The organism is Nostoc sp. UCD121 (genome assembly GCF_014222285.1).
Classification (GTDB): domain Bacteria; phylum Cyanobacteriota; class Cyanobacteriia; order Cyanobacteriales; family Nostocaceae; genus Nostoc.
Genome location: NZ_JACKZS010000037.1, coordinates 1 through 45,428 on the forward strand (window position 1 = coordinate 1; position 45,428 = coordinate 45,428).

Below are 45,428 nucleotides of genomic sequence, written 5' to 3' on the forward strand. Positions count from 1 at the left end.
CAAAGACGCTCGATAGCGCAGCGTAAAGCCTGCGGCATGGCTTCGCTTAGAGCGACGCAGGAGCGTCTGACTCGCTACCGCTTCGCTATCGGATTGCCATATCATGTCCAAATAATTAGTTATGGTTGTCTCAACCTAGTAAATAGACGTGAGCCGTTTAGGTAGTGTATTCGGCGTTAATCCTCACGTAGTCGTAACTCAAATCACAACCCCAAGCTTTACCCACACCATAACCATTGCCAACATTAACGGAGATTAACACCGTATCCTCTTGGAGATAAGCACCTGTCGCTGCTTTTTTCAAATAAGCACTCGCTGCTGCACGATCAAAAGTTAAGGGTTGCCCGTTTTCTAACATTAAGAAATTCCCTAACTTAATTTGCAGGTTTTCTTGCTCAAAGGGTATACCTGCACGTCCGGCGGCGGCGGCGATACGTCCCCAGTTGGGATCTCGTCCAAAGATTGCAGATTTAACTAAGGATGAACCAGCGATGGTTTTGGCTATTTGTCGGGCTGAAATTTCATCATGGGCTCCTGTTACTTCCACTTCTATTAGACAAGTTGCGCCTTCACCATCACGAGCGATCGCTTTGGCTAAATGCTGACAAACTGCTGTTAACATCGCCTCTAATTTCTCTGCCTCTGCGCCCCATTCTATAATTGCTGGAGTGCGAGATTGACCATTTGCCAAGGCAATTAAGCTGTCGTTGGTGCTGGTATCGCCATCCACGGTAATGGAATTGAAGCTTCTATCAGCCGCCCTTGCTAACATTTGCTGCCAAAGGGCTGGCGAAACCACAGCATCACAAGTAACAAATGCCAACATGGTTGCCATGTTGGGGTGAATCATGCCGGAACCTTTGGCAATACCACCAATTCGTACTGGGCGTTCACCTACAGTTGTCTCTAAAGCAATAGATTTTGTTACCAAGTCTGTAGTGATAATCGCCCCAGCTGCGGCATCTGAACCTGTTGCTGATAGTGCTGCTACTACCTTGGGAATTCCGCTTCGCAAAGCATCCATCTTAATTCTTTGACCAATCACGCCAGTGGAAGCCAATAAGACAGATTCAGACGAGATGTTTAATGCGTTAGCTATTGCCAGAGAAGACTCTAAGGTATCAAGGTAGCCTTGATTACCTGTAGCGGCATTTGCTTGTCCAGCGTTGCAAAGGATGGCACGAGCGCTAGGTTTGGCTAGCAAGCGTTGGCGACAATATTCGACACAGGCAGCTTTAACTTGACTGGTGGTGAATACACCAGCTGCGATCGCTTCCACCTCTGAGAATATCAAAGCTAAATCTGGCAACCCCGAAGGTTTCAACCCTGCGGTTATTCCCGCCGCCTGATACCCCCTTGGTGCTGTGACACCACCTGTAATTTTTTGCCAATCTGCCATTATTCTTCCTTATAACTACCAGGTTGGATAAGTCAATTTGTGCTTTACAAAAGTGCGAAGAGATGCGATTAATCGCGTCTGTACAAGAGTTATGAGTTTCTCCTCAGTTCCCTTGCTCCCCAATTTCCAGTGACTATTATGAGTTTATTTGCTGATGGCAATAATAATGCACCAGTTGGCAATTAGCATAATTGTTTTACCTTTCTTATGACGAAAGACAAATTATGAAAAAAGAGAGCAACTTCGGTCGCTCTCAAGATCATTAATGTGTATCTTTTAGTCACAGTATATTTTTGATTATTTAAGAGTTAATACTTATTGATTAAGATTTATTCTAAAATTTTAATGAAAATGCTCCGTAAATACCACAAAATTAGATAAAAAAGAGAGCTACTTAGGCAGCTCTCCAGATCATCAGGGTGCATCTACTTACCACACTATATCATTTTAGGTATGCGGGTAGTCACCAGTTTTTGTATGAAGATTTTATGAAGAAATACCGAGAAAATACTTACCCTGGATTTCTTACAAGTGAGAAATCCAGGAGTGTGGGAGGTGTGGGAGGATGAGGAAAAAATCTGACCCCGCACACTCCCCTGCCTACAGTATCGTGAGAAATCCGGGTTACTTACTTTATTTATGGGAAATTGGAAACAGACAAGGCAGAAGCTTATTCAATAATTTCTCATTTGTATATTTGTAGGGGCGCAAGACCTTGCGCCCCTACCCAAACGCAGGGATGAGATGTTTTTTACTGTAAGTCCCTAAGCATTCAGTTTCTTTTCTACCAATTCGTTAGTCAGCTTAGGATCAGCTCGTTTGGCTGTTTTTTTGAGAACTTGTCCAACAAAGAAGCCTTTAAGGTTGGTGTTACCGTTGCGATACTTTTCTAGTTCTTTGGGATTGGCGGCTATGACTTCATCAACGATAGGTTCTAGTACGCTAGGATCGGTGATTAACTCTTGACCTGCAAAAGCTTTTTCAGGAGAAATGCCATTGAGCAAATCTGGTAACTTTTCTTTAGCTTGAGCATTGCTAATTTTGCCCGTTTCAATGCGAGTGATGATCTCAGCTAAATTGGTAGGAGTCAGCCCGATTTGAGTAATACTAAGTTTTTGCTTATTAAGGTAGGCGGCGATATCTTGAGTAATCCAGTTTGCAGCAGCTTTGGCATTTGCTCCAGAGGCGATCGCAGTTTCAAAATATTCCGCTATTGAACGATCTTCTGTCAACACCCGCGCATCGTAAGCCGAAAGTCCCAACTCACTTTCATAATGATGGCGTTTTTGGGCTGGTAATTCTGGTAATTCGCTGCGCCACTTCTCTAATTCTGAATCCGTCACCTCAATTGGTGCTAAATCTGGTTCCGGGAAGTAGCGATAATCGCTCGAACCTTCCTTTACCCGCATACTACTTGTACGTTGAGCGCCTTCTTCCCATAGCCGAGTTTCTTGAATGATGCGATCGCCTGCTTCGATGGCGGCGATTTGGCGCTCAATTTCGTAGTCAATCGCTCGTTGAATGGCGCTGAAGGAGTTCATGTTTTTAATTTCTACCTTGGTGCCAAATTCCTCCCGTCCCACTGGACGCACAGAGATGTTGACATCGCAGCGCAGAGATCCTTCTTGCATATTCCCATCGCTCACACCGAGATAGCGGACAATCCGGCGCAACTCTTCGGCATATTCAGCAGCTTCTAATCCAGAACGCAAATCAGGCTCCGAGACAATTTCGACTAACGGTATACCTGCGCGATTGTAGTCTACCAGAGAATAGGAAGAACCGGAAAGGCGATCGCTGCCGGCGTGTACCAATTTTCCTGCATCTTCTTCCATGTGCAGACGTGTGATACCAATGCGTTTACGGCTGGGATTGCCCTCAGCATCTACTAACTCAATTTCTAACCAACCATGTTCTGCGATCGGTAGATCGTATTGAGAAATTTGGTAATTTTTGGGTAAGTCAGGATAAAAATACTGTTTCCGGTCAAACTTACTATATCTAGCAATTTGACAATTCAGTGCCAAACCAGTTTTGACAGCGTATTCTAATACTTTTTCATTGAGTACAGGTAAAACCCCAGGTAAACCCATACAAACCGGGTCAATGTTAGTATTTGGGTCAGCGCCAAATGCCGTAGAGCTATTAGAGAAAATTTTGGTCTTAGTACTCAACTGACAATGGGTTTCTAGACCAATAATCGCTTCATACTCAGTTTTTACAGTTGTAGCAGTCGTCATAATATCACTAATTTCGGCATAATCCTTGTAGTGGTACTATTGTAGCGGCGTATGAGTTGCGCTGAAGACGGTTATTTGGGTGAGTAATGCTTACCCTGATGATCTCAAATTAGCAAATTATCTTCAGAGTGTAGAAATTGACGTGATTAACTTTAACAATATTCGTATTTTTAACTGGTAGTAAAACATAAAATTTCACCACATACCTATTCCCTCAACCTATAGTAGTCCGCTCAATGTGGTAAATATGCACACGACTAGCTTCCCTTAAAAAGCTAGTTATAATTCCCTTCTTTTTAAGAAATAAGGGTTAGGAACCATAAAGCCTTTATAATTCAAAGCGTAATTAATTAATTAAATAATTATTAAAAATATATGCACTCTTTACTTAATACCTGAAACTATTTAATAATAAATCAAACTATTAAATAAACTTAGCACTCAAGGTTTGTTAGTGCTAATTTACAACTGAACTATAAGACCTATAATTTAGCACTCAAAGCTAGCTAGTGCTAAATTTTAATTGGACTTTAACACCTATGGCATAAACCAAAAGTCTACTTTTTATAGATGCCTAAGTTAGGTTATAAGGATTATAATATAAAAAAAGTAAAGCTTCCTGCAAGTAATTTATAACTCGGAGTACTAGCATGAAATACACTTTTGATATTGTCGGAGTATCTCCACTTTTGCACTTTTTTAATCACCAACAGCAAAATGAGCAAAAACCACCCCAACAAGGTGTGGAATACTTGGGGATGTATACGTGTACACTAGATACCTTTCTAGAATCGGTAGAATCCGTTCCACCCAAGTGGGGTTGGAATCTAGATCAAGTTGTAGATACCGTGATTCAGTTTTGGCTGAACAACTCAGATAGTATTAGTTATTGGAAAGTACGTTTAAGTAATGCTGGTAAAGATAACTTACTAGTCGCAAGATTAGCGGATATAAACGCCTTACAAGCTGAATTTGAATCCCTACTAGATAAGAAGTGGTGAATAGATAGCTAGAGATAGGACTCATATTTGATTTTTGAAAAACTCAGTGCTACTCAAAAATCCTTCTTTCCTCTTGCTTTTTGACTGTCAACGCAAGTAAGTATGGCTGCGCTAACAAAAATCAAACCGGATTGCTAGAGGGGTAGAAATTACTGCGCTTCCAAGCAAAATCAATGATTTTCTCTGTTATTTTGGTTTTCAAGTATTTTGAGAATTTTGAGATATAGATTTTCTACTCTTTTGGTCTGAACTTCACCAAATGATGCATAGTGGCTTAAGCTAGGAGCGCCATTTACTTCAAGGATTGTATAATCTACTATTGGTGAGGTTATATCACTAGCAAGAATGTCCACACCTGCTAATCTCAGTTGCATATCTTTTGTAATACTTACTGCGAGTTTTTGAAAATCAGGATGAATGCTTTCTGTAAAGTCTACTGCCTCGCCTCCAGTCGATAAATTTGCGTTGTCTAAAAGATATACAATATTATTTTTATGTATCACACTACTAAAATTTAGCTTCCGCCTTCGCAAGTTTTTTTTAATTCTGTAATCTTCAAAATCTATAATTTCTTTTCTACCATTTTTGATAAAACTTTCCTGTTTCTGTTGCATAAGTTCTAAAACATTAGACTGACCATCCCCGGTTATAAATAGGGGAATTCTTTGATATGCCGAAACTACTTCATCATCAAGTACTACAATTCTATAATCATTGCCACTATAAAATCGTTCTACAATAAAGCCTGAGACTTTTTGCAAGATTTTTTTGGCTATTTGATAATATTCTTGCTTATTATAAATCTTGGTAACAAATATTCCTTGACTAAGATTAATTGGCTTGACAATTACAGGAAATCCCAACTCCTTAGCATAATAGAATCCTTGATCTATATTTCTGATATTATCTATTTCTTCGCATAATTCTTCACTAAAAAATGTTTTTCCTTCGGTAACTTTGTAGCCAAAATCCTTCAAAAAAAAGCTGGAAACACTTTTATCTTTGGCTATTGCTGTTGAACCCGAAGAATTAATACTAAATCTGGTATTCCTAAAAAAAGTTTTATTCCCATTTTTAAAGGTAATCAGTCCCACAAAGGTGCATTCTGGATCTACTAAAACTACTGCTCCTATTTCCTCTGCTACTTTTTGAATGATTGATGTTACAAATGGTGTTTCCATTATGAAAACTATAATTTTATCGGGGGAACATTAATATTCATTCTCAAATGAGCTTTTAATAGTCTCTTTTAAGACACTAGCATTAAGTTTACCACTGATACTGATTTTCCTTCTGCGTATGCAAACAAATCATGAAAACTCAATATTTGGTAAACCTTCTGCTTGAAGATTTTTTGATGCTGAAAACAGTTGCAAATTAAGGCTTTGAGATTCATAGCTACCTGAAAATTACAACTTAGTTGGTCTAAAATTTAGCGCTAAGTGTTGACAACTTATTAATAATCGAATAACAAGGTGGCAGCAGCATAAAAAAAAGCGTTAGTGCATTCCTACCTAGAAACTAATTAACGCCCTTCATTAAACTTCATACGGATAACATCATTATGCCAGAAAATACGGTTAACCAAGCTTCTAAATCAGACAATCAGCCTATTGCTTATAAAGAACGCCTAAATTCTTGGGCGATCGCTCGTCAGCTTCCTAATACGCAACGGGAAATTGTTGCTCGCTTCCGCAGCCGTTCTGATGCCGATGGCTATATGCGACACCTTCCCCAGGAAATTCCAAATGCTTCTTATATGGTTGTTTTTGATTGCCAACGCGAAGCATCTGTGATTTAAAGTACAAATTTCGGCAATAGACCTATTTTGAAAATAGGGAACAGAGAAAGAAATTTTCGTTCTAGATTGTGTTCGCGTAGGGGGTGCTTTGTCCTTACTCTGTTCATTAGTATCTTTTTACATTCTTGTGGTGAAAAGGGAAGGGTTAAGGGGAAAATTCAATCCCTTTAACCCTTGCTCTTAATCTCTTTTTGCCCTCTTTTGATGATTCTCGCCTACTTACTTAATTAGAAGCAGAAGTTATTAATTTTTTTTACGATTATATTATATACAAATATATTACTAGAAATTACGTACTTTACAAAAGAGCTATGTTGTGGATTAACGTTAATACGTCGTTTCAGATTTATATTAATCATTGATGGTAAATAGACCTGCATTGTAGGGGCAATTCATGAATTGCCCCTACGACGGATCTAGTTTTTTATGTAGGTTGAGTGGAGTGAAACGCAACCCAACATTACCACCTTATTTATGTTGGGTTACGCGATCGCTGCACCCAACCTACAAAACTACGGTTCTCACGGTTGACGAGGTTTATATACAAATATATTACTTAAAAAAATCCGTAATTGCCCCATTGCTATTGATATTTTAAATTACTTAAAAGTAAAGCTTAGTGTAATAAGCCCTGAAAGAAAGTGCTTGAGGGTTAATAAGTGGTCAAACAGTACCGATATCACTGGTTAAAAGCTGTGATATTTTTCCACAAACGAAAATTACTAGCTTTGTTGCTGGGGATTTTCTTCTCAATCTCTGTAGTTTTACTCTACCAGCTACTTTTAATTCAGACTCCAAGGTTATTAACACAAGTAGTATTGATTACAGGGCTATTGGTTGTCACACTGCCATTACCAATCTGTTTTGTCCTGGCGATAAAAGCAATAAATCAGGATTTAACTCACAAAATTTTTGAACAGAAACAAATAGAACTTGCCCTTTGTTGCAGTGAGAAGCGTCTGCACCAGTTACTGGAAACTGTCAAAGCCATTCCTTGGGAATTAGACTTGAAAACTGGTCGATTTACCTACGTTGGGCCGCAAGCAGTAAACTTACTAAATTATGCGATCGCAGAATGGTACGAGAAAAATTTTTGGTACAATCATCTACATCCAGATGATCGGGAAAAATCTGTTCGTTTTCGTCAAGAAGCAATTGCTAGGTGCGAAAATCACGAATTGGAATACCGGATGCTAGCAGCCGATGGGCGAGTTGTTTGGCTGCGAGACGTTGTTAGGGTAGTTGAAGAAGCAGAAATCCCTACTACGCTCAAAGGGTTTATGTTTGACATTAGTGATTTAAAGCAGACTGAAGAAACCTTGAGGCTGAAGGAGAGGGCAATTGCTGCTACCAATAATGGAATTATCATTGCCGATGCTAGACTTCCCTATAATCCAGTAATTTACGTCAACTGTGCCTTTGAACAAATAACAGGTTACAGCGCTACTGATGTGATTGGGCAAAACTGTAGATTTTTGCAACGCGCAGATATACAGCAATCAGCACTCCATGAACTACGCTCATGTATTCAAGCTGGAACAAGTTGTAAAGTTATTCTCCGTAACTATAGCAAAGATGGTATCTTATTCTGGAATGAATTGAGTATTTCTCCTATTCATGACGAAAATGGTAAGTTAAGCCACTTTATTGGAATTCAGACAGATATTAGCCACCGCAAGCAAGCTGAAGCCAGCCTGCATCGGCAAGCTCTCACTTTTGAAAACATGAATGATGGCGTAATTATCACAAATTTAACCGGAAATATTATTGACTGGAATCCTGCTGCCCAAAGCATGTTTGGTTATACTAAAGCTGAGATTTTGGCTAAACATATCAGTATTTTGCATCAGCCGGAAGTAGCCGCAACATTAAGCACCAAAATTCTCGAAACAGTCAACCAGCAAGGACGCTGGTCAGGGGAAATACACTTTCTTGGTAAAGATGGCAGTGAGAGAATTTGCGAAACAACTGTAGTCTCTTTACAGGATGAACAGGGAGAAACTGTTGCCACTGTTGCCATAAATCAAGATATTACCGAAAACAAACGAGCTAAAGAAGCATTGCAACGCCAATTGCATCGCACCCTACTACTTGAACAAATTACTCAAGAAATTCGTCAAAGTCTTGATACCAGCAAAATCTTTGAGACAGCTGCTACCCAAATTGGACAAGCGTTTAAAGTTGATCGCTGTCTGATCCATTCTTATGTTAGCGACCCCATTCCGAAAATTCCTTTAGTAGCACAGTATAATACACTTCCCAATCCCTGCTCAGTGTTGGGATTGGAAGTTCCCATGACTAATAATCCCCATGCAGAGAAGATGATGGCACAAGAAACTGCGATCGCCTCTCCTGATGTGTATGCCGATCCTTTACTTAAGGCGGCTGAACCTATCTGCCGAAAAATTAAGCTGAAGTCTATGCTGTCAATCCGCACCTCCTATCAAGGAGAACCCAATGGTGCGATCGGATTACATCAGTGCAGCTATTTTCGCCAGTGGACACCAGACGAAATCGAATTACTAGAAGCAGTAGCGGCTCAACTGGGTATTGCTCTAGCACAGGCTCACTTACTGGAACAAGAAACCCGCCGACGGGAAGAACTTACCTTGAAAAACTTTGCCTTGGAGCAGGCAAAACGTCAGGCTGAAGCCGCAAATCGGGCAAAAAGTGAGTTTTTAGCAATGATGAGCCACGAAATTCGGACTCCAATGAATGCTGTTATTGGCATGACCGATCTCCTGCTGGATACTGACCTCACCCCGCAACAGCAAGACTTTGTAGAAACAGTTCGCAGTAGCGGAGATGCTTTGCTCACCATCATCAACGACATTCTAGATTTCTCCAAAATTGAGTCGGGAAAGCTGGAATTAGAAGAACAGCCTTTTGATTTGAGAGCTTGTGTAGAACAGGCTATTTCTCTATTAGCCCCGAAAGCTGCCCAAAAAGATATCGAACTAGTTTACCTAATCCAACCGCAAGTTCCGACTCAGATCGTTGGCGATATGACACGTCTGCGCCAAGTCTTAATGAATCTCCTCAACAACGCCATTAAGTTTACTGAACGCGGAGAAGTGCTACTCTCTGTTGAACTGGGGATTGGGAATTCAGGGAAGCAGGGGAAAAATTCCTCTCCTCTGAACCCTTCCCCCTCTTCCAAGTCCCCAATCCAAATTCAATTTGCCATCAAAGATACAGGTATTGGCATCACACCAGAGAAGATAGAGCGGTTATTTCATCCCTTCACTCAGGCTGATGTCTCCATGACTCGACGATATGGCGGCACAGGGCTAGGACTAGTCATTAGCAAGCGGCTGAGTAAGATGATGGGGGGCACTCTTTGGGTGGAAAGCCAAGGGATTGTTGGTGGCAATCCTAGCCCTAGATGGAAAAGTAGAGAATTATTATCATCTCCTTACTCTTGCCAAGGTTCAACATTCTACTTCACGATTACTGCCCAAGTGTCTGCTGTACCAGAAGCTGAATTTAGTAATTCGCCGATGCAGCTTCAGGGAAAGCGCCTGTTGATTGTGGACGATAATCTGACTAACTGTCAAATTATCAGCTTGCAAGCAGAGTCTTGGAAAATGGAAACTTATGCTGCCAAATCTGCGAAAGAAGCGTTAGCTCAACTTGCCCAGGGAACACAGTTTGATATTGCCATTTTGGATATGGAAATGCCAGCAATGGATGGCATAACCCTAGCTCGTCAAATCCGCAGACAATCTGGTTGTCAAAATCTACCTTTAGTGATTCTCACTTCTTTAGGTAGAGGAGAAACATTCTCTGACTTTGGTGATCTCGATGTTGCCTTTTTGAGCAAACCCATCAAACAGTCTCAACTCTATGATGTTATGACCCGTGTTTTAGGGAATCAGCCCAGCCTAGCGAGTATTTCTGATTTTCCCTTGGTTGATCGGCATTTGGCCCATCCGCTGCCATTACGGATTCTTTTGGCAGAAGATACGGTTGTCAATCAGAAAGTTGCCTTATTAATGCTACAGAAAATAGGTTATTCGGCTAATGTCGTAACTAATGGGCTAGAAGTACTCAAGGCTTTGCAAAAACAGCCTTATGACATAGTGTTGATGGATGTCCACATGCCCGAAATGGATGGTTTAGAAACAGCTCGGAGAATCTGTCAAGAATGGGAAGTTGGTTTTCGTCCGCATATCATTGCGATAACTGCCAATGCGATGCGAGGCGATCGCGAAATTTGTCTTGCTGCTGGTATGGATGACTACATTAGCAAACCGATTCAGCTTCAAAAGTTAGCTCAGGCACTCAGCAAATGCCCACGCCAAAGAAGTCTTGAAGTCACTTCCATAGTCAAACAAGATCGAGCGATGTACTTAGAATTCCAACCTTTGCAAAATATTTTCCAAGAAGGGCAAAACCAGACATTAAAAATTGCCAAAATTGATGCCAAAATTCTCCAATCCTTACGGGATATAGTCAGAGGCGATCATGTTGTATTTGCTGAACTAATTAAGTGTTATCTTACAGAGACACCGAGACTGGTACAAGATATTAGCACTGCGATCGCAACTCAGGATGCCCAAACTATATGGAAGGCAGCCCATCAACTTAAGTCTAGCAGTGCTTCAATTGGAGCGATCGCTTTAGCACAGCTTTGCAAAGTTTTAGAAGCACAGGGACGGAGCAGTGAATTAGAAAACACCGTAGAATTACTCCCGCAGTTATACCAGGAATATGAACAAGTTAAAACTGCCTTAGAAAAAGAACTTGCGAAGGAAACACCATGACAGCTACTGCTCAAGAAAGCCAATCTTTAGTTCTAATTGTTGATGATGAGCCTTTTATCCGGATGATACTGCGGCATTTCTTGGAGCGGGAAGGCTATAAAATAGCGGAAGCTCAAAATGGCAGAGAGGCTTTAACTGCTTTTAAGGAACTGCGTCCTGACATCATACTTCTTGATGCCATCATGCCGGATATGGATGGGTTCGAGTGTTGCACTAACTTAGAGCTTCTTGATTGCAGTAAGCACACTCCAGTTTTAATGATTACAGGACTTGAGGATCAAGAGTCAGTTGACCGGGCATTTGCAGTGGGAGCAATGGACTATGTTACCAAACCGATCCACTGGCCAGTTTTGCGACAACGGGTAAAACGTTTGATTCAGCAATCTCAGTTACAACAAAAACTGGAAACCGTTAATTTGGAATTGCAGCGATTAGCTACTATTGATGGATTAACTCAAATAGCTAACCGCCGACGCTTTGAAGAATACCTTAACCAAGAGTGGCAGCGTCTAAAACGGGATCAACGGCCTCTTTCCCTGATTCTTTGCGATGTTGATTTCTTCAAATTATATAACGATACTTATGGGCATCGAGTAGGCGATCGCTGTCTTCAAGAAATTGCTAAGGCCATCAAAGATATTATTAAACGTCCCGGAGATTTAGTTGCCCGTTATGGTGGGGAAGAATTTGCTGTGATTTTACCTAACACAGACACCGAAGGGGCGACTCATGTTGCTAAGAAAATTTGCCATACTGTCCGAACATTAGCAATACCTCATGAAAATTCCCAAGTTAGTCCTTATGTAACTATTAGTGCTGGGTTTACGACAGAAATTCCTCAGTCAGATTCTGAGTTCGAAGAAATGATTGCCGCAGCAGATCGGGCATTGTATCAAGCAAAGGCAGCAGGACGTGATTGCTTTGTGCAAGATATTGTACTACCCAAAAATAAAAATTTCCGCTAGTGCGACAGTTTGGCACACATTAAGGTTTGTGGCAAAAGCCTTGTCCCGGATTTCTCACGATACTGTAGGCAGGGGAGTGTGGGAGGTGTGGGAGGATTTGTGAAGTAGTGCGATCGCGGCTTGATTCATTAGAAAAGCGATCGCAGTTCCGTATGAGCGATCGCTAGATTAATCCCTAACCACAGGGATTGATCTATGACAATTATATTTGTTGCAGTATTTTAACGATTGCAGTGCTAGCCCCCTCATCCCGACGCTCTTAAAAGATAAAAAGAATTACTCTACTGACTCTAAAGCTTCAAAATTTGGGTTCCTTTTCCAATGCCATTATTTGTCTCAAAATAGCCGTACACAATGGACTGTCACTATCCAAAAAACCATTCACGATCGTAAAGTGGTTTTCATCAGGCTGTGGTAAATATTCACCAGGCAATTCTTTTTCTTTCCATGCAGCCAGAAAATCTAGCGATTGTCGTTCAAACTCTAAAGTCTCTTTGCCGCCATAAGTTACAAGTAGAGAACCAGCTTTTTCAGGAAGATGGCGGATAGGACTATTGCGAAGAACTTCACCCCAAGTAAATTGGATTTTGGGTTGTAGCCAAGTGTAGGGAAATGGCATCAAATCAAACAAACCGCTAATAGCACAACCACCTTTAATAATGTCATCTGGTAGCCCATAGTCGTTTTTCCAGTCTGTAGCCATGAGCATCGCAGTTAAGTGACCACCGGCTGAGTGACCAGCTACATGGATGCGATTGGGGTCTGCACCAAAGCTTTCTGCATTATTATAAATCCAGGCGATCGCTGAACGATTTTGACGGACAATCTCATCAATGGTTACTTTGGGACACAAGCCATAGTTGACCACCACCACTGTTACATTGGCAGCTACAAGACCTTGGGCGACAAAACTAAAATCTTTACTGTCGGACATTATCCAATAGCCACCGTGGAGAAATACCAAGATAGGTGCTTGTGGTTGCGTTGCAGGAAAAATATCTAGATGTTCAACTACGGTAGAACCAAAAAAAACATTGAGATGACAGTGTAGTTTTTCACGCACATTAGCACTGTTTGCGGCATACAAATTCATGTATCCAGGTATATCAAGACCTAGTTCACTGGGATTGTACTGGTAATCTAGCTCGGCTTGAGTTTGAAAATTGTGGTACAGCATTGAGTTTTCTGGTTTAGGGCTAGTGATTTTAATCAAAACGAATTCATTCTGTTAGCGGATAGCTAGGGTTTAGCCTATTCTGACTTCTGAATTCTTCTCCAACTAAATTTTTGAATGAATTAATTCCTTATAAAGTCTTACATTGGTTTAAATTAGCCAGTAGAATCACTAGCCGATTATATGAACTGTGATCTGAAAAATAGCCTATGATATTACTGAAATATTCATCATAACTCTGATTCAAGTAAGTAATAGTACAGAAACCAAAACCTTTCAACCACGCATTACATTACTGGATTGCATAGGATATTTCTAAAAGATTTAAAACATTTATTCACACAAATCAATACGATACAAAAGGTAAATAATTCAGTAAAATTTCGGTGTAACTCTTTTGAGAAATTTACTGCTTCTACGTCCTATTACGCAAGTTTAAAGGTTTTTTCTTTTTCCTTTGCCCTTCCCCTTTTCCCCTTAACCGATAAGTATTGGCTTATATAGGCATTTTTTCAAAAATTCTAGTTTTAATAAGGACAAATTAAAACTCCTTTGACACAATAGGACAGAAACAGAGAGGTATCTAATATTCTCATCTCTCTGTATATATGATTAGGCAACTAGACCGATATAAAAAACCCAAGCCAATTACCCAAAATACGATGAACCCCAACAACCCTTTGCAGACAATGCAAACAAGTTTCCATACGGCTTTAGGTGCTGTTAGTGAATTTACGGCCCTACTTCAGGAGCCCCAAAAACTCACGAATTACTTTACCCGGATGCAACAAAAGCCGGATCAATTGTTCCAAGATTTAGCAGTAAAAGGCAAAAATATGGAACAAGATATGAATAGTTTTTTCAAAAATTACTTTTGCGGATGTGGTGACAAATCACCATATCCCAAATATATAGAACGGGCAGATGGACAGGCTTTTAACCAACCCTATGAAATCAAAGGGACAAAAATGTACGGCTTTGTCGTTGAGGGTTCAATGGCGAAGTTGCAAGAGGTGTGTGATAAATATCTCAACGATCCCAATAACGGAGAGATTGAATATCGGCCAGCCATGAACTATCTCGTCCTGACGTTCAACAAGATAGATTCTTTAAGTTCCATCTATCCTCCCGACTATGACAAAGGAACTGTGCATGAAGAAGAAGCCATCTTTTGGATGTTAACAGTGGTAGGTAAAAGAGTCGGGCCTTTATTTATAGCCGAACGCCTAGCTTGGTTTATGCCTTACGTGTACGTGAATAATTCTCCCATCCTAGTTTCGGGTAGAGAAGTCTATGGCTTCTTTAAAGAACTTGGCCTATTTCAGATCCCTGAATTAAATCAAGAACCGGATTTATTCACTGTAGACACCTTAGTATTTAAAGAATTTTCTCCTACAAGCCAATCTATAGATGCTCGCCTGCTGGAAGTTCAACGCATCAATACAGGAGAGAAACATCAAGCCATCAACACATGGGACACCTTTGAGGAAGCAGCAAGAGCGATCGCTAGTTTATTATTTGACAATAACGAAATTTTGATTCCTGGCTTACAGTTACCCTTCAATCTCCTCGAATATCTCCTAGAAAAAATCGTCCCTCTCGTTACCCTCAAACAAATCCGCGACGTAGAAAACAGCAAAAAAGCCTGCTATCAAGCACTGATTGAATCCCCCATGCAGCTACAAACCTTCTATGGCGGAGAACTCTTTGGCGATCAATTTCAACTAAAAATCAATAATTTCGCTAGTCAACCAATTGTCCAAGACTTAGGACTACACAAAGGCTATCCCGCAGGTAGCGAATCCATAACTATCCCCGTAAAACTTGGGTTCGTGCTGCACTTCGACTTCACCCTCAAAGATGGGAAAGCCGTTTGGCAAGCACCACAGAAAAATTAGCATTGGGCAAATATAATTCCCTACTACACAAGCAAAGTCCATCTAATGCAAAATCAAGGGTTTACTAACCTGCGAAGGCAGGCTTTGCCTGTGTAGCCGAGACTTCTAGTCGCCCAAACTTTCTCAACTAGCGCCTATCAGGAAAAACAAATATGTCTGAAACCTTTAAGCCCAAAAAAATCGCTATTTTAGGCGGTGGAATATCATCCCTAACCACCGCTTATGAATTAACCAGTCAACCAGGGTGGGATAGTCTCTACGATATTACTATTTATCAAACAGGTTGGCGTTTGGGTGGTAAATGTGCAACAGGACGCAACATCAAACCCCATACACCCAATTCTGAACCAGACTATCGCATCGAAGAACACGGACTGCACATTTTTTTTGGATTCTACGAAAATGCTTTTCGTCTACTCAAGCAATGCTACGACGAATTAGGTGGTAACGGGCCTTTCAGCACCATAGAAGATGCATTCAAACCCCACAGTCTCATCGTCCTAGAAGAATACATCAATAAAAATTGGAAAACTCTGCCTTTTAACTTTCCTACCAATTCTCTAGTTCCTTGGGAAGGTGGCGGCATTTCTTCCCTTTGGGAACATATCTGCACAACCATTGAATTCGTCATTCAGACTTACGGAGTAATTGATGATTATAGCCAGTTAAAGTCTACTAAAAGTTCTTCAACATCTGTTGCCAAACAAATAGCATTAGGCAAAGAGGTAATGGAATGTTTATCAGATAGTAGTCTCTTACAGTTTCCTAGCCAGTTGATTCAGTTATTTCTCCAACAACCCATGTTTTGGGGAGGATGGCTGAACAATATCAACCAATTTATTAGTAATATCTTTCAAAACTTAGATTTTACTTCTGAAAAAGTATTCTTAAATCTTGCCTACAGCCTAGCTAAATCACTGCCCAAACATACCAAAACTCACAGACGCGAACATCATCAGTTAATTCTTAAGCTCATAGACCGCTTTAAAGAACAGTTAATCTGTCAGATAGAATCTAAGATTGGGCAAAACCCTGATATGTTTTGGCGTTTAACACTCATCGATTTAGCATTAGCAAACATCCGGGGTTTGTTTGTGGATGAGATAATTGATTTTCGTTCCCTAGATAGTTTAGATGAGTACAACTACAGAGACTGGCTACTAAAACACGGAGCTAGAGAATCAAGCGTTAGATCAGCATTTATTCGCGTCTTATACGATTTAGTGTATGGTTTTCCAGAAGGTAATACCGATAAACCCCAACTAGCAGCCGGAACAGCTATTCGTGTCCTCACCACTATCTTGTTCAAATACAATGGCGCAATCATGTGGAAAATGCAATCAGGGATGGCAGAGGTAGTCATCACTCCACTATATGAAGTGCTAAAGCGTCGTGGTGTGAAATTCGAGTTCTTCCATGTTGTCAAGCAGTTGCATTTGGATAAAAATCAGCAATCAATTGCCAGTATAACTTTGGCTCGTCAAGTAAATTTAAAAAACCCAAAGCAAGAATATCAACCACTTATCACAGTTAAAGACATTGGTTGTTGGCCTAGTGAACCTCTTTATGATCAGATTGTCGATGAAGAAGCCCAAAAACTCCAAGACCAAGAAATTAACCTTGAGTCATATTGGACACCTTGGCAGAATGTAGACAAAATTACCCTCACCAAAGGTAATGATTTTGATATTGTGTTGCTGGGAATTTCTATAGCCGCCTTACCCTCCATTTGCGCTGAATTGCTCCATGCTAAAAAAAATCCAGCTCACCAAAAATGGAGCGATATGCTAATGCAAGTCAAGACAGTAACTACTCAAGGGGGACAAATATGGCTTAAGCCTACCTTATCGCAATTAGGCTGGCAACAATCTAGCCCTGTGCTAGGAGCTTACGTTGAACCACTCGATGTTTATGCAGATATGAGCGAGTTAGTACAACGAGAAAATTGGCCTGCCGATCATTATCCTTACAATGCAGCTTATTTCACCGGTGTAATTGCAGATCCAGGGATTCCTCCCCACACAGCTTATGATTTTCCAGCTAAAGCCCAAAAAAAGGTAGAACAAGAAGCAATTAACTTCCTCAACAATCACATCGGACAGCTTTGGCCTGATGCTACTCAGCCAAAAAATCCCCAAGGTTTGAATTGGGATTTACTAATAGATTTTCAAAACCGTCAGGGAGTAGAACGCTTTAAAGCTCAATACTGGCGAGTTAACATTAACCCATCAGAACGCTATGTACTGTCTGTACCTGGAAGTAGTAAGCATCGGCTCAAAACTGATGAATCTGGGTTTGATAACCTTTATCTAGCTGGCGACTGGATTAACAACGGTTACAATTCCGGTTGTGTGGAAGCTACAGTCATGTCTGCAATGCAAGCAACACGAGCTATTCTCCACCAATGCTTCCATATAAAATATACCAAAGAAATTATTGGTGAGTGGGATTCTTGGTTATAAGGGTATATTCAAATTAATCAGGAGTATTTTGACAGATTCAACAGAATTTAGCATTATTGAGGTTGCTAAAACCTAGACTAGTTCGGAAGCCGATACATTTTTAAAGTTTGTTATAAAACCTACTTTAAAAATGTATTTATTATTCTCTGAATAATAAAAATGTTAGTTGAAACTTTGAAATGTTATTCAAATATTAGTATTACCAATGATTACATTATCTAATTACCAAATTATAGAACTAATTGACGAGGGGATTAAAACTGCCGTTTATCGAGCTAGGAGAAATCAAGATGGTCAAATAGTAGTTATTAAGCTTTTAAAAACAGAATACCCTGAGCTAAGAGATATAGCAGCCTTCAAACATGAATATGAACTCATCAAAAATTTAGATATTTCAGGAGTTATTCAAGCTCATAGTTTAGAAAAATACAACAATGGTTTTGCTATTGTTTTAGAAAATTTTGATGGCATATCTCTCTACAAAACTATACAGACAGAAAAAATTGAGTTACGAAATTTTCTCAATGTAGGCATTCAAATTACTCAAGCTTTAGGTGAATTACACCAAAGTTATATTATCCATAAAGATATTAAACCACAAAATATTATTGTTAATTTAGCAACTTGTCAAGTTAAAATCATTGATTTTTCTATCTCATCATTGCTTTTTCAAGAGAAACCAAAACTCAGTAATCCTGGTTTGCTTGAAGGAACTCTAGCCTATATGTCTCCAGAGCAAACGGGAAGAATGAATCGGTCAGTTGATTACCGTACAGACTTTTATTCCTTGGGTGTAACTTTTTATGAAATGCTCACAGGTCAGTTACCATTCTCAGCAACCGATCCAATGGAGTTAGTTCATTGTCATATTGCTAAACAACCCATAGCAGTAGAACAATTAAATCCACAAATCCCTCAAGTAATTTCTGCAATTATTATGAAATTACTCAGCAAAACTGCTGAGGGAAGATATCAAAGTGCTTTTGGGATTAAAGCGGATTTAGAAACCTGTCTCGATCAATTAGAGCAAACTAACTCTATAACCAAGTTTGCTATAGGTCAGCATGATCATTCTAGCCAACTGCAAATTCCCGAAAAGTTGTATGGACGAGAAGCAGAAATAAATATCTTAATGAATGCTTTTGAAAAAGTTAATCAAGGAAATAAAGAATTAATATTGGTTGCAGGTTACTCAGGTATTGGAAAATCAGCATTAGTTAACGAAATTCATAAACCTGTTATCAAACACAGAGGCTATTTTATTGCTGGTAAATTTGAGCAATTTCAACGCAATATTCCTTATGCTTCACTGATTCAAGCATTTCAAGAGTTAATGCAGCAATTACTGACAGATAGTGAAGCACAATTATCTACTTGGAAAGAAAAACTTTTAGAGGCTTTAGTCCCGAATGCTCAAATTATTATTGATGTCATTCCTGAACTAGAACTGATTATTGGGAAACAAACAGAAGTCCCACAACTAGCTTCAGCAGAAGCACAAAATCGCTTTAACTTGGTTTTTCAAAAGTTTATCAATGTGTTTGCTCAAAAAGAACATCCATTAGTTGTATTTTTAGATGATTTACAATGGGCAGATTTAGCTTCATTAAAATTAATTCAGTTATTGATTACAGATGCTGAAATTCAATATTTATTGCTCATAGGAGCTTATCGAGATAATGAAGTTGATGCTAGCCATTCTTTAATGCTAGTTTTGCAGGAAATTGAAAAAAATAGTAGCAATGTCCAGATTGTCCACTGTCAAAATCTAAAAATTACTCATGTTTGTCAATTAGTTAGTGACACTCTAAAATCTAATTTAGAGAACTCCAAAGAATTAGCAAAATTAATTTTCAATAAAACGGCTGGCAATCCATTTTTTATCAATCAATTACTCAAGTTTGTTCATCAAGAAAAATTACTTTTATTTGATTTTATTACTGCTCAATGGCAATGGGACATTCAGCATATTCAGATGCTAGGAATTACTGATAACGTTGTTGAATTAATGATAGGTAAAATTCAAAAGCTCAAAGATAGTACACAAAATATTTTAAAAATAGCCGCCTGTATTGGCAATCGATTTAATTTAAATATACTTTCTTGTGTTAACGAAAAATCTCCTAATGACACAGCTTTAGAGATTTGGGAAGCATTACAAGCTGGTTTAATTCTACCTTTAAGCGATAATTATAAACTACCACACTTATTAGATTATGTTGATATTTTTGTAATTGATTATAAATTTCTTCACGATCGCGTGCAACAAGCGGCTTATGCTTTGATACCCAATGAGCAGAAGAAGGAGATTCACTTAAATATTGGTAGACTGCTATTAAAGAATATAGACGAAAGTTTACTAGAAGAAAGAATCTTCGATATTGTTAACCAATTAAATATCGGTATCGAACTGATTACCTCTCCAGAAGAAAGATATAAATTAGCTAAGTTAAATCTTATTTCTGGACGGAAAGCTAAAGATTCTGCTGCTTACGAATCTGCTGTAAATTTTCTAAGGCAAGGTCTAAGTTTACTTGCAATTGATTGTTGGCAAAACTATTATGAATTAACTCTTAATCTCTATGTAGAAACCGTAGAGGCAGAGTATTTAAATACAAATTTTGATCAAGCAGAAGCATTATTTCTCAGTGTTATAAGCAATGGTAAAACTATTCTTGATGCGGTTAAAGTATATGAAAAAAAAATTCAGTTTTATGTTGCTCAAAATCAAATGCGAGAAGCATTAGATTTAGATTTGCAGGTGCTAGAGATGCTGGGAGTTTCTTTATCTCAAACTCCACCAGCAGAGTTAAAAGTTGAAGAATTAGTCAATCTGCCAGAAATGACTGATGCTCATAAGCTAGCTGCTATGAGGATACTAATGACAGCTATGCCTCCCGCTTATTTAGCTGATCCTGCACTTTTACCATTGATTGCTTTTACGATGGTTGATTTATGTGTGCAGTATGGCAATTCATCTTTTGCAGCTTATGCCTATGGTTTTTATGGGCTAATTTTATGTGGGCCTCTTAAGGAGATTGAATCAGGTTATAGATTTGGTAAATTATCTTTACAGATTTTAGATAAATTCAACGCTAGAGAAATAAAATCTAAAGTTTATGCACTATTTAATATTTTTGTTAGACATTGGAAAGAACATATTAAAGCAACTATAGAACCTTTACAAGATGGTGTTCAAAGTGGTTTAGATACAGGTGATATTGAGTATGTGGGTTACAATGGACTATTAGTTTGTTGGCATCCTTTTTGGATTGGAGAAAACTTAGAGATTGTTGAACAAAGACTAGAACAATATATTAATTTAGCACACAAGATAAAGCAAGAGCATTTTACTATTTGTTTGCTTATTTTAAAACAAATGCTAATCGAACTAGTTCAAGGAACTGATAATGAATATTACTTAGAAGGTGATAGTTTTAATGAATCTGTAATGCAGAGAATGGCAGGAAATATTACAGCTATCTTTTATAGCTATCTTGCTAAAAGCATTTTGAGTTATTTCTTTAAAGATTATAGCCAGTCTGTTAAAAATGCTCAATTAGCACAACAGTATGAAGTTGCTGTTGGTGGGACTGTTTATCTATGTGAATATAAATTTTATTATTCTCTGGCATTATTAGCCTTCTTTTTAAAGACTACTTCTCAAACAGATATAAAAGCTGATATAGAGATAGTAGAACAAAATCAAAAACAATTAAAACAATGGGCAGATCATGCACCTGTAAATAATCAGCATAAATATGATCTAGTAGAGGCAGAAAAAGCACGATTTTTAGGACAAGTCTTAGTAGCAATGGAACACTATGATCGCGCCATTCAAGGCGCTCATAATTTTGGATATATTCATGAAGAGGCACTAGCTTATGAATGTGCAGCAGAATTTTATCTTAGTCTAGGAAGAAATGAATTTGCCTCACTATATATGACAAAGGCACATTATGGTTATCGCCGTTGGGGAGCAAGTGCTAAATTTAAGGATCTGGAATCAAAATACCCAGAATTAATTGCTAAGGTTTCCACTCAGTATCAAATAGGCTTTACAAGTAATACTATTACTACCTCTACTGCTAATGAAAAGTCAAGCGGACTAGACTTTATTACAGTTATTAAAGCATCACAAGCTTTATCAGAAGTAATTTTATTGGAAAGTTTGCTAGAAAAATTAATGACAATTGTAATTGAGAATGCTGGCGCTCAAACTGGTATCTTGCTTCTAGATAAAGGAGGAAAGTTATTTATTGAGGCTCAAGCAGATGTAGACCAAGATGATTTAACTGTTGGTCAATCAATACCAGTCGAAAATAGTCAGAAATTGCCTATATCTGTAATTAATTATGTCACAAGAACAAAAAAAGATGTGGTTTTATCTGATGCCAGTAGTGAAGGAAGTTTTACTATAGACCCGTACATTATTGAGCATCGTATAAAATCTCTTATGTGTACTTGTATTGTGAATCAAGGCAAACTAATTGGCTTACTTTACTTAGAAAATAATATAACAGTGGGAGCATTTACGTCGGATAGAATACAAGTATTAAAAATCCTATTTTCGCAAGCAGCTATTTCCTTAGAAAATGCCCAACTCTACGCCAATTTAGAGGAAAAAATTGAGGAAAGAACGAGAGAGATAAATGAAAAAAATTTGCGATTAAATCAAACACTGCATGAATTAAAATTGGCTCAAGCTCAACTTATTCAAACAGAGAAAATGTCCAGCTTGGGTCAAATGATTGCTGGCATTGCTCATGAAATTAATAACCCTGTAAGCTTTATTCATGGCAACTTAGATCACATTAATAATTATACACAGGATTTACTTAGTTTAATTAATATTTATCAAAATGTATACCCCAATGTAGCACCAGAGATTGAAGAGTTTTTAGATAATATTGATATTGAATTTATTAAAGAAGATATACCTAAAACTTTATCTTCGATGAAAATTGGTACGCAACGTATTCGAGAAATTGTGCTGACATTGCGTAATTTCTCTCGGTTAGATGAGGCCGATATGAAACCTGTTAACATTCATCAGGGAATTGAGAGTACGCTACTAATTTTGCAAAGCCGTCTTCAAGCCAAACCAGGTAAGCCTGCAATTGAAATTATCAAAAATTATAGTGAGTTGCCAAATGTGGAATGTTATGCTGGGCAACTCAATCAGGTATTTATGAATATTCTGAATAATGCGATTGATGCTTTAGAAAGGTCAAATCACGAGACAACAGCAGAGGAAATTAAGAGTGATTGTAGTGCGATCGCTATTCGTACCCAACTAGTCAATCCTGATTTAGTCGCTATTTTCATTAGGGATAATGGGGTTGGTATGAGTGATAGTGTTATACAAAAAATATTTGATCCTTTTTTCACTACTAAACCTGTGGGACAAGGTACTGGTTTAGGATTATCAATCACTTATCAAATTGTAGTAGACAAACATCACGGGACAATAGAATGTATTTCTGCACCTGGACAGGGTGCAGAGTTTATTATTCAAATTCCCTGTCGGCAAAAGCGGTAATCTAGCATAAAATAACGCGATGTACGACCTATTCTTGTCATGTAATGGGTTTGTCGATCAAAGCCAAATACTCATCACGGAAATAACGTAAGGTACTAAATACCGGATTGGGTGCAGACTGACCAAGACCACACAAACTAGTATGCTTCACCATGTCGCATAGTTCTTCCAACAATTCCAAGTCAGCAAGAGATGCTTTACCTTCACTCATCGGGTGTCATCTCCCGTAAGACATGGTAAAGCGCTTGATAACCTTTGGTAGTAATATAAGATTGAATGCGTTCTGGGTCGATTTTGCCACTGTTTTCTAAAACAATCGGCATCTGAGACGTAAAAAATGGATGAGTTAAATCACCTCGTTGAACTGTTGTTTCTCCTCCATTGAGAATAATCATAAACAAACAGAAATTCAAAAAAATAAAGTTCGTCTTATTGCTCCTGGTGGTGGACGTAAATCAGAAATGTCTCCCAAAGAAGGGGTCTATTTATGTCTAGTTTACCTTCGACAAAAACCAAATGAGTGATATTTTGGGTTTGTTATTTAATATATCAAAAGCCCTCATTTAATGATGCTTTTAATTATTGGGTGAAGATTTTGAGAGAGATATTACCAGCTTCTCAAATGGAAGAGGTAGAAAAAGATAGTCAGAAATATCAAGAACTACGTAAAATTCTTTGTGAGCATGAATTGATTGTAGATAGTGCAGAACAAGCTATAGAAAAGCCTGTAGACTATCAAGAGCAAAAACAGCACTACTCTCTCTGGCAAGAAAAAAATGCATACCCTGAAAAACCAGTTTATTGTATTGCCCAACAGAGAAGATATTGTTGACATTTATATTGAAAGCTTAGGAAAAACAAGTGATATTAATTTATTCCGAGAAACACAAGGTAAATTTGATTCTGAACAAAAATTTATTGTAGATAAAGCTTACATAGGAGAGTCAACAATTACCACGCTTTACAAGAAACCGAGGAAGAAAGAAATTTCGGAATCACAAAAAAAAGAAAACCAGCAGTTATCGTCTAGAAGAATAGGCGTTGAACAAATGATTATGGAAAATAAAAATATTTCGAGTCGCTAGTGAGAAATTTCGTTTAGCAAGGCACAAGTATAGCCAGGTAATTATGACCGTTTGTGGGTTAGTCAGGCTACGACTTAATTGTTTACTTTCACTAGCTATTAATATTTAAATTTGTTGGTAGCAAATAAATTTTATCTCTACCAATATTTTTGCACCTAAACTGATAATTTAGCCGTAATTTATGCTCAAATCCCTATTCTTTCGTATACCTAATCTAGCGTAGGTGCAGCCCGCCGCAGGCATCGCACATTGCATTATAATGGCTGAAATCCATTTGCCGTATACATTTACCATTTTCGGATAAGTCTATTTGGTTTGCAGCGATGGGTGTATGTTCAATGGCGTTTAATATCAATGGGTTGAAGTTTAATCATTCCATCTTAGATAGTCGAGGGGAAGTAATTAGAACCAACGTTGATATCCTGAACCGTGCCAATCTCGCTATAAATGCAATGCACGCTCCTAACGTCCATAATTTTCCTTTAGTTTTGTCTAGCGGTCAACCTATTCCAGTTAGTTAAAGATTGCATCCATCCATTTTTATAGTGGTTTTAAACCTGCCTGTAATTCTGGTATTAGTCAATATTGCAGGCAGGTTTTTCATCAGAAGAATTTTGAATGCGGTACTAAAAAGTCAAGGGATCTTTTTCCTTGCTTTCATACCAAGATGAATTTTGGGTATTTATTTCTCCAGAGGTGTTAGTTTTAAAGGATACAATGGCTCAAATCCATTTAATTGCCAAATTCTAAATACCAATACAGCAGCTACAGTTAGCCATACACAAGAAAATGATAAAGTCATTCCAGCTACAGGATTAGTTTGCCAATAAATTGCCGTCACTACTACAGCAGATAACCAAGGGCCTAAAATAACTACAGGAACAGCAGCACCTAATCTCCGTTCTACAGTAAAAATTGTATTCCAAGTATCCCCTAAAGCCAGATGTACCACAAACAAAATTAAAGGCAGCACTAAAAATTGATGATTCATTTGCTGCCAAACCAATATAGAAGAAATTACCCGCAAAACGGCAATTATCATCCAAACTATGGGAAATACTAAAGGTGGAGGAGACCATCTTGGTCTAATTACCTGGTCATAAGTCTGGCGAGAACGGGTATTATCTAAAAGAGAAAAAATTCGTGAACGGATACTTAAGAGAGCAAAAAGTAATCCAGTCAATAAAGTGCTAAACCAACTGGGAAAAGAAGAATTGCTATCAATTAACATTACTAATTTTTCCATTCCCAGTAAGACGAGAATCATAACTACTATTTGTAGGATAGTTCCTAGTGTGTAAACTAAAATTGCTCTGATATCTAGTTCTTGTGTAGTAGCTATTGATGTATCTCGATACTGTTGTTGATTCCCAGCTTTTACCCCCATCACTGTATTGACAAACTGTTCAAGCATTCCACTATTATTGGATTGATTCATAATTAAGAGATTGTGCCTAGTTTGTAATTAGTAACAATAGGTGATTATATCGCTATTCTATTACTCTAGGCAAAGGAAAATAAGAATTCTTTAGATTCAGAGGTATCTGGAATAGAATCTCCTATTCGATTCATTAATTCAGTTATCGAAACAGAATTCAGGAGTCAGGAGCGAGAATTCAGAATAGATTAATCTCGCCAAACTTCATTTACAATATTCCCATTTGTCCCAATTAATTGAATATGTAAAGGCATTTGTCCTGCCGCATGAGTTGAACAACTCAAACAAGGGTCAAAAGCTCGAATTCCTGCCTAAATTCGGTTTAACATCCCTTCAGCAATTTCTGAACCGTGAATAGAATGTCGGGCAATTTGCGCGACTGTAGGATTCATTGCTAGATTGTTCTGACCTGTGGCAATTACTAAATTTACTTTCTGAAGTAACCCATTTTCATCACTTTGATAATGGTGAAATAATGTACCGCGTGGTGCTTCACTTACACCTACTCCTTCTAATTGGTTGATGCCAGCATCAGCACGCAATCTTTTAGATATTAAATCTGGGTCATCTATTATAATTTCTATGTGTTCAATGCAAGCCAGAATTTCAACCGGGTAACTGGGTCGATGATTACTTTTTTCATAACTATCTCAGGTCAACCACTAGACCAGTTGTCATAAATTCCTTTAGCTTCTGGATATTCATCGCAGTATTCTTCAAAGGCTGTTTTCATGACTTTCTCCGCCCTTTGATATGCGATCTCGGCTTGTAATTCCTCGATCGCATCCCAAGCAACAGCACATTCTTCTGAATGGATACCTTGACGATCGCAAATGACACGAGCTTTTTTAATTTCGTCCTGAAGTTGTTGTTCTAGCAGAAAAGTATGGGATTGCTCAAGAAAGTTAATATTAGCTAGAATGTCAACCAGGGAAATGATACCCAGTAGTTCGCCCTGAATAACGGGCGCTCTCTGCAAATTATGGTCAGCAAATAACCGCGCTACGTATTCTAAGGCAAGTTCAGGATTGACAACGATACAAGGCTTGGTCATCACTTCATGAACACGTACACTAAAGGGATCTTTACCATAAGCAATCACTTTATATACAATATCTTTCTCAGTAATCATGCCGTAGGCATCGTGTTCATGGCGGCGATCTACAACCAGCGCTTTCCAGTCCCTTGCTCTCAAAAGTCTAACTGCTTCAGCCACTGTTGCTGAACTGTGAATTGTAGCAACATCTCTAGTCATAATGTCAGATGCTTTCAACATAATTGCTTCTAAAATTATTTTGTGATTGCCTCTCTTTCAACTTAGATAAAGAATCTGAGTAACTTGTGAAGTTAACCAAACTTGATAAATTCACGTCCTTATAACTGTGGTTTTCTCCCCTTAAGAGTGCCTCTAACACTGCTTTAATCTGAGTTGCTGAGGGTGGACAAACTGGCAAATAAATATCAACTGGGACTACTGTATGCACTGGTATCACCCGATCTAGTAAGGTTGGTACAATACCAGGCTCATGGGGAATAGTACCGTGAATATCTGCTGCTTCGATGTAACAACGTTGCAGAACAGGTTCGGCACTACCTAAAGGATTGCGTAAAGCAGTAACATTACCAGTAACAGCACAATCACCAAAAGAGACAAGAATGTGCGATCGCTCTCTTAACTATCTGAATTATTTGCAAGTGATCTTCATTAGCAACTGCACCCTCAACTAACACTACATCTACCCCTGGGGGATATTCTTTAGCATCAGCAAAGGGACTATAAACTAAATCTACTTGTGCTGCTAAATCAATCAGCCATTCATCCAAATCGAGAAAAGACATGTGACAGCCAGAACAACCGCCTAGCCAAACTGTTGCTAATTTTAAACGAGTCATTTTATTTTTTCAATGAATTTTGACCTTAGCACTCAGGACTTTAGTGCAATTTCTTGCCATTCCTGCACGACATGTTTTGGGATTGAAAGATTGATAAAGTGTTGTTTACCTACAGGTATACCAATCAACAATTCTTGAGTTGACAATTGAGGCAAAACATCTTTGAAGTTATACTGAGCGATGGTTATCGACTTTGCGATCGGGGATAATGATAATCTAATCGCACATGATCCATACATTGCCAAGTCTTGCAATTCGCAATTATTGTTAGCTACGGAGACCGAGCAAATGTGATTCCCTTCAGCAAATAGCATTTCTATAATGGTGCGACGATGTTTTTACAGGCGATCGCTATTTGTTTGGACTTCCATACCCTCAGCAACTTTTGTTACACAAGCAGGTTGGAGTTTATTACTCCCAGCAATTTCTACTAAACAAAGCCGACAAGCGCCAACATCTTCAACTCCTTGCAAGTGGCACAAAGTAGGAATGTGAATCCCTGCATCTTGCACCCCTTGGAGAATAGTTTCCTCCTCACGGGCGCTAATAAGTTTGTCGTTGACTGTTAAAGTTTTGACTGACATTGCCTCTAGCCTCAATCAGAATGAGCCTTTCGCTTCTGGAATGCCCTGAGTCTTGAATTGTAGACAAATAGTTTGAGGAACTTGTGAATAGCTTGGATAGTTTTGTGATCAATTCCTTTCCAAGCTATAGGAATCCGCTTTGATTTTTGTATCCCTCACCGGAGCGTAGCCATACTTACTTGCGTGGGAAGGAAAGAGGCAAGAGGGCTTTTTGAGTTGTACGGAGTTTTTTCAAAAATCAAATACGAGTCCTATATGTAGCCTTGAGATAGCAAAGCAGAAAGTAGCCAGAAAATTCACATATCTGCAATTATTTTGAATTGAATTATATCCACTAAGAAATTATTTCCAAGAATTATTCATTAGCGGCACGTTCAAACACTACTGAAAGATTATTGGCTGGCATTTGGTAAATTTGTTTCAAGATGAAATGTTCTGCCCTAGCTGCTGCCACTACATCATCCAAGTTCCGCACACCCCATTCTTGGTTTTGGGTGTGTAAATATTCGTCAAAAGCTGCATTACTCGCTGCTGTATGTTCTCCACCTTGTTTGAAGGGCCCATACAAATAGAGGATACCTCCTGCTTTTAGGATACGGCCTGCCCCTGCCATTAGCCCCAAACAGGCTGACCACGGTGAAATGTGAATCATATTAATGTTGACGATCGCAACTATTGGCTCCTTATCAAGCCACTGAGTTACTTCCCCTTTCTCCACTGCCCAAACTGGCTCTCTAACATCTAGCTCAAGCGGTGAATAAACGTTATCACAGGCATTGTGTTCAGTCCATGCACTAATGCTGGCTCGTAACTCTAAATTTGCATCTGTTGGTAGCCACAGGCGAGGACTTAGCCTGGATGCGAAAAAGACTGCGTGTTCACCAGTACCACTTGCTATTTCTAAAATAGTGCCACTTTCGGGTAATACCTGCAAAAGTATTTCTAGAATTGGTTCTCGGTTTCGCTCAGTTGCTGGTGCGTATTGTCGTGCGTCTTGTGGTGTCATTCTTATCGTGATATTTTATAATTTTTCTCGCATAGTGCGCTTCTCGATAGTAACAATATAGATGATGTGGCCTATGTCCATTACAGTAATTCTTGACAAAAACGTACCCACAGTTCATGTATTATCACTAGATACGTTCTTTTCGCATTGACGAAACAACTTTGGCAATTACATTTTAAACCTTAAACTTACAAACGTGTTTCATGGCTCGCAAAAAATCACTTCCATTACAATCAACTGAAGTAACTCCATTAGCACTCTCTCAATTACATATCCGCTTGGAGTTTTTGGAAGCAGAACATAAATCGCTACTTAAACAGATTAAAAGAAAGCGAACAGAATTGAATAATTTTGTCGAGCAAATGCGAACTTTTGCCACAGAAATATTTCATCAAGCTAGTCCCCACGTTCAAAAAATGGCTGAGTTAGACCGAGATATTCATGCTCTATTTGATGAAATTTTTACCACTAGAAAGTTTGGCAAACAAACCATCAAAAATATAGAGGCAGTTTACCTTGAACTCCAGTTGACAGGGATTATTAGTCCAAATGCGAATCGTAAACAATTCAATACAGAGTTAAACGAACTATTTAATAATTCCGAACCCGAATCAGATTTTTCAGAGAAAGCGGCTGAAGATAGTCATCAATATTGGCAAGCACAACAGTCTGTAGAAGAATCTCCCTCTGTAGGAAGAACAGAGGATAAGAGAAAAATTCGGGAAACATTTCTCAGATTAGCTGAAATCTTTCACCCTGATAAGACAAGAGACAGCGAGACACAGATATACCATACAGAAATCATGAAATCAATTAATAAAGCTTACCAAGAAGGAGATTTGGCAAGACTTTTAGAAATTGAGCGAATTCAGCAGGTAGGAGAAGTTATTGATTTTAATAACGAGGATGATTTAACTCGCAAATGTCGAACTATAGAACAGCAAAATCAAATTCTCATCACTCAATATGAAAACTTGAAACTGGAACTACGTTTAGTAAAAAATACTCCAGAAGGAACTATGGTAAGTGATTCTCGTAAAGCTGCTAAAAAAGGCATTAACTCTATATCTTTGATGCTAAAAACAATAGAATCTCAAATGAATGTTATTTCTCAAATCCGAGATTTTGTCAAGGATTTTAGAGAACAGAAGATCACTATCAAAGAATTTCTCGGTGGCCCACCAACTCCACGCTCCTTAGACGAAGAAATCATGGAGGATATTCTTGAACAGATGTTATCAGAATTAATGAGATAGTACAGTTTAACTTAACTGACTCCGAAACTTATGAACACTAATAGTTAATAAAACAACGGCAAAACCAAGCAATGCTAGAACGGGTAAGTGCGGAAGCTGGAGTATCTAAATAGACAATATATAGTTTAATGAGTTTGGTACTCGCCCATACAAGCAAAGATTACTAAAAAAATTGAAATTGAACTTAGTTTTGAAGTGGTGCAGTCAGTTCAATAAAGAAAAGTGGGAGCGCTGGGATAACCGTTTAGGTAAAACAAAGTAAAGCTTAGTGTTAAAGCAAATCCCCTTTAACAGCTATTATTCGGTTTACCGAACCGAGAAATGCGAGTAAACCGTAATATCTTTTTTACCGCCTAATCTGGTGTGGGAATCATCCATTATTTGGTGATAATAACCGAATTTACAAGTTTGTTATTTATCAATAATATGGAAATCATCAAGGCAAGGATTTAAATCCAAAGTTGATTGAGCCAAAAACTACTACTGGTACAAAGGATAAATTAATATGTTATTTCGTTACAACTCTGCACAAGATTTGAACGCTTTAGAAAGTTACATCAACGGCCTATTGGGAGACACTAGAGTCCCATCTACACAGTTTGAAAAAGGCTCTGTCAAAGTTCCGGCTGCTGAACTACAAGAAACTGATGATACAATTTATCTGATGCTAGAACTGCCAGGGCTGGAAGCTAAAGACCTAGATATTCAAGTTACAGAAGACACTGTTCATATTAGCGGTGAACGCAAGTCTGAAACCAAAACCCAAAACAATGGCACTACCAAGAGTGAATTCTACTATGGTAAATTCCAACGTGTAATTCCTCTATCTGCTCGGGTTGAAAACACTAACGTCACCGCAGATTATAAAAACGGTATTTTGAATTTGACACTGCCCAAGTCCGAGAAAGAAAAGAACAAAGTTGTCAAGGTTAATCTAGAGCAGACTGCTGCTTAATTGATATTGAGGAAACTAGTCTACCCCCAATAATTGATTGAGATAGCTAAAAGCCCAGTTAAAAAATGACTGGGCTTTTTTATGGAGAAAAAGTCTGGATTTGATGTTTTAATTTACTTCCGTGGGAAGGCAATAGGAAAGAAGGCTTTTTGAGTTGTACGGAGTTTTTTCAAAAATCAAATATGAGTCCTATATGTTGATGAAATACCCAGTTGACTATCTGTTATTTCTGTCATTTCTGTCATTTCTGTCGTTTCTGTCGTTTCTGTCATATCTGTCATATCTGTCATATCTGCCGTTTCTACGACCGCCAACTGAAAACTCAGCTCGACAACCATTTTTCACCCAAATACGATTTCTTCCATAGCCCCAATTTCCTCTACAACTGGCGTTAGACAATTGCCTGACAAGCCTCACTCTACCTGTTGTATTTATCGAACAAGTATTCCTGCGATTATTCTGGCTTGAACAAGTTATTATTTCCTGAGCTGAAGCTGGAGCAGCAACACTCAAAAGTGTACCTGTAGTTAGACTGGCAACCAGAAAGGTGATAGCAATTATGGGAAGGCGCATAATCATATAAAATCTTAGATTTCTTTCAGATTTTAGAGAGAAAAACCATACTTTTATTGTAACGAACTGCATTAATAGTCAATGAATGAAATCAGATTAAATGTAAACAATATTTACATAATTAATCTCATTAAATACAACAGGCTCAAGACTAGCACAAATTAGGGCAAGCGCAGTTGCAGCACTGCCAATTCCACCACAGATAGTAATTACTTTTTTATATAAGTTACCTGTTTATCAAAACACTTTCCCTTAAACTTTTTTGTTTCGTTTTTTGGGAAAACTCCTCAGTTAACAGTAAACTCATAGCCATGACAAATTCAGATGCACTACCAGCAAGTGTACCTACTGTACTTGATGGCAAAGCATTACCAAAAAAGGAAAGTAATGTTCCTAAAAATAACCAAGGCCATTTCAGCCGGAACCAAATACCAATACCAATTAGTAGAACAAAAATATTAACTACAATCGTGATAATTGGCGGGCCACTTAAGTTGGAAACATGATAGCGTAGAATTCCCGCAAACTCTATTGGAACTAGTTCCAGCCCTATATAATGGGTGGCAATATCTATCGCTGCAAGTCCCAATGCAACGATCGCAGATAAAACCCGCATTACTCCATTGGCCCAACAAGCTCCGGCGCGGTGAGCGAGTTCAACACCAATCACAATGAATAGCGGTACAACTAAATAATGTAATAGAAAGCGCAGCATACTGAGAGTTTTCAAAAGCTCTCCTGCACCAATCAAACTTCCTATTGAAAGAATGAGATTGTCATAGCTAATGCTTAATAGCACTATAGGCAACACCATCATTGCGAAGCTAGTTGATTTCTGCCACAGACGAATTGCCCAGCCTATTAACATCCATTCGATCAAGGCAAGACTTAGATGTGTTAGGGGATAAATTATTGACATAAGTAATGTATTCATATAGCTTCATATATTCAAAGCACAAATATTGAGTGCTGAAGCTGATAAAGATAATTTGTACCTGGAATAAAACCTAGAGCCACTTATTCACAAGATTTGTGACTGTAATTACGCTTGAAACTGGTTATTTTGTTGAACCTGTAATTTTTAATGCTAATTAGAGAAAAGATTGCCTCCATCGCTGTACTTCAAAGCTACGATATCAACTAAAAAATGTATTTAATAGTACCCTCAAGGGTACTATTAAGTTGAGTTGTTATTTCATGGCAGCTTCGATTTTTTCTCTTTTCTCTACGAGAAGCTTCCTTACGAAACGCTATATCTGCGCTTAAATGCAATCGTCAGTGCGATCGCTTTTGTCTGAAGCAGCAGACTCAGTTGGAACACCAATAATCTCTCTTTTGGTCTGGCGAAAGGTTAAAGGGTAATAGGGAAAGGTAAATTCAAGCCCTTTCCCTTTCCCTCTTAACCGAAAAGTATTGAAGTGCAAATAGTCCCTTCTAATCGTGTTATGCCTGATTCTCTAAGTTGTTTATCGAAACAGAATTCTGACTGAAGAGGAGCAATGGCGCGAAACGCCAGCCAGAGGCGATCGCACAAACAAATAACTCATAGAGGTTAGCTTTTTTCTGGCGGATCTACTTATAATGATTCCAGCATTCACCAATCACCCCCCATCACTTATGGCAATACTTCAACTGATTGAACCTGAAGTTAAAGATTTGGGTGGGTTTGTTGCCCGCCGCAGTTTGCCATATCTTCATCGTCAAATGGTTGGGCCGTTTATCTTTTTTGATCATGTTGGCCCGTCTGTTTTGCCACCCAACAAAGGTATTGATGTCCGACCACATCCTCATATCAATCTCGCCACCGTAACTTACCTATTTGATGGTGCTTTGATGCACCGCGATAGTTTAGGCACTGTGCAGGAAATTCAACAGGGTGCTGTAAACTGGATGACGGCGGGAAAAGGGATTGTACATTCGGAGCGATCGCCAGACAGCGATCGTCAAAAAGAAACTACCATTCATGGCATTCAAACCTGGGTCGCCTTGCCTGTAGAATACGAAGAAATCGATCCAAGCTTCACTCACTATCCTGCCCAAACCCTTCCTACCTGGGAAGAGAATGGCGCTATCATCAAACTCATTGCTGGACAAGCACTTGGGTACACCTCACCAGTCAAAGTTTTCTCACCTATTCTCTATTTAGATGTAATACTGTCTGCCAATGCTCACTTTACTATCCCCACTGGTTATTCAGAAAGGGCAGTATACAGCGTCACAGAAGGTTTAAGCATTAATGAGCAACCGCTAGAGCCATATCGCCTTGCCATCCTAGAAGCAGAAGATGAAATCAGGGTTTCTGCTGCTGCTCCTGCTCGGTGTATTGTTATTGGTGGTGAACCATTGGGTACACGCTACAAATGGTGGAATTTTGTTTCTAGCCGACCAGAGCGGATAGAGCAAGCAAAAGCCGATTGGCAAGATTGCCGCTTTGCTAACGTTTCAGAAGAAACAGAGTTTATTCCACTGCCAGAAGTGGTGACAGAGGCTAACCCCTTTTAGTACCAGTATGGTGTTGGGGGTATGCGATCGCATACCTAATTAATAAAGTTGAATACATTAGTTAATTTGATGATAACTAGCTTCTCTTGGACTAAACAGTGGTATCCAATAACTCCCGTCAGCTATCTGGAACCCTCTTATCCGACCCCTATCACTTTGCTTGGAAAAAAACTGGTAATCTGGAGAGACAAACATCAAAATTGGGTAGCAATGGATGATATTTGCCCCCATAAATTGGCGCAGTTATCTTTAGGAAGTATCAATGAAAATGGAAACCTAATGTGTCGTCATCATGGTTGGTGTTTTGATGAGGCAGGAAAATGTACAAATATTCCGATGTTGAGTGACGAAAAGGCTTTAAAATCTGCTTGTAATAGTGAGCGATCGCAAGTACCAACATACCCGACTCAAGTGCTACAAGGATTACTATGGATCTGGGCAGATGATAGTCCTACTGCCTTTGAAGATAGCACTACCAAGCAACCTGCCCTGATGCCAGAATCTCAACTTGATAGCTCGTTGACCGATTGGTTTATGTCAGAAGTTCCTGTTGGTTACACTGTCTCTGTTGAAAGTAGTTTTGATCCTTCTCACGCTCAATTTTTGCATAAAGGAATTGCTGGATTTTCTCCAGAAAGAGCTATCCCCATACAACATTTTGAACTATTTGGAGAAATGTCTGCTGAAGATGGTTTTACTTTAAAGCATTCTGGTTACAATATTTTTAACAAAGATATGGATGCGACTAGGAAGTTCACTCCACCCTGTTCTAATACAACAAGCTATAAATATTCTAACGGTAAATCTGCTTTATTTCAGTTGTATTTTGTGCCCACCAAATCAGGTTATTGTAAACAAATTGGTAAGTTTATTGCTGATACCCCTCCACAAAAAGGTAATTTCTGGTTTGAGCTTCTGCCCAAATATTTGCAAACTGGTTTAAAACATTCATCTAGCTATAAGTTGAGTAACCAAGATTTATCAATGATGCACTCCCAAGCTGTTAATGAATCTGTGGTGAATAAAACTTGGCAAAAGTTATATTTTATGCCTTCAGTAGCTGACGTTGGCATTGTTACTTTTCGGAAATGGTTAGATGAATTTGGCGGTGGTAAACCTGCATTGCAGGGAGTAGTAGAAGCACCTTTTCAAGAATTAAGTGATGAGCAATTATACGATATCTGGCACAGACATACAAAGCATTGCCCTAGTTGTCGACAATCTCTAATTTTGATAGATAAAGTCAAAAGTTTTTGTCAAAATTTGACTCTAGGATTGACGATTTTAGCATTGTTACTAATTGTAATTAATCTACCTATAAACATAGTCATCACACCAGTATTACTTGGCATACTAAGTTTAATTTGTAGCTATAAATTAGATTCAATTCGAGAACGCTTTCTCAGCAGCATTCCCAAAAAAGGTTTACCCGTGCTTGAATTATATGAAAATTAACATCAGAAGTTTGTAGTGGACAATTTAGCCCTCATCATCAACTTTCATGCCTTAGCCCATAACTTTTACCCAACAAAGTGCTTTACTTCCCTTAATTGGATGAAGTAGAACTAAGTTGTCGAAGAAACTCAATATTCAAATCTAACTTTTCTCCTAACCAGAGAGAATAAACCGCGTGGTCTGAGACAGCATCGCCTGTCTCAGGGTGGACGAGAATATCTAATCCCTCACGATTAAGCATTAACCAAGGAACGACTTTATCAAACTGATTTGGTAAGAAAGCAACTTGATACATCCCTTTTGGGTGGGGCCCAATAGGCTTGTCAAACCAGCGTCCGAGTTGAACCTCAAATCTACCGCCCAATCCTTCACGTACACGCGCAGCGACATCCCGACTCGCAGCATCGAAGTAAACATGAGCATGAAAACCAGCGATCTCAATGGTATCTTCTTTCATAGATCCACTTTTTGCTCTCAACTCTAATTTTGGGTAGAGGACTTTTTCTTTTTCACTGAAAAAGCGATGTCTACGACAAGCTACGCCTACGCTCAATTTTAGCCTAATACCGTGCAGTTAAGGATAGTCTGTAGCGATTTAACTCTATAGAGGCCATTAATTGAGGTAATTGGGTAGTTGAGAATAAACCAAATTCTGAATTTGGCTGGCTAGGATTTATGTAATATTAGTAGTCTATCAAGTTTAAATTGATGGTAAGCAAGTTCGTAGTAAGGGCTTTAGTCCTTCTCTTCTAAACCCTAAAATCCTTACTACAAACCCTCAAAAGTAGTTTGACAAAGTAGTAATTAGTTCACGCTTAAAGTACTTATAGTTTCTTTGACAACTTCATCTTTTTTAACAGCAGATGAAAGATGCACAACATGAACCGAACAAGAAGCATGGTGAAGAACGTAGTTACTCACACTACCGAGAAATAGTTCCATTAGTCCAGAATGACCCCGCCGCCCCATAATAATTAGGTCAGCGCCATAACTATGGGCTAAGTCACAAATAATTCTGCCAGGATTACCAACATTTTGTGTAAATTCTGTAGTGACACCTGCTGTATTAGCTTGGGCACAGAAAGATTGCAACATTTGGATTCCCAAATTTTTAAAGGTATCCCACTGCTTTTGGTATAACTCAAAGCTTTGACTAGTCAATCCTGGATAGTAGTCAAAACTAGACATCATAGGTAGGTAAGGGCTACCCTCTTCTTCTGGAGATAGGACATGGACTAACATTAAGCTAGCTTGTGTTAACTTTGCTAAACTCAATGCTTCTTCAAAAACTTGTTGCCCTATTTCCGAACGATCTAATGCAACTAAAATCTTTTTAAACATCATAATAGACCTCCTAGTTCATTGGTAATTGGTCTTTACTGTTTCAGATTTACAAATGCTGGATTGTCAAAAATGACTCATCCCTCAACTATGTTTAGCGATTTTTGAATTTAAATATTCTTAAAGGTTTTCGCCCCGTATTTATATATATAGCAAAACAATTTGAGGAACTTGTGAGGAAAGCAAGCAAGTATCTTTGATTAACAGTGAGCATCCCGTTTTGGAAGATACATCTTTCTTTGGAATGCTTTAATATTTTGTTTATTTGACTAGATTTGAGTTTTTAAATTAACCAAGTATACTTAAAATTAAGTATAAATTAAAGATTAACTTACTATATTATGGCTAACGTTTTTATAAGCTATCGACAAATTGATACTGAGCCAGCTGAAAAACTAGCTTCAGAAGTAGCTAGTGCTGGGCATCAAGTGTGGTTTGCTGAATGGAAAATCGATGTTGGTGATTCCATTGTTGAGCGCGTCAATGAAGGGCTGGAAGGACTAAGTTATTTAGTATTGTGTTACTCTTCATCTGACCTGTCCCCGTGGGTAAATCGTGAATGGATGTCGATTTTAGCACGGCAACTGAGTGGACACGGAGTTAAAGTTTTACCAGTTTTGCTGACCGGAGGCAAACCACCTGCCATATTAGCTGATATCAAGTATGCTGACTTAATTGAAGACTGGTCTAAAGGTGTATCTGATTTGCTAAGGGCTGTCAAATGAAAAAAATACTTCAGCAGGTTCTTATAGCCCATGCAAAGGGAGAAGAGGAGTTTGCCGAAAAATTAGGGAAACCGATTCGAGAAGCTGGCTATGAAGTAGCTCATCGGGGAACGGTAATGGTAGGAGAATCTTTCGTTGAAGAAGCTTCTAAGGCTTTGAGTAGTGGTAGTCCGGTGGTACTTTGTGGAACTATCAAAGCATTGGGAACAAAATGGGCACGTCAGATTGTTAACGCTGCAAGAAATAACTATCGAGTACGAATCTTTTGCGTACAAATGGATGAAGAAGCTGACGTAGAGACAGTGGCATTTGATGAATGCATTGCTCAATATTGGCAAGATCCTACAAAAGCACAACATGATTTAATTACTGCTCTGAAGAAATATTATCCTTTGCAAGTACCTTCCGATTATGTAAAGGGGGGAAATGACGCAGAACAGCGTTATCGGGAACTGGTTTTGGAGTCCTGCGACATTATAGACTTAGCTAACTTACCAGAGTTTGATCGCCATATTGCCACCCAGAAACTGTTACTGCGTCAGCTTTACGTAGCACTCCGCGTCCAAGTAGAAATTGTCTCCAATGCTGAAGTTGAGGAAGTGGAATTAGCGGCAATTGAAAAGCGCCGCATTGCTATGCAGCGTAGGAGAGCAGGCTGGAGTAGTGAAGAAAAAGACGAAAGGGAAGATAGAGGTAAGCGGGTTCCTGTTGGAGAACGACTGGCTAAGGCTAAACGATTAGTTGTGCTGGGAGATCCAGGGGCAGGAAAGACTACTATGATTCGTTGGATTACCACAGCCTACTTGCTGCGGCTCGAAAAAGATCCAGACTGGAAAGATTTGCCTGATGTATCTACACTTCCTGATGAGGATTGGCTACCAATTATTATCCGTTGTCGAGATTTGAAAAATGTCAGCCCTATTCGTTCATTAGACGATATTCTGCATTACATCTTGCGTAAGGACGAGATGAGCGAGCCTGAATGCACTGCTCTGCGTGGCATTTTAATACAAAAACTTAAACAAGGTACAGCACTGTTACTTATAGACGGCTTGGATGAGATCACAGATTCTCTTTTACGAGCTGAATTCTGCCAACAGATTGAAAAAATTTGTGACGCATATAAACAAGCCCCCATAATCGTTACCTCCCGCATTGTTGGCTATCGGGAAATGAAATACCGCATAGGGCGGCAGTTTGAGCATGTTACAGTAGCTGAACTGATAAAAAAAGATAAAGATGATTTTGCTCATCGCTGGTGTGATATTACCGAATTACCAGAGCGAAAAAAGAAGGCAGAAACAGAATTGATTCAAGACATTCACAGTGCTGAACGCATTGAACGTCTTACTGGTAATCCAATGCTGCTTACTACAATGGCGTTGGTTAAGCGTAAAGTTGGTAAACTGCCGACTCGCCGACATAAGTTGTATGCACAAGCAGTAGATGTACTACTTAACTGGCGCTCTGAAGTAGACAAACCTATAGATGATGATGAAGCACTACCGCAATTAGAGTATATTGCCTATGCCATGTGTCATAGAGGAGTACAGCAACTTCGGAAAGATGAAGTGATAGAGTTATTTGAAAAGTTCCGAGAAGAATATCCCAATCTTCATGAGGTAAAAAAGCACACACCTAAAGAATTTCTGAGTTTATTGGAACATCGCACAGGCATTTTAGTAGAAGCGGGTGTTATTCCACATAATGGCAGAGACATTCCTGTATTTGAATTTCGTCACCTCACATTTCAAGAATACTTGGCAGGATTGGCACTTGTGCAAGGTCATTTCCCTAACCGCGATCGCTCTCTCAACCTTGCTGATTATGTAGCCCCACTTGCTGCCCAAATTAATGAAGTGCAATCTGATCATCCTGTTGTTTTTCGCAGTCAGCAAGAAGTAGTGGTAACTGAAAACTGGCGAGAGGCACTACGTCTTTGTGTAGCCTCCTGCAATGATGATGATGTGGACGATGTTTTGCAAGCTATCCTCAAACCAATTGAAACAGAAGATGCTCAGATTACGGCTCGTCCCCGTGCAGTACTGGCGGCTCTGTGTTTAGCTGATGAGCCTAATGCCAGTGAACAAATGGCAATGGAAATATTGCAAGAGTTTGTTAGGAATGTTGGTGAGCGTGATGGCAATACACCGTTTTCGGGAACTAGTGTAGATACTGCTGCTATAGAATTGGCTGAATCTCAGTGGGCAGAAATACTATGTTCGATCCTTCTTCAAGAATTTCAACGAAGAGAAGCAAAAGTTCGTGGTGGTTGTGGTGGTCTTTTGGGAATGATTACTACAGCATCAATGTCAAACGAACTGGAAACTTTTCATAAATGTTATTTGGAACAAGCATCTCGTCTTAAGTTAAGCCAAGAGGAGTCAATAAAGGCAGCTCTCATCATTGAGAAAATACTTTGGAAGCGAATTATACTTTTCCCAGTTGATCAAATATTTTTTGATAATATGCCTGAAATAATAGATACTTTGCTAGAAATGCTTACGGGCAGCCCCCCCACTTCCCATGCCGCAGCCGGAGTACTCCGATTGTTCAATGTTAATTTTCATCCTAGAATAAAGCGTTGGCAACCATCAATAAAAGAGAAGGAGCAGTTAATCTCTTTTATCAGTAATCTAACATCTGACACACAAGCGTTGGCTCTAATATGCAGAATTCTAGGTAACGAACGTGAAAAGCAGGCAGTTGAACCCCTGATTGCCAAGCTCAATGATGCCGATAGCAATGTGCGGCAAGCAGTAGCATCGGCATTGGAAGAGATTAAGGATGCACAAGCACTTAAACCTCTAATTGCCAAGCTCAATGATTCCGATAGTGATGTACGGCAAGCAGTAGCATCGGCATTGGGAGGAATTAAAAATGGACGAGCAGTTGAACCTTTGATTGCCAAGCTCAATGATGCCGATAGTGATGTGCAGCAAGCAGTAGCATCGGCATTGGGAAGAATTAAAAATGGACGAGCAGTTGAACCTTTAATTGCCAAGCTCAATGATTCCGATAGTGGTGTACGGCAGGCAGTAGCATCGGCACTAGGAGAGATTAAGGATGCACGAGCAGTTGAACCCCTAATTGCCAAGCTCAATGATGCCAATAGCGATGTGCGGCAAACAGTAGCAAGGGCTTTGGGAGCAATTAAAAATGGACGAGCAATTGAACCGTTGATTGCCAAACTCAATGATTCCAATAACTTTGTGCGGCAAGCAGTCGCAGGGGCATTGGGAAGAATTAAAAATACACGAGCAGTTCAACCCCTGATTGCCAAGCTCAATGATGCCGATAGCGATGTGCAGCGAGCAGTAGCATCGGCATTGGGAGAGATTAAAGATGCACGAGCAGTTGAACCGTTGATTGCCAAGCTAAATCATGTCGATAGCGATGTGCAGCAGGCAGTAGCAGGGGCACTAGGAAAGATTAATGATCCACGAGTGCTTGAACCCTTGATTGCCAAGCTCAATAATGCTGATAGCGAGGTGCAGCAAGCAGTAGAGGCAGCACTAGTACAACTTGGAGATACTCAGACTATACAAAAGTTACTAAACAGGTTGTCATCTGAGAATCAAAATACGAGGGTAATAACACTCAGAGCATTATCTTGGATTTGTCAAGATAAAATAGATCGCGAGCTGCTTTCTAGGGATGTTGATGCTTTTAACCCCTTTCTAGATCCCCAAGAAGAAATTAATGAAGAACGAGTTAATTATGCTGCTGCTCAATTAGATATATCAATCGAAGAAGTGCGTATGCGTTACCAAAAACTTGCCCAGCAATTTGGTCTAAGATTAAACTTTACTACAGATGCTTCATGAGATTACTAAATGTCATAGCGTAACTTAAAATTACTTAAATTTATTTAACTTAAAAGACTTTCTACTTCCTCATCAGTAAAACCAAATTGCCTAAAAATACGCAAAACATAACCAGGAGACATTTCTCTTACACCCATATCTATAGGAACTACTCTCCTTTTACCATCAACTTCACGAGTATATAAACAATGGTCGCCTTTTCCTTCTCTATGAAATGTGCAACCTGCTTGTTCTAAAAGCTTAATTAACTGTTTTGGTTTCAGGGAAGGTATATTTTTAGGCATAAACCTTCCTTAATTCATATATCTCTGAATCTTGTTCTTTTTCTTCAACCAATAAAAATTCATGTAATTCATCTATTGAAACGGGAGATTTATAAATATTACTTTCAGACTCATAAACAATTTCAAAAGATTCAATAGCCTCTTTTAGCTTGCTAATAGCATCTTCTTGAATACTGCCCTGTCCTACAATTCCATTTTCTAAACACAAAGCAACCCAATAACCAGCGCTTTGCTTGAGTACTACTGTGTAAAATTCCATTGATATTCACCTATTGAAATTGTGGAGTGAGGTGGGCAATACCCACCCTACTTTAATTATCTACTAACGCAAACTACTAGCTGGCATACCCAAAATATCCTCAAGCCTTGGCATATCTTCCAACGCAATCACGCGCCCTTCATCCTCAAAACCGACAATTTGATCAAAGTTCAAATACCGATATAAATCATCTGCAAAAGGATGAATTCTACTCGCCACAATATCCAAATATTCCTGCACTGTCGGAAGCCGTCCCAGCAGCGCACAAACTGCGGCTAATTCTGCTGAACCAAGATACACTCTCGCATCTTTACCCATGCGATTATTGAAGTTACGGGTAGAGGTAGAAAATACTGTTGTGCCATCAGCAACTCGCGCCTGATTACCCATGCACAAGCTGCATCCCGGCATTTCTGTTCTAGCACCCGCAGCCCCAAAAATGCTGTATACACCTTCTTCTTTTAATTGGTGTTCATCCATGCGGGTTGGTGGTGCTATCCACAGGCGAGTTTTTACTTCACCTGCACCTTCTAAAACTTTCGCGGTTGCCCGATAATGACCAATATTCGTCATACAAGAACCGACGAATACTTCTTGCACTGGATCATTAGCGACTTCCGATAATAACTTAACATTATCGGGGTCATTGGGAGCAGCAACAATTGGTTCTTTGATTTCGTTCAAATCAATTTCAATTATTTCGGCATACTCCGCATCGGCATCGCCTTCTAATAACACGGGATTTGCTAACCATTCTTCCATCTTTGCTACACGGCGCAGCATGGTACGCGGATCGTGATAGCCTCGTGCTATCATATTTTTCAGCAGCGCTACGTTAGAACGCAGATATTCTGAAATTGTCTCTACACTCAGCTTAATTGTACATCCGGCACAAGAACGTTCGGCACTAGCATCGGTGAGTTCAAAGGCTTGTTCAACTTTTAAATCTGGCAAACCTTCGATTTCCAGAATTCGCCCGGAGAAAACATTTTTCTTGTTCTGCTTCTCTGCTGTCAGCAAACCTTTTTGAATTGCCACGTAGGGAATGGCATTCACGACATCCCGCAGGGTGATACCTGGTTGCAATTCACCTTTGAATCTTACCAAAACTGACTCTGGCATATCTAAAGGCATGACACCCAAGGCGGCTGCAAAGGCTACCAACCCAGAACCGGCGGGGAAGGAAATACCCAAGGGGAAGCGGGTGTGAGAGTCGCCGCCAGTTCCCACGGTGTCGGGTAGCAGCATCCGGTTTAACCAAGAGTGGATGATACCATCACCGGGACGGAGGGCGACACCGCCACGAGATGCAAAGAAATCAGGTAGTTCGTGATGGGTTTGGATGTCTACTGGTTTGGGATAAGCTGCTGTGTGGCAAAAACTTTGGATCACTAAGTCTGCACTGAAACCAAGACAAGCGAGTTCTGTCAATTCGTCGCGGGTCATGGGGCCTGTGGTATCTTGAGAACCAACGGTAGTGATGATGGGTTCGCAAGATGTGCCGGGACGCACACCAGGTAATCCACAAGCTTTACCTACCATTTTCTGTGCCAAGGTGTAGCCTTTACCTGTATCAAAGGCTTGCTGGGGACGGGTGAAAACGGTGCTGGGTTCTAAACCAAGTGCAAGACGGGTTTTGTCGGTGAGGGTACGCCCGATAAGTAGGGGGATGCGTCCACCTGCGCGGACTTCATCGAGGATGGTATCAGGTTTAAGGTCAAAGGTGGAAATAACTTCGCCTGTTTCGTTGGTGATTTCGCCTTTGTAGGGATGGATGGTAATTACCATGCCAGTTTCGAGTTTGGTGACATCGCACTGAATAGGCAAAGCACCGGCATCTTCTGCTGTGTTAAAAAAGATTGGCGCGATCGCACCACCTAAAACATAACCCCCAGCGCGTTTGTTTGGCACAAAAGGTATATCATTGCCTGTATGCCACAATACTGAGTTGATGGCAGACTTACGCGAGGAACCTGTACCAACTACATCCCCCACGTAAGCTACAGGATGCCCTTTTTTCTTCAGTTCGGTAATGGTTGCCAAGCTTCCCGGTTGCCGTGACTCTAACATCACTAAGGCGTGTAAGGGAATATCTGGGCGAGTTGTGGCGCTTTGGGCGGGTGATAAATCGTCGGTATTGGTTTCGCCAGGGACTTTAAAAACGGTGACAGTAATCGCTTCTGGGACTGTGGGGCGCATGGTAAACCATTCAGCTTCCGCCCAAGAGTCAACTACCCGTTTGGCGAAAGGATTGGTTTTAGACAACTCTAAAACATCGTGGTAAGCGTCATACACCAAGAGGATTTTGCTTAAGGCGTTGGCGGCGTAGGCGGAAATGGGTTCCTTTCCTTGTCCACCCATTACCAGAGGAGTTTCAGATGAGTCTGAGACGGATACCGTGGGCAATTGCAGCAAATCGATTAAAGATTGCACGTTGTAACCACCGATCATTGTACCCAGCAATTGCACTGCTTCTATGGGCGCAATCAACGGACTGGTGATTTCTTCCTTAGCAATAGCGGTGAGAAATCCGGCTTTGACATAAGCTGCTGGATCAACACCAGGAGAAACGCGATCGCGCAATAAATGTAATAATATCTCCTCTTGACCCTTGGGCGGATTTTTCAGTAATTCACATAATTCTGAGGTTTGCTTGGCATCCAATGGTAAAGGGGGAATACCGAGTGCTGCTCTTTCGGCAACGTGTTTACGATATTGTTCTAGCATTTTTATATTCTCCATTGGGATGTTCTATCTTTAATTATGAAATTTTTAGGCAATACTTGGCTATAAAAGTTTAGCTTACTTTTATGATGAAAGCCTTACTGGTAATCGGTTATTAGCAAGTTTTTTTATACTGAAAGAAAAGTATTGGGCGAATGGAATTCGCTACTACACAAACAAAGTCCACCTCCGTGGACTAAGAGGATGTTTGGAAAGTCATGATTGATGTATCAAATATTGTTTTACCCCACCCTAACCCTCCCCTTATAAAGG

Annotated in this window: 33 protein-coding genes and 5 pseudogenes; 17 read left to right on the plus strand and 21 right to left on the minus strand. The window is 39.4% G+C overall.

Annotated features, from left to right (window positions below):
• Nucleotides 1–157: 157 nt before the first annotated feature.
• Both argJ and gatB read right to left on the minus strand, forming a co-directional pair.
• Complete coding sequence (gene argJ, locus GNF10_RS10675) at nucleotides 158–1,399, minus strand: bifunctional ornithine acetyltransferase/N-acetylglutamate synthase (protein WP_185580714.1); 1,242 nt, start codon at nucleotides 1,397–1,399, stop codon at nucleotides 158–160.
• Nucleotides 1,400–2,163: 764 nt separating this feature from the next.
• Complete coding sequence (gene gatB / locus GNF10_RS10680; RefSeq protein WP_185581639.1) at nucleotides 2,164–3,639, minus strand: Asp-tRNA(Asn)/Glu-tRNA(Gln) amidotransferase subunit GatB; 1,476 nt, start codon at nucleotides 3,637–3,639, stop codon at nucleotides 2,164–2,166.
• Nucleotides 3,640–4,289: 650 nt separating this feature from the next.
• On the opposite strand from gatB, the gene GNF10_RS10685 reads away from it, so the two are divergent.
• A complete protein-coding gene (locus GNF10_RS10685) occupies nucleotides 4,290–4,640 on the plus strand; it encodes a hypothetical protein (protein WP_185582030.1) in 351 nt (116 codons plus the stop codon).
• 170 nt (nucleotides 4,641–4,810) lie between these two features.
• Here GNF10_RS10685 and GNF10_RS10690 read toward each other — a convergent pair whose 3' ends face one another.
• The gene (locus GNF10_RS10690; protein WP_185607150.1) at nucleotides 4,811–5,821 is read right to left on the minus strand and encodes a cyanophycin synthetase; all 1,011 of its coding nucleotides are present in this window, start codon (nucleotides 5,819–5,821) and stop codon (nucleotides 4,811–4,813) included.
• Nucleotides 5,822–6,204: 383 nt separating this feature from the next.
• On the opposite strand from GNF10_RS10690, the gene GNF10_RS10695 reads away from it, so the two are divergent.
• The 4 genes from GNF10_RS10695 to GNF10_RS10710 all read left to right on the plus strand — a co-directional run bounded on the left by GNF10_RS10695 (nucleotide 6,205) and on the right by GNF10_RS10710 (nucleotide 12,172).
• Complete coding sequence (locus GNF10_RS10695; protein ID WP_012408924.1) at nucleotides 6,205–6,441, plus strand: hypothetical protein; 237 nt, start codon at nucleotides 6,205–6,207, stop codon at nucleotides 6,439–6,441.
• Nucleotides 6,442–6,883: 442 nt separating this feature from the next.
• Nucleotides 6,884–7,039 carry a hypothetical protein gene (locus GNF10_RS10700; protein ID WP_185592581.1) on the plus strand — a complete coding sequence of 52 codons (156 nt, stop codon included), beginning with the start codon at nucleotides 6,884–6,886 and terminating at the stop codon, nucleotides 7,037–7,039.
• A 61-nt stretch (nucleotides 7,040–7,100) separates the two neighbouring features.
• Nucleotides 7,101–11,207, plus strand: a complete 4,107-nt coding sequence (locus GNF10_RS10705) for a PAS domain S-box protein (protein WP_185585278.1) — start codon at nucleotides 7,101–7,103, stop codon at nucleotides 11,205–11,207.
• Entirely contained in the window at nucleotides 11,204–12,172 is a 969-nt protein-coding gene (locus GNF10_RS10710) for a PleD family two-component system response regulator (RefSeq protein ID WP_185585277.1), read from the plus strand. Before GNF10_RS10705 ends, GNF10_RS10710 begins: the two co-directional genes overlap by 4 nt.
• Nucleotides 12,173–12,470: 298 nt before the next feature.
• Here the strand turns inward: GNF10_RS10710 and GNF10_RS10715 are convergent, their stop codons facing one another.
• Entirely contained in the window at nucleotides 12,471–13,349 is an 879-nt protein-coding gene (locus GNF10_RS10715) for an alpha/beta hydrolase (RefSeq protein WP_185585276.1), read from the minus strand.
• A 605-nt stretch (nucleotides 13,350–13,954) separates the two neighbouring features.
• On the opposite strand from GNF10_RS10715, the gene GNF10_RS10720 reads away from it, so the two are divergent.
• From GNF10_RS10720 to GNF10_RS10730, 3 genes are all read left to right on the plus strand, one after another.
• On the plus strand, nucleotides 13,955–15,244 hold the full coding sequence (locus GNF10_RS10720) for a hypothetical protein (RefSeq protein ID WP_260446086.1): 1,290 nt from the start codon (nucleotides 13,955–13,957) through the stop codon (nucleotides 15,242–15,244).
• 152 nt (nucleotides 15,245–15,396) lie between these two features.
• Complete coding sequence (locus GNF10_RS10725; RefSeq protein WP_185585275.1) at nucleotides 15,397–17,706, plus strand: FAD/NAD(P)-binding protein; 2,310 nt, start codon at nucleotides 15,397–15,399, stop codon at nucleotides 17,704–17,706.
• 205 nt (nucleotides 17,707–17,911) lie between these two features.
• Nucleotides 17,912–23,248 carry an ATP-binding sensor histidine kinase gene (locus GNF10_RS10730; RefSeq protein WP_185607151.1) on the plus strand — a complete coding sequence of 1,779 codons (5,337 nt, stop codon included), beginning with the start codon at nucleotides 17,912–17,914 and terminating at the stop codon, nucleotides 23,246–23,248.
• 37 nt (nucleotides 23,249–23,285) lie between these two features.
• Here GNF10_RS10730 and GNF10_RS10735 read toward each other — a convergent pair.
• Both GNF10_RS10735 and GNF10_RS10740 read right to left on the minus strand, forming a co-directional pair.
• Nucleotides 23,286–23,459, minus strand: a pseudogene (locus GNF10_RS10735) (NADH-ubiquinone oxidoreductase-F iron-sulfur binding region domain-containing protein); the annotation flags it as partial.
• Entirely contained in the window at nucleotides 23,452–23,643 is a 192-nt protein-coding gene (locus GNF10_RS10740; protein ID WP_185586761.1) for a hypothetical protein, read from the minus strand. The gene GNF10_RS10740 and the pseudogene GNF10_RS10735, both read right to left, overlap by 8 nt.
• 227 nt (nucleotides 23,644–23,870) lie before the next feature.
• On the opposite strand from GNF10_RS10740, the gene GNF10_RS10745 reads away from it, so the two are divergent.
• The 3 genes from GNF10_RS10745 (at nucleotide 23,871) to GNF10_RS10755 (ending at nucleotide 24,854) form a co-directional block, all read left to right on the plus strand.
• Nucleotides 23,871–24,080, plus strand: coding sequence for a hypothetical protein (locus GNF10_RS10745; protein ID WP_185586762.1), 210 nt, complete (start codon nucleotides 23,871–23,873; stop codon nucleotides 24,078–24,080).
• The gene (locus tag GNF10_RS10750; protein WP_221643453.1) at nucleotides 24,025–24,333 is read left to right on the plus strand and encodes a transposase family protein; all 309 of its coding nucleotides are present in this window, start codon (nucleotides 24,025–24,027) and stop codon (nucleotides 24,331–24,333) included. The genes GNF10_RS10745 and GNF10_RS10750 overlap by 56 nt, the downstream gene beginning before the upstream one ends.
• A 323-nt stretch (nucleotides 24,334–24,656) precedes the next feature.
• A complete protein-coding gene (locus GNF10_RS10755) occupies nucleotides 24,657–24,854 on the plus strand; it encodes a hypothetical protein (protein ID WP_260446294.1) in 198 nt (65 codons plus the stop codon).
• 161 nt (nucleotides 24,855–25,015) lie between these two features.
• Here the strand turns inward: GNF10_RS10755 and GNF10_RS10760 are convergent, their stop codons facing one another.
• From GNF10_RS10760 to GNF10_RS10790, 7 genes and pseudogenes are all read right to left on the minus strand, one after another.
• Nucleotides 25,016–25,771: a TspO/MBR family protein gene (locus GNF10_RS10760; RefSeq protein ID WP_185586764.1), complete on the minus strand. Its 756-nt coding sequence runs from the start codon at nucleotides 25,769–25,771 to the stop codon at nucleotides 25,016–25,018.
• A 188-nt stretch (nucleotides 25,772–25,959) separates the two neighbouring features.
• Nucleotides 25,960–26,382 (minus strand): annotated as a pseudogene (locus tag GNF10_RS10765) (nickel-dependent hydrogenase large subunit); the annotation flags it as partial.
• A 44-nt stretch (nucleotides 26,383–26,426) separates the two neighbouring features.
• Nucleotides 26,427–27,047, minus strand: a complete 621-nt coding sequence (locus GNF10_RS10770; protein ID WP_185586766.1) for a CBS domain-containing protein — start codon at nucleotides 27,045–27,047, stop codon at nucleotides 26,427–26,429.
• A 98-nt stretch (nucleotides 27,048–27,145) separates the two neighbouring features.
• Nucleotides 27,146–27,664 (minus strand): annotated as a pseudogene (locus GNF10_RS10775) (oxidoreductase).
• Between the two features lie 32 nt (nucleotides 27,665–27,696).
• Complete coding sequence (locus GNF10_RS37840) at nucleotides 27,697–27,885, minus strand: DUF3122 domain-containing protein (protein WP_311774148.1); 189 nt, start codon at nucleotides 27,883–27,885, stop codon at nucleotides 27,697–27,699.
• A pseudogene (locus GNF10_RS37845) lies at nucleotides 27,867–28,248 on the minus strand (2Fe-2S iron-sulfur cluster-binding protein); the annotation flags it as partial. The gene GNF10_RS37840 and the pseudogene GNF10_RS37845, both read right to left, overlap by 19 nt.
• Before the next feature lie 355 nt (nucleotides 28,249–28,603).
• Nucleotides 28,604–29,254: a DUF938 domain-containing protein gene (locus GNF10_RS10790; RefSeq protein WP_185586772.1), complete on the minus strand. Its 651-nt coding sequence runs from the start codon at nucleotides 29,252–29,254 to the stop codon at nucleotides 28,604–28,606.
• Between the two features lie 203 nt (nucleotides 29,255–29,457).
• On the opposite strand from GNF10_RS10790, the gene GNF10_RS10795 reads away from it, so the two are divergent.
• Together GNF10_RS10795 and GNF10_RS10800 are read left to right on the plus strand one after the other, a co-directional pair.
• Nucleotides 29,458–30,510 carry a J domain-containing protein gene (locus GNF10_RS10795; RefSeq protein ID WP_185586774.1) on the plus strand — a complete coding sequence of 351 codons (1,053 nt, stop codon included), beginning with the start codon at nucleotides 29,458–29,460 and terminating at the stop codon, nucleotides 30,508–30,510.
• 505 nt (nucleotides 30,511–31,015) lie between these two features.
• Entirely contained in the window at nucleotides 31,016–31,465 is a 450-nt protein-coding gene (locus GNF10_RS10800) for an Hsp20/alpha crystallin family protein (protein ID WP_185586776.1), read from the plus strand.
• A gap of 176 nt (nucleotides 31,466–31,641) precedes the next feature.
• Here the strand turns inward: GNF10_RS10800 and GNF10_RS38490 are convergent, their stop codons facing one another.
• From GNF10_RS38490 to GNF10_RS10810, 3 genes and pseudogenes are all read right to left on the minus strand, one after another.
• Nucleotides 31,642–31,803 (minus strand): hypothetical protein, encoded by a 162-nt coding sequence (locus GNF10_RS38490; RefSeq protein ID WP_260445918.1) that lies wholly within the window; start codon nucleotides 31,801–31,803, stop codon nucleotides 31,642–31,644.
• 25 nt (nucleotides 31,804–31,828) lie between these two features.
• Nucleotides 31,829–32,110 (minus strand): annotated as a pseudogene (locus GNF10_RS39475) (DUF3011 domain-containing protein); the annotation flags it as partial.
• Nucleotides 32,111–32,264: 154 nt separating this feature from the next.
• Entirely contained in the window at nucleotides 32,265–32,972 is a 708-nt protein-coding gene (locus GNF10_RS10810; protein ID WP_260445919.1) for a hypothetical protein, read from the minus strand.
• A 683-nt stretch (nucleotides 32,973–33,655) separates the two neighbouring features.
• On the opposite strand from GNF10_RS10810, the gene GNF10_RS10815 reads away from it, so the two are divergent.
• Together GNF10_RS10815 and GNF10_RS10820 are read left to right on the plus strand one after the other, a co-directional pair.
• A complete protein-coding gene (locus GNF10_RS10815) occupies nucleotides 33,656–34,540 on the plus strand; it encodes a pirin family protein (protein WP_185586781.1) in 885 nt (294 codons plus the stop codon).
• A gap of 69 nt (nucleotides 34,541–34,609) precedes the next feature.
• Nucleotides 34,610–35,995 (plus strand): Rieske 2Fe-2S domain-containing protein, encoded by a 1,386-nt coding sequence (locus tag GNF10_RS10820; protein ID WP_185586777.1) that lies wholly within the window; start codon nucleotides 34,610–34,612, stop codon nucleotides 35,993–35,995.
• Nucleotides 35,996–36,086: 91 nt separating this feature from the next.
• Here the strand turns inward: GNF10_RS10820 and GNF10_RS10825 are convergent, their stop codons facing one another.
• Nucleotides 36,087–36,452, minus strand: a complete 366-nt coding sequence (locus tag GNF10_RS10825) for a DOPA 4,5-dioxygenase family protein (protein WP_185586778.1) — start codon at nucleotides 36,450–36,452, stop codon at nucleotides 36,087–36,089.
• 347 nt (nucleotides 36,453–36,799) lie between these two features.
• Nucleotides 36,800–37,336 carry a universal stress protein gene (locus tag GNF10_RS10830; protein WP_185586782.1) on the minus strand — a complete coding sequence of 179 codons (537 nt, stop codon included), beginning with the start codon at nucleotides 37,334–37,336 and terminating at the stop codon, nucleotides 36,800–36,802.
• A gap of 341 nt (nucleotides 37,337–37,677) precedes the next feature.
• Here GNF10_RS10830 and GNF10_RS10835 point away from each other — a divergent pair, with 341 nt between their 5' ends.
• Together GNF10_RS10835 and GNF10_RS10840 are read left to right on the plus strand one after the other, a co-directional pair.
• Entirely contained in the window at nucleotides 37,678–38,061 is a 384-nt protein-coding gene (locus GNF10_RS10835) for a toll/interleukin-1 receptor domain-containing protein (protein ID WP_185584796.1), read from the plus strand.
• A complete protein-coding gene (locus GNF10_RS10840) occupies nucleotides 38,058–41,888 on the plus strand; it encodes a HEAT repeat domain-containing protein (protein ID WP_185584797.1) in 3,831 nt (1,276 codons plus the stop codon). Before GNF10_RS10835 ends, GNF10_RS10840 begins: the two co-directional genes overlap by 4 nt.
• A 44-nt stretch (nucleotides 41,889–41,932) precedes the next feature.
• Here GNF10_RS10840 and GNF10_RS10845 read toward each other — a convergent pair whose 3' ends face one another.
• The 3 genes from GNF10_RS10845 to acnB form a co-directional block, all read right to left on the minus strand.
• Entirely contained in the window at nucleotides 41,933–42,172 is a 240-nt protein-coding gene (locus GNF10_RS10845) for a type II toxin-antitoxin system HicA family toxin (protein ID WP_185584798.1), read from the minus strand.
• Entirely contained in the window at nucleotides 42,165–42,431 is a 267-nt protein-coding gene (locus GNF10_RS10850) for a type II toxin-antitoxin system HicB family antitoxin (protein ID WP_185607153.1), read from the minus strand. Before GNF10_RS10850 ends, GNF10_RS10845 begins: the two co-directional genes overlap by 8 nt.
• Nucleotides 42,432–42,494: 63 nt before the next feature.
• Entirely contained in the window at nucleotides 42,495–45,158 is a 2,664-nt protein-coding gene (gene acnB / locus GNF10_RS10855; protein WP_185580665.1) for a bifunctional aconitate hydratase 2/2-methylisocitrate dehydratase, read from the minus strand.
• Between the last annotated feature and the right edge of the window lie 270 nt (nucleotides 45,159–45,428).

What these genes read in the sequence shown, in the direction of transcription:
- argJ (WP_185580714.1), bottom strand. Translation starts at nt 1,399, where the DNA reads ATGGCAGATTGGCAAAAAATTACAGGTGGTGTCACAGCACCAAGGGGG.
- gatB (WP_185581639.1), bottom strand. Translation starts at nt 3,639, where the DNA reads ATGACGACTGCTACAACTGTAAAAACTGAGTATGAAGCGATTATTGGT.
- GNF10_RS10685 (WP_185582030.1), top strand. Translation starts at nt 4,290, where the DNA reads ATGAAATACACTTTTGATATTGTCGGAGTATCTCCACTTTTGCACTTT.
- GNF10_RS10690 (WP_185607150.1), bottom strand. Translation starts at nt 5,821, where the DNA reads ATGGAAACACCATTTGTAACATCAATCATTCAAAAAGTAGCAGAGGAA.
- GNF10_RS10695 (WP_012408924.1), top strand. Translation starts at nt 6,205, where the DNA reads ATGCCAGAAAATACGGTTAACCAAGCTTCTAAATCAGACAATCAGCCT.
- GNF10_RS10710 (WP_185585277.1), top strand. Translation starts at nt 11,204, where the DNA reads ATGACAGCTACTGCTCAAGAAAGCCAATCTTTAGTTCTAATTGTTGAT.
- GNF10_RS10715 (WP_185585276.1), bottom strand. Translation starts at nt 13,349, where the DNA reads ATGCTGTACCACAATTTTCAAACTCAAGCCGAGCTAGATTACCAGTAC.
- GNF10_RS10720 (WP_260446086.1), top strand. Translation starts at nt 13,955, where the DNA reads ATGATTAGGCAACTAGACCGATATAAAAAACCCAAGCCAATTACCCAA.
- GNF10_RS10725 (WP_185585275.1), top strand. Translation starts at nt 15,397, where the DNA reads ATGTCTGAAACCTTTAAGCCCAAAAAAATCGCTATTTTAGGCGGTGGA.
- GNF10_RS10730 (WP_185607151.1), top strand. Translation starts at nt 17,912, where the DNA reads ATGATTACATTATCTAATTACCAAATTATAGAACTAATTGACGAGGGG.
- GNF10_RS10740 (WP_185586761.1), bottom strand. Translation starts at nt 23,643, where the DNA reads ATGATTATTCTCAATGGAGGAGAAACAACAGTTCAACGAGGTGATTTA.
- GNF10_RS10745 (WP_185586762.1), top strand. Translation starts at nt 23,871, where the DNA reads ATGGAAGAGGTAGAAAAAGATAGTCAGAAATATCAAGAACTACGTAAA.
- GNF10_RS10750 (WP_221643453.1), top strand. Translation starts at nt 24,025, where the DNA reads ATGCATACCCTGAAAAACCAGTTTATTGTATTGCCCAACAGAGAAGAT.
- GNF10_RS10755 (WP_260446294.1), top strand. Translation starts at nt 24,657, where the DNA reads ATGGGTGTATGTTCAATGGCGTTTAATATCAATGGGTTGAAGTTTAAT.
- GNF10_RS10760 (WP_185586764.1), bottom strand. Translation starts at nt 25,771, where the DNA reads ATGAATCAATCCAATAATAGTGGAATGCTTGAACAGTTTGTCAATACA.
- GNF10_RS10770 (WP_185586766.1), bottom strand. Translation starts at nt 27,047, where the DNA reads ATGTTGAAAGCATCTGACATTATGACTAGAGATGTTGCTACAATTCAC.
- GNF10_RS10790 (WP_185586772.1), bottom strand. Translation starts at nt 29,254, where the DNA reads ATGACACCACAAGACGCACGACAATACGCACCAGCAACTGAGCGAAAC.
- GNF10_RS10795 (WP_185586774.1), top strand. Translation starts at nt 29,458, where the DNA reads ATGGCTCGCAAAAAATCACTTCCATTACAATCAACTGAAGTAACTCCA.
- GNF10_RS10800 (WP_185586776.1), top strand. Translation starts at nt 31,016, where the DNA reads ATGTTATTTCGTTACAACTCTGCACAAGATTTGAACGCTTTAGAAAGT.
- GNF10_RS38490 (WP_260445918.1), bottom strand. Translation starts at nt 31,803, where the DNA reads ATGGTTGTCGAGCTGAGTTTTCAGTTGGCGGTCGTAGAAACGGCAGAT.
- GNF10_RS10810 (WP_260445919.1), bottom strand. Translation starts at nt 32,972, where the DNA reads ATGAATACATTACTTATGTCAATAATTTATCCCCTAACACATCTAAGT.
- GNF10_RS10815 (WP_185586781.1), top strand. Translation starts at nt 33,656, where the DNA reads ATGGCAATACTTCAACTGATTGAACCTGAAGTTAAAGATTTGGGTGGG.
- GNF10_RS10820 (WP_185586777.1), top strand. Translation starts at nt 34,610, where the DNA reads ATGATAACTAGCTTCTCTTGGACTAAACAGTGGTATCCAATAACTCCC.
- GNF10_RS10825 (WP_185586778.1), bottom strand. Translation starts at nt 36,452, where the DNA reads ATGAAAGAAGATACCATTGAGATCGCTGGTTTTCATGCTCATGTTTAC.
- GNF10_RS10830 (WP_185586782.1), bottom strand. Translation starts at nt 37,336, where the DNA reads ATGTTTAAAAAGATTTTAGTTGCATTAGATCGTTCGGAAATAGGGCAA.
- GNF10_RS10835 (WP_185584796.1), top strand. Translation starts at nt 37,678, where the DNA reads ATGGCTAACGTTTTTATAAGCTATCGACAAATTGATACTGAGCCAGCT.
- GNF10_RS10840 (WP_185584797.1), top strand. Translation starts at nt 38,058, where the DNA reads ATGAAAAAAATACTTCAGCAGGTTCTTATAGCCCATGCAAAGGGAGAA.
- GNF10_RS10845 (WP_185584798.1), bottom strand. Translation starts at nt 42,172, where the DNA reads ATGCCTAAAAATATACCTTCCCTGAAACCAAAACAGTTAATTAAGCTT.
- GNF10_RS10850 (WP_185607153.1), bottom strand. Translation starts at nt 42,431, where the DNA reads ATGGAATTTTACACAGTAGTACTCAAGCAAAGCGCTGGTTATTGGGTT.
- acnB (WP_185580665.1), bottom strand. Translation starts at nt 45,158, where the DNA reads ATGCTAGAACAATATCGTAAACACGTTGCCGAAAGAGCAGCACTCGGT.